The organism is Rhodoferax koreense (assembly GCF_001955695.1).
Taxonomy (GTDB): domain Bacteria; phylum Pseudomonadota; class Gammaproteobacteria; order Burkholderiales; family Burkholderiaceae_C; genus Rhodoferax_B; species Rhodoferax_B koreensis.
This window is the reverse complement of record NZ_CP019236.1, coordinates 2,877,393-2,933,407: the sequence shown is the minus strand read 5'-3', so window position 1 is coordinate 2,933,407 and position 56,015 is coordinate 2,877,393. Positions and strand designations below refer to the sequence as shown.

The following is a 56,015-nucleotide window of genomic DNA, read 5'->3' as shown; positions in this document are numbered from 1 at the left end:
CCGCTGCTCGCGCTCAACCACATCCCGGACGACCGCCGCATCCTGCCCGGCACGCGACTGCGCATTCCGCAGGCCTGGCTGAAGCTCGAGACGGCCCAGGTCCGGCTGCTGGCGGCATACGGTGCGACGAGCGTGCAATCCGGAGGCAATGCGGCCGAGCACCCCGCCGAGCCCGGTGCCATGCTGCGTGCGCCGGCCCGTCTTCGCACCGGCGCGGATGGCAGCGCGACGCTGCAGTTCGCCGACGGCTCCCGGGTGCTGATGCGCCGCGATTCGGAGCTGCTGCTGCGCCAGACCCAGGCCAGCGCGCTTGGCCAGACCAGCCTCATCTCGATCGAGCTGATGCGCGGCAGCCTGGAGAACCAGGTTACGCCGCTGGGCAATACCGGCGGGCGCTTCGAGATCCGCACACCCGCGGCCACGGCGGCGGTGCGCGGCACCGCCTTTCGGCTGTCCTTCGACAGCGCGGCCGGAGTGCTGCGCACGGAAGTACTCGAAGGTGCGGTCAACGTGGCCAATCGCACCGGCGAGGCCACTCCCCAGGCCTTGCAGGGCAATGTTTCCCGAACGGGTGCCGCGCCTGCGCCGCCGGTGGCGCTGCTGGCGGCGCCGAACCTGGACGGGCTGCCGGCGCGCATCGAACGCCTGCCGGTCGATCTGCCCGTGGCACCGCTGGCGGGCGCTGTCGCCTACCGTACGCAGGTCGCGCCCGACGCACGGTTCGAGGTGGTCACGTCCGACGAAACCACCCTGGCGGCACGGGTTCGCGCGCGCGAACTCGAAGACGGCAGCCACGTGCTGCGCGTGCGCGCCATCGACGCCCAGGGACTGGAGGGGCTGTCGGCCGAACGCGCGCTGCAGGTCCATGCCCGGCCAGCGCCCCCGCTGCTCATCGAGCCGGCACCCGACGCGGTCCTCACGACCGCACGGCCCAGGTTCCGCTGGACCGAAGGGGACCCGCGGCTGAGCTACCGGCTGCAACTGGCCGCCGGCGACGGGGCACCCGCTTTCGTTGAGCCGGTGGATGCGCAGGACGTGCCGCGGGGCACGGCGCAGGCGGGACTGGATCTGCCGGTCGGCGCCTACCGCTGGCGCGTGGCCGCCGTCGATCCGCAGAAGGGCCAGGGGCCGTGGGGCGACGCGCAGGCGTTTCGCCGCGTGCTGCCCGGGCCGGACGTGGCCATCGCGCCGGTGGAGGAAGGTCGTCTCATCTTGCGCTGGTCGGCCCAGCCGCAGGCGGCACGCTACCGGTTCCAGATTGCGCGCGAAGCGGCCTTCGGCGCACCGATCCTGGACGCGGAAACCGAGACGCCGCAATACGCCTTGCAGGACCTGGCCCCCGGCATCTACCAGGTGCGCGTGCAGGCCATCGGCGCCGATGGCTTCGCCGGACCGTGGGGCGCCCCCCAGACTTTCACCGTGCCCGAGGCGCCATCGCCGTACTGGAGGGCCCTGTGGCTGCTGATCCCCGCGCTGCTGATGTTCTGACGCCGGACGCGCCGTCCTGGCATCAGGCCACGCGCTGGCTGTTGCGACGCACGGCCTGGTGGCTGGCCGGGGCGGCCGCGGCTTGGCTGCTGACCTGGCTGCCGCCGGCCCTGGTACAGCGGCTCGACCTGCTGGCCTACGACCTGCTGCTGCCCGAGCGCGCGCCGTCGCCGACGGCGCCGCTGGTGCTGGCCATCGACGATGCGAGCCTGGCGGCGCTGGGTCGCTGGCCCTGGTCACGCTCGGTATTCGCGGCCATGATCGACCGCCTGCGCGAGGCCGGGGCGAGCGGGATCGCCGTCGCCGTGCTGTTTTCCGAACCCGACCGCGCCGACCCTGGCGGCGATGCCGCGCTGGCCGCGGCCATGGCCCGCTTTTCGGATCATGGCCGCGTGGTGCTGGCCGTCGCACCGGTGCGCGATGCCGAAGGCCGCATCCAGGCGGCAGCGCCTGAGCTGCCGCAGACCGGCGCCCGACTCGGGCATGTGGACGTGGAGATCGACCTGGACGGCCAGTCGCGCAGCTTCTACCGGCGTGCCGGCACGGGCCGAGCCGATCTGCCGGCGCTGGCCGCGGCGCTGCTGGAGGACGCCGCCGCTCCCCGTGCACCGCCCACGGCTGCGCCACTGGACCGCCTCTGGGTGCGCGACGAAGAGATCCTGCTGCCGCGAACGACTGGCGTGCCGATGCTGTCCTTTGCGCAGGCCCTGCAGTGGCCCGTTGCGACCTCGGCGCTGGATGGGGTGCGCGGGCGCGCGGTGTTCATCGGCGTCACCGCCAGCGGACTGGGCGGCGAACTCAACACGCCGCTGGCCGCGCGGCATGCGACGCTGCCGGCCGTCCTGTTTCACGCGCAGGCCTTCGATGCGCTGCAGAGCCGGGCCGTCATCCGGCGTGCGCCGTGGCCGCTGGTCTTCGCCCTGGGCCTGTTGTCGGTGAGCAGCCTGGCGCTGTGGCCGGCGCGGCTGGGTCGTCGCACGCTGCTGGCCGGGGTGCTGCTGCTGTTGCCGCTGGCGGTCAGTGCCCTGCTGATGGCCGGCAGCCTGCTCTGGCTGCCACCAGCCGGGCCGACGCTCGCATTGGCCGTGGCCCTGGCCTGCTGGCTGGCGCGCAAGCTGCGCCGGGCCAATCGCCAGTTGCTGCGCTCGCGCCAGCATGCGCAGGCCACGCTGCAGGCCATCGACGACGCGGTGATGACCGTCGACATGCGGCGCCAAACCGTGCGTTTCGCCAACCCCACCGCCTACCTGCAGGCGGGCGGGCGGCCCTTGCTGGGCTTGCCGCTGCCCGCGGCCTATCCGCTCACCGCGGAAAGCATGCAGCGGCTCGTGCAGGCCGTCGACGACTGCCTGGCGCAGCGACGGCGCGTGCACCTTCCCGAACTGCTGAACCTGCAGGCACCGGCCGGGCTGCGCGCGCTGCGGGCCACCGCCAGCCCGCTGCACGGTCCGGACGGCGGGCTCGATGGCGCCGTGCTGGTGTTCGCCGACGTGACCGATGCCATCGCCGCGGCGCGCGAGCTGGACCGCGCGGCCAGCCATGACGGCTTGACCGGCCTGCCCAACCGCGCGCTGCTGTACGAGCGGCTGGCGCTGACGCTTTCGCGCATCCAGCGCCGCGGCGGCGTGGCGGCCATCCTGTTCCTCGACCTGGACCGTTTCAAGCACATCAACGACAGCCTCGGCCACCGCATCGGCGACGAGGTGCTGAAGGTCCTGGCCCAGCGCCTGCGCGGCCTGTGCCGGGACACGGACACCGTGGCGCGCTGGGGTGGCGACGAATTCGTGCTGATCCTGGAGGACATCGGTGGCCACGAAGGCGCGGCCATCGCTGCGGCCAAGGTGGTGGACGCCCTGTCGCAGGACATCGAGCTCGACACCGGCTTCAGCCACGTGCGCCTGCCCAGCGCCGGCAGCGTGGGCGTGGTGCTGGCGCCGCAGGACGGCACCGACATGGAGGACCTGCTGTCCAAGGCCGACATGGCCATGTACCGCGCCAAGGCCCAGCCGCGCGCCAGTTTCCAGTTCTGGTCGAGCGCCATCAACACCCGCATGCACGACCGGCTGGCGCTGGAGATGGCGCTGCGCCAGGGCCTGCGCGAGGGGCAGTTCGTGCTGTACTACCAGCCGCAGTTCGACTTCCAGGACGGTCGCCTGGTCGGCATGGAGGCCCTGATGCGCTGGCAGCGCACGCCGGCGCAACTGGTGCAGCCCGGTGGCTTCATCGAGGTGGCGGAGGAGTCGGACCTGATCGTCGACCTCGGCGCCTGGGCCTTGCGCGAGGTGGCCCGCCAGCAGGCCGACTGGCTGCGCGCCGGCCATCGTGCGGTGCCCGTGGGGGTGAACGTCTCCGCCCGGCAGTGCCTGAACCGCGACCTGGTCCAGGTGCTGCGGCTGGCCCTGGGCGAAACCGGCATCCCGCCGGCGCTGCTGCGGCTGGAGATCACCGAGACCACCGCCATGACCGATGCCGACCAGGTGATCGGCCTGCTGTGCGAACTACGGGCCCTGGGCGTGGGCCTGTCGGTCGACGATTTCGGCACAGGTTATTCGTCGCTGGCCTACCTCAAGCGTTTTCCGCTGGACGAACTCAAGATCGACCGCGCCTTCGTGCAGGACCTCGCCACCGACAGCCACGACGCGGCCATCGTGCGCGCCACCATCGTGCTGGCCCACGGCCTGGGCCTGAAGGTCGTGGCCGAAGGCGTGGAGACCGAGGCGCAGAGCCGCTTCCTGGCCGAACATGGCTGCGATACCGCCCAGGGCTTCCTGTTCAGCCGACCGCTGCCGCTGGCCGCCGTGACGCGGTTGTTGCAGCGTGGCGAACTGGCACCGCCGCCGGCATCGCGCTAGCCGACCGGTTCTGCCCACGGTCACGCTCTTCAGATGATTTAGTTGTAAATACGGAAGAACTTAATCGTTCCGTGTTGAACCAGTCGTCCCTACATTCTCATCACACCAGGCCCTTCCGGCCTTCAGAACGTGAATGAAGCGACGACCATGACCGCAGTACTCTCAACCTCCCTCTTGCCCGACACCGGACGGCCCGCAGCCACAGCGCAGAACTTCGAGATCCGCCCCTTCGCGGCGCCGCTCGGCGCCGAGGTGATCGGACTGGATCTCTCCGTGCCGCTCGGGGACGACGACTTCGCCCGCATCCACCGCGCCCACCTCGATCACCACGTGCTGGTCTTCCGCGACCAACGCATCACGCCCGCTCAGCAGATCGCCTTCAGCCGGCGCTTCGGCCCCCTGCAGATCCACGTGCTGCGGCAATTCCAGCTGCCGGGCCACCCGGAAATCCTGCGCATCTCCAACATCCTCGAGGATGGCCAGCCGATCGGCCTCGGCGACGCCGGGCATTTCTGGCATTCCGACCTGTCCTACAAGGAAAAGCCAAGCCTGGGCTCGATGCTGCATGCGCAGGAGTTGCCAAGCGAAGGCGGCGACACCCTGTTCGCCAACATGCACACCGCCTGGGACACGCTGCCGCCCGCGCTGAAGGAGGAAGTGGCCGGCCTGCGCGCCGAACACACCTACCTCGCCAAATACGCCGAACTGCAGGCGCGCAGCCCCTGGCGCCCCAACCTGACGCCGGAACAGATCGCCGAAGTCAAACCGGTCGTGCATCCGGTCGTGCGCACCCATCCGGAAACCGGCCGCAAGGCGCTGTTCGTGAGCGAGCATTTCACGAGCCGCATCGTCGATGTGCCCGAAGAAAAAAGCCAGGCGCTGCTGGCGCAGCTTTTCGCCCACAGCGTGCAGCCAGAACACGTGTACCGCCACCAGTGGCAGCCGCACGACATGGTGTTCTGGGACAACCGTTCGCTGATGCACCTGGCCGCCGGCACGCCGGATCACCTGCGCCGCAAGCTGTACCGCACGACCATCGAAGGCGATGCGGTGTTCTGAGTCGGTTTTGAGCCAAATTGGCCTCCAGCACTTATTCCAACTGCGCTGGTAGCTCCTGAATCCATAGCAAACAGAGATTTCCATGAATTTTTTCTTCACGCCATCCAACCGTCGACGCTTCGGCGCCGTCGCCACCAGCCTGGCTTTGCTCGCCGGTGGCACGTTCTCCGCCACCGCCGCCCGTGCCGAAGGCCAGCTGCGCATCGCCGAGCAGTTCGGCATCGTCTACCTGCTGCTCAACGTGGCGCAGGAACAGAAACTCATCGAAAAACACGGCAAGGCCGCGGGCGTGGACGTGAAAGTCGAATGGCTCAAGCTCTCGGGCGGCTCGGCGGTGAACGACGCACTGCTCTCGGGCAACATCGACATCGCTGGCGCCGGCGTCGGCCCGCTGCTGACCATCTGGGACCGCACCCACGGCAAACAGAACGTGCGCGGCGTGGCCTCGCTCGGCAACTTCCCGTATTACCTGGTGAGCAACAACCCGGCGGTGAAGACGATCGCCGACTTCACCGACAAGGACCGCATCGCCGTGCCGGCCGTGGGCGTGTCGGTGCAGTCGCGCGTGCTGCAGCTGGCCACGGCCAAGCTTTGGGGAGACGCGCAATACAAGAAGCTCGATGCGGTGCAGGTGCCGTTGCCGCATCCGGACGCGGCGGCCGCCATCATCAGCGGCGGCACGGAGATCACGGCCCATTTCGGCAATCCGCCATTCCAGGACCAGGAACTGGCCGGCAACCCGAAGGCGCATATCGTGCTGAGCTCCTACGACGTGCTCGGCGGGCCGTCGTCGGCCACGGTGCTCTACGCCACCGAGAAATTCCGCAAGGACAACCCGAAGACCTACAAGGCCTTCGTCGGCGCGCTCGACGAGGCGGCGCAGTTCGTCACGGCGAATCCCGAAAAGGCCGCCGACATCTACCTCAAGGTCGGCCAGGCCAAGATCGACCGCGACCTGCTGGTCAAGATCATCAAGAACCCGGAAGTGCAGTTCAAGATCGCGCCGCAGAACACCTATCCGCTGGCCGAGTTCATGCACCGCGTCGGCGCCATCAAGAACAAGCCTGCATCGGCGCGCGACTACTTCTTCGACGACGCCCACGTCGCGGCAGGCAATTGATGGACACGACCACTTCCAACGTGTCGCCCCTGCTGCAGGTCGATGGCGTCAGCCTGGAGTACCGCACGCCCGAGCGCCTGGTGCGCGCCACGCACCGCGTGAGCTTCGATGTGTTCGCCGGCGACCGCTACGTCTTGCTCGGCGCCTCCGGCTGCGGCAAATCGAGCCTGCTCAAGGCGGTGGCCGGCTTCGTGCCGCCGCGCGAGGGCGAGATCCGTCTGAACGGCCGTGCCGTGCGCCAGCCCGGGCCCGACCGCATCGTGGTGTTCCAGGAGTTCGACCAGTTGCCGCCATGGAAGACGGTGCGCGAGAACGTGATGTTCCCGCTGCTGGCATCGAAGAAGCTGGGCCGCAAGGAGGCCGCCGAACGTGCCAGCCATTACCTCGCCAAGGTCGGGCTGGCCGACTTCGCCGACGCGCATCCGCACACCTTGTCGGGCGGCATGAAACAACGCGTGGCCATCGCCCGTGCCCTGGCCATGCAACCCCAGGTGCTGCTGATGGACGAGCCGTTCGCCGCGCTCGATGCGCTCACGCGCCGGCGCATGCAGGAAGAACTGCTGGCGCTGTGGGACGAGTTCCGCTTCACGCTGATCTTCGTCACGCATTCGATCGAGGAAGCGCTGGTGGTGGGCAACCGCATCGGCCTGCTGTCGCCGCACCCCGGTCGGCTGCGCGCCGAGATCAACAGCCACCAGTTCGACCTGCAGAGCCAGGGCGGCACCGAGTTCCAGGCCACGGCGCAGCGCATCCACCGGCTGCTGTTCGAGCACGAAGCCGCGAATGCGGACCAGCACAAGGAGGCCGCATGAACACCGCAGCCCTGAAACTGCCGCTGCGGGCGCAGACGGCCGAAACCATTTCGGTGTCAACGCCCACGCGCTTCGCGCACTTGCCACCCGTGCGCCCCGAAGCCGAATACACGCTGCCGCCGCTGGGCGACGTGGCGCCCGAACGCGCCCTGCCCTGGTCCACGCGCATCTGGCAACAGGGCGGCGTGCGCAAGGCGGTGATCCTGCTGGCACTGGCCGCGCTGTGGGAGATCGTCGCGCGCATCCAGAACAACGACCTGCTGCTGCCAAGTTTCCTGCAGACCGCCGCGGCCTTGGGCGACGGCCTGGCCAGTGGCGAACTCGTCGAGAAGACGCGGCTGTCGCTCGGCGTGTTGCTGCAGGGTTACGTGATCGGCATCGTGGCGGCCTTTGGGCTGACGACATTGGCCGTTTCGACGCAGTTCGGCCGCGACCTGCTGACCACGCTGACCTCGATGTTCAACCCGCTGCCGGCCATCGCGCTGCTGCCGCTGGCCCTGCTGTGGTTCGGCCTGGGCAACAACAGCCTGGTGTTCGTGCTGGTGCATTCGGTGCTCTGGCCGCTGGCGCTGAACATGTACGCCGGCTTCCAGGGCGTGCCCGAAACCCTGCGCATGGCCGGGCGCAACTACGGCCTGCGCGGCCTGCGCTACGTGCTGCAGATCCTGGTGCCCGCCGCCCTGCCCGCGATCCTGGCCGGCCTGAAGATCGGCTGGGCCTTCGCCTGGCGCACGTTGATCGCCGCCGAACTGGTGTTCGGCGCATCCTCGGGCAAGGGTGGCCTGGGCTGGTACATCTTCCAGAACCGCAACGAGCTCTACACCGACAAGGTCTTCGCCGGCCTGGCGCTGGTGATCATCATCGGCCTCTTGGTCGAGACGCTCGGCTTCCACACGCTGGAGCGGCTCACGATCCGCAAGTGGGGCGTGGGTCGCTGAACACCCCCAGGCTTGCCCACTTCGTGTGGCCTCCAACCCCCTTGCAGGGGGCAACACCAGTGGCCCGGCGAAGCCGGTTCCACGGTGTTCCTGGAATGGGTCACCTTCGCCATCGGAGAACTCGGCGAGTCATTTCCCGCGGCCTCTCACTAAGGTCAAACGTGCTTCTTGACCCAAGCCACGTACTGGTCCATCCAGCCCTGCAGAAACGCCTTGCTCGCGTCGCCGATGCTGCCGTCGGCGTTGAACAGGCCGTCCTTGGCCTGGATGAAGGCTTCGGGCTGGCCGAGCGTGGGAACGTTCAGGTAGGCGAGCACGTTGCGCAAATGCTGCTGCGCCATCGCCGTGCCGATGGCACCGACCGACACGCCGATCACGCCGGCGGGCTTGCCGCCCCACACGCTCTGGCCGTAGGGCCGCGAGGCGTGGTCCAGCGCGTTCTTCAACACGCCTGGCATGGAGCGGTTGTATTCCGGTGTGACGAACAGCAAGGCCTGCGACGCGGCGACCTGGGCCTTCAGGCGCTTCACCGCATCGGCCTGGTTGGCGTCGTCGTCCTGGTTGTACAGCGGCAGGTCGCCGATCTGCAGCACTTCCAGACTGAAATCGGCCGGCGCGAGCTTGGCCAGCGCGAGCGCCAGCTTGTGGTTGAAGGATTCCTTGCGCAGGCTGCCGACGACGACGGCGACTTTGGTTTGGCTCATGGGGTGGGTACTCCTGGAGAAACGGATGGGACGGATACACGCTGCGAACGCAGGCGCAGACACCATCATCGCCGTTTCCCACGACATCGTGTGCGTCTCGCCTCTTTTTCCCCAGACCGGCGCGGCCCGCCCGAGTCTGCGATCATCGCGGCATGAGCCCGACAATGCCCGTGAAACCCGACGTCCTCGTCGCCTGCCTGTGCGCCGACTGGTGCGGCGCCTGCCGCGAATACAAAAGCCGCTTCGAACAGGCACAGGCCGCGTTTTCGTCCGCGCGTTTCCTCTGGGTGGACATCGAGGACCAGGCCGACTGGGTCGACCCGATCGAGGTGGAGAATTTTCCGTCGATCCTGGTGACCGTGGACGGCGAGCCGCGCTTCTTCGGCACGGTCCTGCCGCACCTCGAAACCCTGGAGCGGCTGATCAAGGCGCAGATCGACGCGCCGACGGCACCCGCGCTGCGCGATCCGCAAGTCCGCGCGCTCGCACAGCGGCTGCTGGCCGCCGCCGAGGCCTGATCAGGGCTTGTCCGCCGGTGGCGGCGGGTCCAGGTCGGACTTGGCGTCGGGTTGGATGTCGGGCTTGATTTCCACCTTGAGGTCGGGCTGCGGTGCCGTCTTCACGGTCGGCTTGATCACAGCCGGCGGCGTGGCGGCCGCCTCCTCCGCCTCCTCGGTGCTGATCACCAGATAACGCTGCACCAGGGCGAAGAAGCGGTCGTAGAAAGCCTCGCTCGTGATGGTCTCGCTGCCGACCTTGATCATCGCGTCGCTGCTCGACGAAAACGGCAGCGACACCGAACCCAACGCCCCGACGCCCAGGCTGGCCGAGTTGTTGCTCTTCTTCAAGGCATAACGGTCCTGCAGCGCCGTGACGAAGCCCAGCGTGACCTTGCCGTCGCGCGTCTCGGCGGTGCAGACCACGCGGATCTCCATCTGCACATGGTTCTCGGTGTCGGGCTGGAAGCTCTTCGTGCCCTGCACCAGATCGGTGGTGCTGGTGGTGATGAGGTAGCCCTGGCTCAGCAGCGCACGCCGCGAGGCCTCGCAGGTCTGCACCGGCGAGGCGTCGAACATGCGCGAATAGGTGTCGGTGGAATTGAACTGTTCCTGCTGCGGCAGCGGCTTGGGCGGCACGATGTTGGTGCAGGCGCCCAGCAGGGCACACAGCGCGAGCAGCGCCAGTTGCGGGATGCGGCGGACGGGGGAAGGACGGGTCAGGATTTCAGGCACCATTTTCAGAAGACGTAGGTGGTCGGTTCGCCCGAGAGCACGGAGAGGTCCAGCGGCCGCACCGCGCCCATCCACATGGCGCGGTCGCGGTGGTCCACCAGGTCGTTGCCGGTCACCGGGTGGATGAACACCACCAGTGGACCACGGTGCATCGCGAGCCACGGCACCAGGGTGCCGAACACCGCGGGTGCGAACGCCAGCTGGCAGCTCCAGTCCGGATGCGGTCCGACCGGCCTCTCGTGCACGCGGCCCATCTTGGCATCGAACAGGGCGGCGGCGCGCTCGCACAGGGCGCGGGCCGCGGCAAGGCTGTGCGCATCGAAATACACGTGGGCATGGAAACCCAGAATGGGCGGGGCTTCGAAAGGGGTCTGGGTGTCTGGATGGCTGAGGGTCATGCGTGGAACTCCGGATGGCGCCGGCCTTCTGCTCGGCAACGGCGCACCATGTGCATTGTGCCGCCCACGACCACGGGGGCAAGGCCGGCGCCAATAACCCCGGGATCATCCGGGCGGAATGTGTCCGCGAGGTTTCAGCCCGGTAAGCGGTTGGCAATGAAAAAGGCCGCCGGCGCAACGCCGGCGGCCCTGGCGGACGGCCGTGCCGATCAGAAACCGGCGAGCACCGAGCCCTTGAACTCGGTTTCGATGTACTTGCGGACTTCGTCCGAATGGTAGGCCTTGACCAGCTTGGTCACCCATGGCTTGTCCTTGTCCTGCTCGCGCACCACCAGGATGTTCACGTAGGGCGACTTGGCGCTTTCCTTGGCGATCGCGTCCTTCTGCGGATTCAGGCCGGCGGACAAGGCGAAGTTGGTGTTGATGGCCGAGGCGTCCAGGTCATCCAGCGAACGCGGCAGTTGCGCGGCTTCGAGTTCGACGAACTTGATCTTCTTCGGGTTGTCCGTCACGTCCAGCGGCGTGGCCTTCAGGCCGGCTTCGGCCCTGAGCTTGATCAGGCCCAGGTCCTGCAGCACCAGCAGCACGCGGCCGCCGTTGGTCGGGTCGTTCGGAATGCCGAAGCGTGCGCCGTCCTTGAGTTCCTTCAGGTCCTTGACCTTCTTGGAGTAGATGCCGATCGGGTAGTTGACGGTGTAGGCCACCGAGACCAGCTTGTAACCGCGGTCCTTGACCTGCTGGTCGAGGAAAGGCTTGTGCTGGTAGCTGTTGGCGTCGAGGTCGCCAGCGGCGAGTGCGGCATTGGGCTGGATGTAGTCGCTGAATTCGACGATCTGGATCTTCAGGCCGTCCTTTTCGGCAACCTTCTTCACCTGCTCGAAGATGTGCGCGTGCGGGCCGGCGGTGACGCCGACCTTCAGCGGCTTGTCCTGCGCGAAGGCGGCGCCGGTGAAGGCCACGGCAGCGGCCAGGGCCAGGGCGGAATGGATGAGAGTGCGTTTATGCATGGGATTTGCTTTTTGGTTGGAATCGATTTTTTATTTATGGCTGAGTCGGCGCACCAGCCAGTCGCCGCCGCTTTGCACCAGCTGCACGAACAGGATCAGCACGACCACCACGGCCAGCATCACCTCCGGCAGGAAGCGCTGGTAGCCGTAGCGGATGCCGAGGTCGCCAAGTCCGCCGCCGCCGATGGCGCCGGCCATGGCCGAATAGCCCGTCAGGCTCACGAAGGTGATGGTCAGGCCGGCGACGATGCCGGGCAGCGCTTCGGGCAGCAGCACCTTCCAGACGATCTGGCCGGTGGTCGCACCCATGGCCTGCGCGGCCTCGATCAGGCCGTGGTCGACCTCGCGCAGCGCGGTTTCCACCAGGCGGGCCACGAAGGGCGCGGCGGCGATCGTGAGCGGCACCACCGCCGCGGCGGTGCCGATCGACGAACCGGTGACGAAACGCGTGAGCGGGATGATCGCCACCAACAGGATGATGAAGGGCGTGGAGCGCACGGCATTGACGATGCCGCCGACGATGCGGTTGGCCGCGCCGTTCTGCAGCACGCCGCCGGTATCGGTGAGGCGCAGGAACACGCCCAGCGGCACCCCGAGCAGCGCACCGACAATGCCCGAGATGCCGACCATGACGACGGTCTCCCACAGCGAGCTGACGAACAGCTCCAGCAGCGCCTGCGAAAAATTAGCGAACATCGGCGAGCTCCCTGTGGGCGGGCACGGCGCTCGCGGATTCCTGAATCACTTCCTGCACCGCGACGCCGGCCGCACGCAGATGCGCCACGGCCGCCTGCAAGGGCTCGCGCGCGCCGCGGGCGAACACCGCCAGCGTGCCGAAGGGCTGGCCCTGGATCTCGTCGATCTGGCCGTGCAGGATGCTGAGGTCGATGCCGAAGCGGCGGATCACGTCGGACAGCAGCGGCGCGTCCGAGCCGGCGCCCGCAAACGCCAGGCGCAGCAACTGGCTGCCGCCGACGGGGCCGGCCGACATCAGCGTGCGGATGCGCGCGAGCACGCTCTCGGGCAGCTCCTGCGGCACGATCTCGTCGATCAGGCTTTTCGTGGTGGCATGCTGCGGCCGCGTGAAGACCTCCATCACCGGGCCGCTCTCGACGATGCGGCCGGCATCGATCACCGCGACGCGGTCGGCCACCTGCTTGATGACCTGCATCTGGTGCGTGATCAGCACGATGGTCAGGCCGAATTCGCGGTTGATCTGCTTGAGCAGGCCCAGGATCGAGCGCGTGGTCTCCGGGTCGAGCGCCGATGTCGCTTCGTCCGACAGCAGCACCTTCGGCCGGTTGGCCAGTGCGCGGGCGATGCCCACGCGCTGCTTCTGCCCGCCGCTGATCTGCGCCGGGAAGCGGTCGCGCAGCGCGGAAAGGCCCACGAGTTCGAGCAAGGGCTCGACGCGGGCCTGGATCTCGGATTGGCCGAGACCGGCGATCTCGAGCGGCAGCGCCACGTTGTCGAACACCGTGCGCGAAGACAGCAGGTTGAAATGCTGGAAGACGATGCCGATGTCGCGCCGCGCCACCCGCAGCGCATCGCCGTCGAGCGTGGTCAGGTCGCGGCCGCCGACGAACACCTGGCCCGAGGTCGGGCGGTTCAGCAGGTTGATGACCCGCACCAGCGAGCTCTTGCCCGCGCCGCTGCGGCCGATGATGCCGTAGACCTCACCCTGCTTGACCTCGAGGTTGACGCCGCGCAGCGCCTCGACCGGGCCGGAGGAGCCCTTGTAGGTTTGAACAATATCCCGTAACTCGATCATGGAAAGCTGGCCGACCGGTGTGAGCGCGGCGAGGACGCATCCGGTACTTTTTGTGAAGAATAAGTTGATAATTTACAGGCAAATCGATGTATATCTAAATAATATTAAATTTGACCATTAGATGATTTCAGTCTTTAGAGGGCGATCCGTGGCCGGCGGTGTGCTGCTCCACATTGCCGGCCTGTGGCTGCTGTCCAGCCTGGACGCCACCGGCAAGTTGCTCGTGCTCGGCGGCGTGCCGGTACTGATGGTGTCCTGGTTTCGGTACACCGTGCATGTGGCGCTGATGACGGTGACGGTCGTGCCGCGCCGCGGCCGCGCCATCTGGCGAACGACCTCGCTGCGCGGCCAACTGCTGCGTGGCGCATTGATGATCGCCACGACGGTGCTGTTTTTCTCGGTGCTCGGCCGCTTGCCGCTGGCCGAGGGCACGGCGATGAATTTCATGGCACCGGTGTTCCTGATGGCGCTCGCGCCCTGGCTGCTCCACGAGCCCAGCCGGTTGCACCGCTGGCTGGGCGTGCTGGCCGGTTTCGTCGGCATGCTGATCGTGGTGCGGCCCGGCGCCCAGCTCGATCCCGTCGGCGTCGGGCTCGGCCTGCTCACCGCGCTGGCCTTTGCGTTCTTCCAGGTGGCGACGCGCCGGCTTGCTGCCGACGACCCGCTCACCACCAACTACTACGGCGGCGTGTTCGGTGCGGTGTCGCTGACGCTGGCCCTGCCCTGGTTCTGGCGCGACCTGCCGCTCACCGGCTGGCAATGGCTGCTGCTGGGCTCGACCGGGGTGACCGGCTTCCTCGGCCACTGGCTGCAGATCACCGCTTACAGCCGTGCGCCCGCCACCCTGCTCGCGCCTTTCAGCTACTTGCAGATCGTGGCCGCGACCACGCTCGGCTGGCTGTTGTTCGACCAGCTGCCGGGCCGCACGACGGCACTGGGCATCGGGCTGATCTGCCTGGCCGGCCTGGGGGTGGCGCTGACCGAAGGCCTGCGCGCGCGGCGCCTCGAGAACCTCTAGACCCACCAAAAACAAAGCGCCCGTGAAGGGCGCCTGCAAAACCGAGGGCGAGCGGATCGCCCGTTGGCATCAACCGCCCTTGTGAGGACGCTTGCCCGGGTTCTTCTTGCTGCGGGTGGCGACGCCGCGCTCGAGGCTGCGCTTCTGGCCGCGGCTCACGGGGTTGGTGTAGCCTGGCAGGGGCACTGGCTTGGGCGCGCAGCGGTCGCTTTCTGTTCTGATGACTTTGGCCATGGGAAAAAACTCCGGTAAATAAAAGGGAACCCGGTATTAGGCCACAGCCGCACACCACATTCCGGGATGTACAGCTTTGAGAGGCCGTTTCTTACCGGTCAGCGGGCTGCTTCGGCTTCGTCCATCGCCTTGCAGGAAGGCGAGCAGACCACCTGCGACTGGCCGAGCAGCTTGCGGGTGGTCATCAGCGAACGCGTGCGGTGCTTGCCGCACAGGAAGCACGACATGGTCGCGCCGCCGAACGAGGCTGCCACCGCGAACGGCGAGCCCGAAACTTTGGATTTGTAGCGCAGGCCATCGGCCAGCACCGCGGTTTTCCCATCAGCCTTGGCCATGGATCTTCCCTTTCTGTTCTCCGCGCATGGCGCGTTCAATTGCGTCGCGGGCAAGCCGCTCGGCTGTCGTGGCTGCATCGAGCGAGGACCGGCACAGGCCGGCCACGTCGTAGTGCATATTTTCGTATAACTCCGCCGCAGCGGGGTGGGCGTCGAGCAAAGCCCCGAGTTCGGCACCCGAGGGAATGACATGGAATTCATTCACCAGGTGTTCGACCACGGATCGGTATTGCTCGGCCCCCACGGGCGCCTCGCTGTGCTCCAGCCGCTCAAGCAGCTGGGCCAGCACGTGCGTGACGGTCAGGTTCGAGGAGGAAGACTGGGGTTTGGTAGCGTTCATGCATCGAATTTGGGGTGAAAGGACCGAAAAACAAGGCTTTGGCCACGCCAGGCGCAGCCAGCCGTCATCGGGGCGAAATGAAGAATGAGGAGAAGCGGCCCGCCAGCATCAGCACGGGATGCCGCACAGACGCAAGAGTTGCGCCGTCTCGAACATGGGCAGGCCCATGATGCCCGAATACGATCCGCCGATGTGGCTGATAAACGACGCCGCCCTGCCCTGCACCGCATAGGCACCGGCCTTGCCGAGCGGCTCGCCGGTGGCGACATACCGCTGCACCTGCGCGCGCGTGAGATCGGCAAACCGCACCCTGGAATCGCTGAGCGCCTCGAAGCGGCGGCGCCTGTGCTGCACGGCCACGGCGGTCAGCACGCGGTGCTCGGTGCCGGCAAGCGCCAGCAGCATGCGCTGCGCGTCTTTCGCGTCGGTGGGTTTGCCGTAGATGCTGCGGCCCCGCGCCACGGTGGTGTCGGCGCAGAGGATCGGCGCGGGCGGCAGGCCCAGGCGTTCGAGCCGGGCCACGGCCGCATCGAGTTTCAATGCCGTCACGCGCTTCACATAAGCGGCGGGTGCTTCGTTTTGAGAGCAACTTCGAGGCCTTCGGCGTCCTCGTCGGCTGCGGGCAGCAGGAGTTCATGGCGCACGCCGAGTTGCGTGAGCAACTGGCTGCGCCGCGGGCTCTGCGAGGCAAGGTAGACAAAATCAGTCATGGTCATTCAGCGCCGGGTCGCGCCGGGGTTCGACGGCCGGGGGGGCGATTTCGGTCGGTTGCGGGATTTCCGGTTCGGCTGCCTCGCCGAGGAAACCGCCGCTCTGGTGCGCCCACAGGCGGGCGTAGAGGCCGTCGCGCGCCAGCAGGCTCGCGTGGTCGCCGACCTCGACGATGCGGCCCTGGTCGAGCACCACCAGCCGGTCCATGGCGGCGATCGTCGACAGGCGGTGCGCGATGGCGATCACGGTCTTGCCCTCCATCAGCCGGTACAGGCTGGTCTGGATCGCGGCCTCGACTTCCGAGTCGAGCGCGCTCGTGGCCTCGTCGAGCAACAGTATGGGCGCGTCCTTCAGCATCACGCGCGCAATGGCGATGCGCTGGCGCTGGCCGCCGGAGAGCTTCACGCCGCGTTCGCCCACATGCGCGTCGTAGCCGTGGCGGCCCCTGGCGTCGCCCAGGTTCTGGATGAAATCGTGCGCCTCCGCGCGCCGCGCGGCGGATTCCATCTGCGCGTCGCCGGCATCGGGCCGGCCGTAGAGGATGTTGTCGCGCACCGAGCGGTGCAGCAGCGAGGTGTCCTGCGTGACCATGCCGATCTGCGCGCGCAGGCTTTCCTGGCGCACCCGGGCGATGTCCTGCCCATCGACGAGGATGCGGCCCCGCTCCACGTCGTAGAAGCGCAGCAGCAGGTTGACGATGGTGGACTTGCCCGCGCCGGAGCGGCCGACCAGGCCGATTTTTTCACCGGGCCGGATGTCGAGCGAGAAGTGGTCGAGCACCTGGCGCGCATCCGCGCCGCCGCCGTAGGCGAAGTTCACGTCCTCGAACCGCACCGCGCCGCGCGTGACCTTCAACGGCGCGGCGTCCGGCGCATCCTGCACGGCGTTCGGCTTGGACAGCGTCTGGATGCCGTCCTGCACCGTGCCGACGTGTTCGAACAGCGCGGCCATCTCCCACATGACCCAGTGCGAAATGCCGTTGAGCCGCAGCGCCATGGCGGTCGCCGCGGCCACCGCGCCCACGCCGACCTGGCCCTGGGTCCACAGCCACAGCGCCACGCCGGCCGTGGCCAGGGTCAGCAGCATGCTCAGGATCTGGTTGACCACTTCGAAGCCGCTCACCAGGCGCATCTGGCCATGCACGGTCTGCAGGAAATCCTGCATCGCCGAGCGCGCGAAGCCGGCCTCGCGGCCCGCATGCGAGAACAGCTTCACCGTGGCGATGTTGGTGTAGGCGTCGGTGATGCGGCCAGTCATGAGCGACCGCGCATCGGCCTGCGACTTGGCCACCTTGGACAGCCGCGGCACGAAATACCGCAGCGCAAAGCCGTAGAGCACGCCCCAGCCGATGAACGGCGCGAGCATCCAGGCGTCGAAGCCGCCGACCACGGCCACCATGGTCACGAAATAGATCACCACGAAGACCAGGATGTCGCCGACGATGAGGCACACGTCGCGCACCGCGAGCGCGGTCTGCATCACCTTGGTGGCGACCCGGCCCGAGAATTCGTCCTGGTAGAAGCTCATGCTCTGGCCGAGCATCAGCCGGTGGAACTTCCAGCGCAGCAACATCGGGAAGTTGCCGGCCAGCGTCTGGTGCTTGATCAGCGTCTGCAGCCAGATCAGCAGCGGGCTGGCGAGCAGGATGGCGGCCAGCAGCAGCAGACGGCCGCGCTCCTGCGTCCACAACTGGGCGGGCGCAACCTGGCCGAGCCAGTCGACGATGCGGCCCATCATCGCGAACAGCAGTGCCTCGAACGCGCCGACAACGGCGGTCAGCAGCGTGAGCGCCAGGATGTAGCGGCGCGCGCCGGCGGTGCACTTCCAGATGAAAGCGAAAAAACCGCGCGGCGGCGGTTTGGGTGCGTCCTCGCTGTACGGATGCAGCAGGCTTTCGAACCAACGGATCATGGGCTGCGGATGTCTCTTTATTCTCGGTGATAAGGATGGTTGGCATTGACCGACCAGGCCCGGTACAGCTGCTCGATCAGCAGCACACGCACCATGGCGTGCGGCAGCGTCAGGTCGGACAGGCGGATGCGTTCGTGCGCAGCCTGGCGGAATGCCGGCTCCAGGCCATCGGGCCCGCCGATGACCAGTGCCACGTCGTCGCTTTCCAATTGCCAGTGCTTGAGCTTACCTGCCAAGGCCACGGTGGTGAGGTTGGTCCCCCGTTCGTCCAGGGCCACGATACGGGCATTGCGACCCAGGCTTGACACGATGGCCGCTTCGATGCGCTCGCGCTCGGCGGCCAGCAGGTTCTCCAGCGTCTTCGAGCCGCGCGGCTCGGTCTTCACGGCCTTGAGCTCGACCTTGAGTTCGGGTGGAAACCGCTTGGCGTAGTCGTCGTAGGCGGTCTGCGCCCAGTCGGGCACGCGCTGGCCAACGGCGATGATGACCAGCTTCACCCGGCGGCCTCGGTCAGGCCTTGCGCGGCGCGGTCTTCTTCGGGGCCGTCTTCGGGGCCGTCTTGGCCGCCTTCTTGGCGGCGGCTTGCTGCTTCTGCACGGCGACCGGCGCCTTCACGACGATGGTCTTCAGCGCAACCTTCTTGGCTGGCGTCTTGGCCACGGTCTTCACTGCTGTTTTGGCAGCGGCCTTCTTGGCGGGCGCAGGTGCTGCAGCGGTCTTCTTCGCCGCGCGCTTCGGCGCTTCGATGACAGGACGTTCGGGCGCGAGCAGGCTCTCGGCCAAGGCCTTGGCCTTGGCCTTGGCGGCCTTCTTGGCGGCTTCGGGCGACAGCTTCTTGGCGCTGGCTTTCTTTGCCGGTGATTTGGCCGCGGGCTTGGGCGCCTCTTCCGCCTTGGGCAGCGGCTTGGCGGCGCCGAACTTCAGGCGCACCGGCTTTTCGCCCCACAATTCCTCGAGGTGGTAGTACTGGCGGATCGCCGGCTGCATGACGTGGACCACGGCCTGGCCGCAGTCGACGATGATCCATTCGCCGTTTTCCTCACCCTCGATGCGCGGCTTGGGGAAACCGGCTTCGCGCACGGCATCGCGCACGCTGGCGGCCAGCGCCTTGGTCTGCCGGTTGGAGGTGCCCGAGGCCACGATCACGCGTTCGAACAGGGCCGAGAGATGCTCGGTGTCGAACACGGCGATGTCCTGTGCTTTCACGTCTTCCAGACCGTCGACGATGGCCCGCTGAAGTTTCTGGGTGTCTTTTTTGGCGACGGTTTCCGTTTGCGGTGCAGTGGTCATCGAGCGGTTCGGTAGAGGTGATGTTGATCAATATAGCGCGCAACACCGTCGGGAACCAGATGGGCTATCCCTTGCGAGGAGGCAACGCGTTGGCGGATGTCGGTGGCGCTGACGGCCATGGGGGGGAGCTGCAGTATTTCAAAACGCCCCGCATTCCACGGTGGCGGCAGGTCTGAAAACTCGAATTTCGCTCGGGCGGCATCATCTTGATGACCGTCTGTGCCAATGGCGTTCGCGGAATCTGCGCGTGCAGCTACCGAAATTATAGCAGTTTGCAACAGGGCCTCGGACGCGTGCCACGTGGGCAGCGCGCGGGCCTGGTCCGCCCCCATCACCAGGAACAACTCGGCGCCCGGTTGTTCGGCCTGCAATTCGCGCAAGGTGTCGATGGTGTAGGTCGGCCCGGGGCGCTGGATCTCGCGCGCGTCGACCACCACCCCGGGCAGGCTGCCGAAGGCCAGTTGCGCCATCGCCAGCCGGTGTTCGGGCGGGCTCAGCGTGCGCGACTTGTGCCAGGCGTAGCCGGTGGGGAACACGCGCAACTCGTCGAGCCGCAGCTGCGCGAGCGCCGCCTCGACCAGTGCCACATGCATGTTGTGCGGCGGATCGAAGGCGCCGCCGAAGACGCCGATGCGCCGACTGGAACTCAAACCCAATCCCTCGGCACCAGGAACTTGCGTGTCAGGTCGTCCTCGGCCGAGCCTGGTTCCGGCTGCTGCTGATAGGCCCAGCTCGCCAGCGGCGGCATCGACAACAGGATCGACTCGGTGCGCCCGCCCGACTGCAGGCCAAAATGCGTGCCGCGGTCCCACACCAGGTTGAACTCGACGTAGCGCCCGCGCCGGTACAGCTGGAACGCGCGCTCGCGCTCCCCGTAGGCCATGTCCTGGCGCCGCGCGACGATGGGCAGATAGGCATCGAGAAACGCCGAGCCCACGGCCTGCGTCATGGCCATGCTGCGCGCCAGGCCCAACTCGGAAAAATCGTCGAAGAAGATGCCGCCGATGCCGCGCGCTTCCTGGCGATGTTTCAGATAGAAATATTCGTCGCACCAGGGCTTGAAGCGCGCGTACTTGTCGTCGCCGAACGGCGCGAGCGCATCGCGGCAGACCTGGTGGAAATGCCGCGCGTCCTCCTCGAAGCCGTAGTAGGGCGTGAGGTCCATGCCGCCGCCGAACCAGCACACCGGCGCCTGGCCTGGCGCGGTGGCCGCGATCATGCGCACGTTCATGTGCACCGTGGGCACGTAAGGATTGCGCGGATGGAACACCAGCGAGACGCCCATGGCCTCGAACGGCGCGCCCGCGAGTCCGGGCCGGTGCTGGGTTGCCGAGGGCGGCAGCTGCGGCCCGCGTACGTGCGAGAAGCCACAGCCCGCACGTTCGAACACCGCACCGTTTTCCAGGATCTGCGTGAGCCCGTTGCCCTGCAGCCTTTCGCCCGGCGGTTTTTCCCAGGCATCGACCAGGAAGGCCGAGCCGTCGATGGCCGCGACCTGGCTGCAAATGGACTGCTGCAAGCCCAGCAAATAAACGCGAAACGCCTCAACCATTCCCAAATCGTTATCCATATTCCTTCCAGAACGCCGCGGAACTGGCCCTTCGACAAGCTCAGGAGAGCCTTTGCCAGGCCGCCAGCGTTGCCCCCCTGCAAGGGGGTGGGCGGCTACACGAAGTGAGCCAACCTGGGGGTGAGCCTATTTGATGGCCTTATGGCCGATATCCTTGCGGTATTGCATGCCGTCGAAATGAATGCCGCGCGCCACTTCATAGGCCCGCTGCTGCGCCAGCTTCACGTTGTCGGCCAGTACCGTCACGCATAGCACCCGGCCGCCCGAAGTCAGCACGGCATCACCCTGCTTGACCGTACCCGCATGGAACACCATGGCATCGTCGGCCGCCTTGGGCAGACCGGTGATGGCGTCGCCCTTGCGCGGCGACATCGGGTAGCCGTGCGCGGCCAGCACCACGCCGAGCGCGATGCGGCGGTCCCATTCGAGGCTGACGGTGTCGAGCTTGCCATGCGTGCCGGGCTCGGTGGCGGCCCAGAACACCTCGAACAGGTCGGACTTCAGGCGCATCATCAGCGGCTGGGTTTCCGGGTCGCCGAGGCGGCAGTTGAATTCGAGCGTCTTGGGCTTGCCCTGCGCGTCGATCATCAGGCCGGCATAGAGGAAGCCGGTGAAGGCGATGCCGTCCTTTTCCATGCCCTTGATGGTGGGCAGGATGATCTCGCGCATGGCGCGGGCGTGCACGTCGGCCGTGACCACCGGCGCCGGCGAATAGGCGCCCATGCCGCCGGTGTTCGGGCCGGTGTCGCCATCGCACAGACGCTTGTGGTCCTGGCTGGTGGCCAGGGCGGTCACATTCTTGCCGTCGCACAGCACGATGAAGCTGGCTTCCTCGCCCTGCAGGAATTCCTCGATCACGACCCTCGCGCCGCCGTCGTTGTGCTGCACGCCGAGCGTGTTGTCGACCAGCATGAAGTCGATGGCTTCGTGCGCCTCGGCCAGCGTCATGGCCACGACCACGCCCTTGCCCGCGGCCAGGCCATCGGCCTTGACCACGATCGGCGCACCCTTCTTGTCCACGTAGGCATGGGCTGCCGCCGGGTCGGAAAAGGTTTCGAACTCGGCCGTGGGAATGTGGTGCCGCTGCATGAAGGCCTTGGAGAAGGCCTTGGAGCTCTCGAGCTGCGCCGCAGCCTTGGTCGGGCCGAAGATGCGCAGGCCGTGGGCCCGGAATTCATCCACCACGCCGGCCGCCAGCGGACCTTCGGGGCCGACCACGGTGAGTGCGATGTGTTCGGCCTGCGCCCATTTGCGCAGCTCGACCACGTCGGTGATCGGCACATCGACGAGCTGGTCGTCGAGCGCTGTGCCGCCGTTGCCCGGCGCCACATACACCTTGCTGACACGCGCCGAACGGTTGAGTTTCCACGCCAGAGCGTGTTCGCGGCCTCCGCCACCGATTACGAGGACTTTCATATTTCTTTTCACAGTGCGGCGTTGTGGAAGACCTCCTGGACGTCGTCCAGGTCTTCCAGGGCATCCAGCAGCTTCTGCATGCGGACGGCGTCGTCGCCGGCGATTTCAATGGTGTTTTCGGCCCGCATCGTGACCTCGGCGAGTTCCGGCTTCAGGCCGGCGGCCTCCAGCGCGTTCTTCACGGCTTCGAATTCGGTGGGCGCAGTCAGCACCTCGATGGCGCCGTCGTCGCCGGTGATCACGTCGTCGGCACCGGCTTCGAGCGCCACTCCCATGAGCTTGTCTTCGTCCGTGCCCGGCGCGAAGATCAGCTGGCCGCAATGCTTGAACTGGAAGGCGACCGAGCCCTCGGTGCCCATGTTGCCGCCGTATTTGCTGAAGGCATGCCGTACCTCGGCCACGGTGCGCACGCGGTTGTCGGTCATGGTGTCGACGATCACGGCCGCGCCGCCGATGCCGTAGCCCTCGTAGCGGATTTCCTCGTAGGTGACGCCCTCCAGCGCGCCGGTGGCCTTGTCGATGTTGCGCTTCACGGTGTCGGCGGGCATGTTGGCCGCCTTGGCCTTCTCCACCGCCAACCGCAGGCGGGGATTGATGCTCAGGTCGCCGCCGCCCAGGCGGGCCGCCACCATGATTTCACGGATGACGCGTGTCCAGACCTTGCCGCGTTTTTCGTCCTGGCGACCCTTGCGGTGCTGAATATTCGCCCATTTACTGTGACCGGCCACGTAAAGTCCTTATCGTTTGATTTAATCTACAGACGCGATTTTACTTTCCCGTTGCCTTCCCTTTTCCACTCTCCCTGTCCAGGACTTTTGCCATGGCCGACCCCATTCTGATCGCCAAGAACGCCGCCACCACCTGCGAGTTGCTGCCGGCGCTGGCCAACCGGCACGGCCTCATCACCGGCGCCACCGGCACGGGCAAGACCGTCACGCTGCAGACCCTGGCCGAAAGCTTCTCCCGCATCGGCGTGCCGGTGTTCCTGGCCGACGTCAAGGGGGATTTGAGCGGCATCAGCCAGGCCGGCAGGATCGGCGACAAGCTCGCCGCGACGCTGAAGGACCGCGGCATCGACCTGCCCGCCGCCCAGGCCTACCCGAGCACACTGTGGGACGTGTTCGGCGAACAGGGCCATCCGGTGCGCGCGACCATTTCCGACATGGGACCGCTGCTGCTGGGCCGCATGCTCAACCTCAATGAGACCCAGGGCGGCGTGCTGAACCTGGTGTTCAAGATCGCCGACGACAACGGCCTCTTGTTGCTCGACCTGAAGGATTTGCGCGCGATGCTGCAGCACGTGGGCGAGAACGCGAGCCAGTTCACCACGCAATACGGCAACGTCAGCGCGGCCAGCGTGGGCGCGATCCAGCGCGGCCTGATGCAGATCGAGACCCAGGGCGGCGACAAGTTCTTCGGCGAGCCGATGCTCAACATCAGCGACTTCATGCAGACGGATGAGAACGGCCACGGCATGGTCAACATCCTCGCGGCGGACAAGCTCATGAACTCGCCGCGCCTCTACGCGACCTTCCTGCTGTGGATGTTGTCGGAGCTGTTCGAACAGCTGCCCGAGATCGGCGACCCGGAAAAGCCGAAGCTGGTGTTCTTCTTCGACGAGGCCCACCTGCTGTTCAACGAGGCGCCGAAAGCGTTGATCGAACGCATCGAGCTCGTGGTGCGGCTGGTGCGCTCCAAAGGCGTGGGCGTGTATTTCGTGACGCAGAACCCGCTCGACATTCCCGATTCGGTGCTGGCCCAGCTCGGCAACCGCGTGCAGCATGCACTGCGCGCCTTCACGCCGCGCGACCAGAAGGCGGTGAAGGCGACCGCCCAGACCATGCGGCAGAAGCCCGGCCTGGACATCGAAGCCGCGATCACCGAACTCGCCGTGGGCGAGGCCCTGGTGAGCCTGCTCGACGAAAAGGGCCGGCCGAGTGTGACCGAACGCGTGTTCGTGCTGCCGCCTGGCAGCCAGCTCGGCCCGATCACGCCCGCCCAGCGCCAGGCCCTGATCGCCAATTCGCTGGTGGCCGGCGCCTACGAAAAGGAGGTGGACCGTGAATCCGCCTACGAAAAGCTCAAGGGCCGCGCGGCGTCGGCGCCGGACAGCGTGCCGAATGCAGGCACCACCATGCCCGGCCCGGCGGGCCAGACCGCTGGCGGCGGACTGCTCGGCGGGCTGAACGACATCCTGTTCGGCACCACCGGCCCGCGCGGTGGCAAACACGATGGCCTGGCGCAGACCATGGCGAAGTCGGCCGTGCGCACCATCGGCACCACGGTGGGCCGCGAGATCCTGCGCGGCGTGCTGGGCGGCATCTTCGGCGCCAAGAGCCGTTGAACTCTGTACTGGCCCCGAATCGCGGGATCTGTGCCTGTATTCCTTGCCCCGCAGCCTGCATCATTGATCCATGACCGAACACCAACTTCCCACCTACGACGACGTGGCGGCTGCGGCCGCGCGCATCCAGGGCCATGCCCACAACACGCCGGTGCTGACCTCGCGCACCATCGACGCCCAGCTCGGCGCCAAGCTGTTCTTCAAGGCCGAGAACTTCCAGCGCATGGGCGCCTTCAAGTTTCGCGGCGGCTTCAACGCCTTGTCGAAATTCACGCCGGAACAGAAGAAGCGTGGCGTGCTGGCGTTCTCGTCGGGCAACCATGCGCAGGCGATCGCGCTGTCCGCGCAAATCCTGGGCATGCCGGCCACCATCCTGATGCCACAGGATGCGCCAGCCGCCAAGCTCGCCGCCACGCGCGGCTACGGCGCTGAAGTCATCACCTTCGACCGCTTCACGCAGGACCGCGAGGCGCTGAGCCGCCAGCTCGCCGAGGAACGCGGTGCGACGCTGATCCCGCCGTACGACCACGCCGACGTGATCTCCGGCCAGGGCACGGCCGCCAAGGAACTGCTGGAGGAAACCGGTGAACTCGACTACCTGTTCGTCTGCCTCGGCGGCGGCGGCCTGCTCAGTGGCTCGGCGCTTGCGGCGCGGGCCCTGTCGCCGCAATGCAAGATCTACGGTGTCGAACCCGAGGCAGGCAACGACGGCCAGCAATCGCTGGCCGAGGGCCGCATCGTCCACATCGAGACCCCGCGCACCATCGCTGACGGCGCGCAGACCCAGCACCTGGGCCAGCTCACCTTCGGCATCATCCGCCGCGACGTGACGGGCATCGTCACCGCCAGCGACGCCCAATTGGTGCAGGCCATGCGCTTCTACGCCGAACGCATGAAGATGGTCGTCGAGCCCACCGGCTGCCTGAGCCTGGCGGGCGCGCAGCACGGCGGCCTGGACATCCGTGGCGCGCGCGTGGGCGTCATCGTCAGCGGCGGCAACGTGGACATGGCACGCTTCGCGCAGCTGCTCGGCGGCTGAACACGGTCCTCAGGCCCGTACCGTGGCGGCCGTGAGCCGCATCACGATGGGCCGCACGCAGATCACACAGACGAAGGCCACCGGCATGGCCAGTGCATAGGCCTCCAGCACACGCAGCAGGTAGGCGCCTTTGAGCCCGGTGCCCGTGGCCACGATGACCGCGCACATCAGGAAGGCCATGATGCCGGCCATGTAGAACGCGAACACGATCGGCGCGAAACGCTTGGGAATCTTCCAGGCTGGCTGGCTTCGGGCGTCGGCATTTTCGGTGGTGTTCATGGTGCTTGGGTTCAATGCTTGGGGAATCGGAATGGCTGAACTTTAAGTTTCGGCAGACCATCGCACCAGACCGGTGCCGGCTGTTTCACTGCTAAGCCAAGCTTACGAATCCTCTGCACCATTCCAAAGCTTCGGCTAAGCTTCACGTCATGGCCAATCTGCGCGGCATCGAAACCTTCGTCAAGACTGTGGAAGGCGGCAGCATTGCCGCGGCCGCCCGCCTGCTGGGTGTTTCGGCCGCAGCTGCCAGCCAGAACGTGGCCCGTTTGGAGAAGGAATTGGGCACCCGTCTGCTCACGCGCACCACACGCTCGCAGGCGCTGACACCGGCCGGCGAGGCTTATTTCGCGCGGGTCGGCCCGATCCTGGACGGCCTGGCCCAGGCGCGCGCCGAGTTGACGGCCTTGCACGATGCGGTGCAGGGCCGGCTCAAGATCGCGAGTTCGGTGGCCTTCGGCCGGCATGTGGTGGCGCCGCTGCTGCCGGTTTTCATGGCCCGCTACCCGCAGGTGCAGGTCGAGATGATGATGGCCGACCGCAACGTCGACCACCTGAAGGAAGACGTGGACATCGGCATCCGTTTTCGCCATGCGCTCGAGCCCGGCCTGGTGGCGCGCCGCATCGCCACGGCGCCGATGGTGTTCTGCGCCGCGCCCGCCTACCTGCGCCAGCACGGCCGGCCGAAGACGCCGGAAGACCTGTCCGAGCACCCCTGCCTCGCGTTTCGCATGCCGCTCGACGGCCGGCTGATGCAATGGCCTTTTCTGCGCGACGGTGCCAGCGTGTCGCCCAACCTCAAGGTGGCCGCCGTGTGCAACGACATCGACACGCTGGCCGCGCTGGCCATGGCAGGCGCCGGCATCACCCGGCTGGGCAGCTTCGTGGCCAATCCGCTGATCGCCGCGGGCCTGCTGGAGCCGCTTTTCCTGGCGACAGGCCGCAGCCGAAGCCGGGCGCAGGCCGATCCGGAGCCGCTGGAATTCTTCGCCTGCTACCGCGACCGACGCCACGTACCGGCGCCGGTGCGGGCCTTCCTCGACTTCATCGCACCGGCGGTGCACAACCATCCGTTGCTGCAGGCACCGGCCTGGCCCCCGAAACATTGAGCACCTGATCCAAACGGGCACGCCGCTTGCAATCCAGCTTCGTGGCCGCGAATCGGTCCCGACCCGCTTGTCAAGCAAATGCCGCATCGGTACATTGCATTTTTTGAGGATCATCCATGTCTCTCGATTCAGTCGCCAACGCTTCCCCGGTCTCTCCCGTCCCTTCATCCGCTCAGCCGACCGATACCGCACCGACCGTCACGGCGACCATTCCCACCGGCAAGGCCAACCCCAGTCACATCCGGCTGACGTCGCACGCGGGCGGCTTCGGCGCGCTGCCGATCAAATGGGGCGCGGCCACGGCCAGCGAGCGTGGCCCCATCGTCGGCACCACCACCAAGCGCGCGCACCGCAACGTCATCGGTACGCACAGCGGCTCCTACAGCATCTACCGCGCACTTGCCGTGGCGGCGGGCGCGCTGTCGCCGCAACACAAGGCCGACCTGACCAACACCGCGCCGACCGATGTGATCGGCCCCTATCCGCAGTGGAGCGAGCCGGGCAAGATCGTCTCGCTCGATCCCTGGGGCGGCCTGGTGGCCGACGTGTTCGCCACCGAACTCGCGGCCGGCTACGACATCCGCCCGACCATTGCCGTCACCAAGGCCCACGTGATCCTGCCCGAGGTGATCGAGGCGCTGCAGACCGGCCGCCTCAAGGCCGACGGCAAGTTCCTCACCGCCAACGGTGCGGCGCTCGTGACCAAGGCGGCCATCGAGCCGGTGTGGTACCTGCCCGAGGTGGCGCGACGCTTCAACTGCTCGGAAACCGACCTGCGCCGCGTGTTGTTCGAGGAGACCGGCGGCATGTACCCCGAGCTCGTGACACGTTCCGACCTCGAGGTGTTCCTGCCGCCCATCGGCGGGCAGACCATCTACATCTTCGGCAACCCGCGCGACCTGGCCAACACCGACGTGGAACTGACTGCGCGCATCCACGACGAATGCAATGGCTCCGACGTGTTCGGCTCCGACATCTGCACCTGCCGCCCCTACCTCACCCACGCCATCGAGGAATGCATCATGGGCGCCCAGCGCGGCGGCGTGGGCCTGGTGGCCTATTCGCGCAAGGAAGGCCGGGCGCTGGGCGAGGTGACGAAGTTCCTGGTCTACAACGCACGCAAGCGCCAGGTGGGCGGCGACACGGCCGACCAGTACTTCGCCCGCACCGAATGTGTGGCCGGCGTGCAGGACATGCGCTTCCAGGAACTCATGCCCGACGTGTTCCACTGGCTCGGCATCAAGAAGATCCACCGCCTGGTGTCGATGAGCAACATGAAATACGACGCCATCACCAACTCCGGCATCGAGGTTGGCGTGCGGGTGAACATCCCCGACGACCTGATCCCCGCCGACGCACGCGTCGAGATGGACGCGAAGATGGCCGCCGGCTACTTCACACCGGGCGTGGTGCCCGACGCCGAGGAACTCAAAAAGGCCAAGGGCCGCGGCCTGGACCTGTAAATTGAAGTTCGAATCGAAACCTTCAAGAACATGATCGACACCGACAACGAAACCCTGCATCCCGAAGGCGCTGCCGCCGTGCTGCGCACCACCCAGGCCGTGCGGGAGCGCGCCGCCGCCCTGCTCGCCCGCGCGCGTGCCGGCCAATCCAGCTGGTTCAGCGTGAACGACGCGGCACTCGCCAAGGCTGCCGTCGAGGTGGCCCAGGTCACACGCAGCAACTATCCGAAACTCGAGATCCCGTACCACAGCCGCTGGCGCCATTTCGAGGCCGGCGGCGTGGACCGCAAGGCGCAGCTCGACGCGTTTTTGAAGGACACGGCGGCCCGTGAACGCGCCCGCACCTGGATCGACCTGGCCGTGGTCAGCGTGTTGCTCGACGCCGGTGCCGGCGCCGACTGGAAATATGCAGAGTCGTGCAGCGGCCAAAGCTTCGGCCGCTCCGAAGGCCTGGGCGTGGCGAGTTTCCACGCCTTCATGGCCGGCCTGTTCTCCAGCGACAAGCGCCAGCCGCTGCGTGTCGACGCCAAGGGCCTGCGCGGCCTGGCACTCGATCAACTGGCCGCGGCGTTCCAGGCCGGGCCGGGCAATCCGCTGGTCGGCCTCGAAGGCCGCGTAGTGCTGTTGCGCCGGCTCGGCGAAACCATGGCGGCGCAGCCCGAAGTATTCGGCCCGGAAGGCCGGCCCGGTGGCCTGTTCGATGCACTGATCAGCCCGCAAGGCCCGGCCGTCGCGCCCACCGCCGAGATCCAGGCGCACGAAATCCTCACGCAACTGCTGGATTCGCTGTCCGGCATCTGGCCCGCGGCCAACACACTGGACACGGTGCCGCTGGGCGACTGCTGGCGCCATCCCGAGGTCCGCGGCCCGGGTCTGACGAACCGCTGGATGCCGTTCCACAAACTGTCGCAATGGCTCACCTATTCGCTGCTCGAACCGTTCGAATGGGCCGGCGTGAAAGTGCGCGGCCTCGATGCGTTGACCGGCCTGCCCGAATACCGCAACGGCGGGCTGTTCATCGATGCCGATGTGCTGCAATTCAAGGACCCGGCCGTGGCCAAGGCCCGGTGGACGGCCGGTGACGAGCTCATCGTCGAATGGCGCGCGCTGACGGTGGCCCTGCTCGACGAGCTCGCCCCGCTGGTCCGCGCCGAGCTCGGCCTCGACGCGGACCGCATGCCGCTGGCCTGTGTGCTCGAAGGCGGCACCTGGGCCACGGGCCGGGTGCTGGCACAGCGCTTGCGTGGCGGCACACCGCCTTTGAACATCGTCAGTGACGGCACCGTATTCTGAAAAATCCAACCGAGATAGAACAACAAATGACGAACAGCAACGTACACCTGATCGACCACCCGCTGGTCCAGCACAAGCTCACGCTGATGCGCCGCAAGGACGCGAGCACCAACACCTTCCGCCGACTGCTCAACGAACTGAGCTCGCTGATGGCCTATGAAGTCACGCGTGACATGGCGATGCAGGAGGTCGAAGTCGAGACCCCGCTGGAGACCATGAAGGCCAAGATCATCGACGGCAAGAAGCTGGTGTTCGTGTCGATCCTGCGCGCCGGCAACGGCATCCTCGAAGGCATGCTCAGCGTGGTGCCCGGCGCACGCGTGGGCCATGTCGGCCTGTACCGCGACCCGAAGACGCTGGTCGCGGTGGAGTACTACTTCAAGATGCCCAAGGACATGCATGAACGCGACGTGGTCATTGTCGACCCGATGCTGGCCACCGGCAACTCGGCGATTGCCGCCGTGGAGCGTCTCAAGGAGCTGAACCCGAAATCGATCAAGTTTGTCTGCCTGCTGACCTGCCCCGAAGGCATCGCCGCGCTGCACAAGGCCCATCCGGACGTGCCGATCTACACCGCGGCCATCGACCGGCAGCTCAACGACCACGGCTACATCCTGCCAGGTTTGGGAGACGCCGGCGACCGCATCTTCGGTACGCAATAAGCCATTCATCACTGGAGTTTTCATGCCCCCTATTTCCTCCGATCCCTCTCGCCGCCTGCTGCTCGGCGCGCTGAGCCTGACCAGCCTGGCCATCACGCTGTCCCTGCCGATGCAGGCACACGCCCAGGCCAAGACCAAGGTCGCGGCGATCTACACCGTGCCGTTCGAGCAGCAATGGGCCGGGCGCATCCACAAGGCGCTCAAGGCCGCCGAGGCGCGCGGCGAGATCGAATACAAGGCCAGCGAGAACGTGTCCAACGCCGACTACGAGCGCGTGATGCGCGAATACGCCACGGCGGGCAACCAGCTCATCGTCGGCGAAGCCTTCGGCGTGGAGACGGCGGCGCGCAAGGTGGCCAAGGACTTCCCCAAGGTCGGCTTCCTGATGGGCTCGTCGCTGAAACCCGTGGCGCCGAACTTTTCCACTTTCGACAACTTCATCCAGGAGCCGGCCTACCTCACCGGCATGATCGCCGGCGGCCTGACCAAGACCAACAAGATCGGCATGGTCGGCGGCAATCCGATTCCCGAAGTCAACCGGTTGATGAACGCCTTCATGGCCGGCGCCAAAGAAATCAACCCCAAGGTCGAGTTCAGCGTGACCTTCATCAACAGCTGGTTCGACCCGCCCAAGGCCAAGGAAGCCGCTTTCGCGATGATCGACAAGGGGGCCGACGTGCTGTACGCCGAGCGTTTCGGCGTCAGCGACGCGGCCAAGGAAAAAGGCAAGCTGTCGATCGGCAACGTGGCCAACACGCAGGCCCAGTACCCCGACACCGTGGTCGCCTCCGCGCTGTGGAACATGGAGCCGAGCATCGACCGCGCCATCAAGCTGGTCAAGGAAGGCGCGTTCAAGGGCGAGGACTACGGCATCTACTCGATGATGAAGTACAAGGGCTCGGAGCTCGCGCCGCTGGGCACGTTCGAGAAGAAGGTGCCGGCCGACCTGATCGCCAAGGTGCAGGCCAAGGAGAAGGCCATCGTCGCGGGCAGCTTCACCGTGAAGGTCGACGACAGCCAGCCGAAGTCCACGGCCAAGTGACTCAGGCCGCCGGTGGCGGCAGCGCCTGGCTGATGGCGCCACCGGGCAGCCAGTGCACGGTGTTGCGCCCGCCCCGCTTGGACTGGTAGAGCGCGCGATCGGCGGCGTCCAGCAGCTCACCGGGGCTGCAATGGGCGCCGGGCCCGCTGGTGGCCGCGCCCAGGCTCACGGTGACGTGCTCGGACGCCCCGGCGTGCAGGTGCGGGATGCGCAGCTCCGAGATCGCATGGCGAATCCGCTCCGCCACCAGCAGCGCGCCGGCCTTGTCGCAGGCCGTGAGGATCATGGCGAACTCCTCGCCGCCGTAGCGCGCCAGGATGTCGGAGGCGCGGTTCAGCTGCGAATGCGCCGCGGTGATGATGGCCACCAGCACGCGGTCGCCGGCCGGGTGGCCGTGGTTGTCGTTGTATTTCTTGAAGTCGTCCACGTCGAGCATCAACAGCGACATGGACTGCTGCTGCCGGGCGCAGCGCGCGAGTTCGGCTGGCAGTTTCTCGTTGAAATACTTGCGGTTGTAGACGCCGGTCAGGCCATCGATGACCGCTTCCTTGGACAGCCGGTCGGAATTCGACTGCAGCACCCGCTCGCGCTTCACGAACATGCTGGTATCGGTGATCTGGATCAGGCACAAAGGGCCCCCATCTTCGGCCTGGATCGGCATCAGCATGACCGACTGCGGCATGCGCAGCGTGTCCACGCCCGGGTTGCGATACAGCGGCAAAGGGTCGCGGTGCAGCACGTTGGACAACACCGCCGGCAGCTTGTGCCGGAGCACATTGGCCAGCGCGCGTTTGAACGGATTGGTCAGTGGCTCGCCGAATGCGGCTTCCAGTGTCAGGCCGAGCGCGGCCTCGGAAGCGATGCCGCTGTGTTTCGCCATCCACGCGTTCCAATGCACCACCAGGCCGGCCTGGTCGACCAGCAGCAGGCCGCAGCCGAGCGCGTCGGTGATGCGACGCCAGGGCAACGAAGAAGCGACTTCGGAACTGACGGTCATGGCCGTGGTCGCAAGAAGGTGGCGCGAATCGTCAGATGCGGCCCAGGAAACGGTCGAGCGCCACGACCAGTTCGGCCAGCGAGCCGGAACTCAGCAGGAACACCAGGTAGCCGTGCGTCTGCCGTTTTTCGATCGTGAGGTCGATGTGCAGCACCATGATCACCGGCTGCGTCATGTCGGACACGAGCCCGCCCACCACGACGTCGGAGGCGGCCACCGTGTATTCCGGCAGCGTGCTGGTGAGTTCGATCTGCAGCACATCGGCGATGGTCGACATGCAGCCGTTGAGGATGATGTTGCCAAGTTCGCACATGGCCTCCTGCTCGAAGTCGACCAGGTCTTCCACACGCACCTGCGAGCCGATCATCTCCTGCACGATCTCCAGCGCACGTTCTTCCTTGAACAGCAGCGAGGCATCGAGGTTGAAAGGTCCGCTGAAGAGCTGGCGCACCGAGCCGACCCGCTGGTCGGCCAGTGCCAGCGTACCGGGGTTGATTTCCGTGCGGTCGTAGAACTGGATGCGCGGCACCGACAGCCGTACCTCGTCGCCCACGATTTCGCTCAGGTTGGCTGCAGCCTGGCCCGCGCCGACGTTGAAGACCTCGGTCAACGCGTCGAGCTGCAGCTCGCTCAGGTTCATGACGCCGCACCTTCGAAGAAGTGCACGGCCTCGAGCACGCTCTTTTCGCTGACCGGCTTGGCGACGAATTTCACGCCGATCTGGCTCGCGCGGGCCTTCTGGCTTTCCTGGATGTTGGCCGAGAACAGCGCCAGGCGCACCGACGGATGCTCGCGCGCGATCTGCTCGGCCGCATCGGTGCCGAGCAGCCCGGGCATGTTGATGTCCATGGTGCAGAAGTCGGGTTGCTGCTGGCCCACGACTTGCAAGGCCTCCGCGCCGTTGGAAGCCTCGATGACCGTCCAATGAGGCCGCTTGGCCATCACCAGGCTGCGGATCATCATGCGGGAGACACGGCTGTCGTCGACAATCAGGAGAGTTTTGGGGTCCGTCATGGTAGTTGGAAATCAGCGCCGCACCGGCCGTCTTGACTTGTAAGTAGGGGTGTCACGAGCATCGGATTTTAAAAGATTGTGGGTGCCTGAGACCCAAATTGCGCGCCGTAAGATGCAAAGCGCGGTGCAAACTTCGCCGAAAGTTGCAATGGGCGTACCGGTGTTTGAAATATGCTCAACTTCAATGCAAATCAGATCAACCATTAGTCCAAATTAGGCGCATATCCGTGCAAACCACACAGTCCACGGATGCGCTGACCAACGCCGAGGTCGTCCTGCGCCTGAACGGCATCTCCAAGCGATTCGGTCCTCTCGTTGCCAACGACGCCGTTTCGCTGCAACTGCGCGCCGGCGAGGTGCTGGCACTGCTCGGTGAAAACGGCGCGGGCAAATCCACCCTGATGGCCATCCTGTTCGGTCACTATGTCGCCGATGCGGGCAGCATCGAGGTGTTCGGCCGGCCACTGCCCCCGGGGCAGCCCGCCGCGGCGCTGGCCGCGGGCATCGGCATGGTGCACCAGCACTTCGCGCTGGCCGACAACCTCAGCGTGCTCGACAACGTGATGCTCGGCACCGAGCCCTGGTGGCAGCCTGTGTCGCGCCGCGCCGCCGCGCGCCGCAAGTTGCTCGAAGTCGCACAGCGTTTCGGCCTGCCGGTGGCGCCCGAGGCATTGGTCGCAAGCCTGTCCGTCGGCGAACGCCAGCGTGTCGAAATTTTGAAGGCGCTGTACCGCGGCGCGCGCATCCTGATCCTGGACGAACCCACGGCCGTGCTCACACCGCAGGAAAGCGAGGCGCTGTTCGATACGCTGGCACAGATGGTGGCCCAGGGACTGTCCATCATCTTCATCAGCCACAAGCTCGGCGAGGTGCTGCGGGTGGCGCACCGCGTGGCGGTGCTGCGCCATGGCCGGCTGGTGGCCGAAGCCGCAAACGACGCCGCGGGCGCTTTGAGCCCGCCGCAACTGGCCCAATGGATGGTCGGCCATGCGATCGAGCCGGCGCAGCGCCGCCCCGCGCACTCCGTGGGCGCACCGGTGTGCGTGATCGAGCGGGCCAGCACCGCGGCCAGCCACCAGGACCGCCTCGATGGCGTGTCGCTGAGCCTGCATGCGGGTGAAATCGTCGCCATCGCCGGCGTTTCGGGCAATGGCCAGTTGGCCCTGGCCGAAGTGCTGTGCGGCACCCGCGGGCTCAGCCAGGGCAGCGTAAGTTTCCTCGACGCGCCGCTGCGGCAGCGGCCCGCCCTGCTCGTGCGCCAGGGCCTGGCCCGCATCCCGGAAGACCGGCACGGCGTGGGCGTGGTGGGCGATCTGCCGGTGTGGGAGAACGCCGTGGCCGAACGCCTGCGCGGGGCCGATTTCTCGCGCGCGGGCTTCATCCGACGTCGTGCGGCGCGCGCCCACGCGGCACGCATCGAAAAGGCATTCGACGTGCGCGGCGGCGGCCTGGCCTCTGCGGCGCGCGAACTCTCGGGCGGCAACATGCAGAAACTCATCCTCGGCCGCGCCCTGCTCGCGCCCGACGGCACCACGCCCCGGCTGATCGTGGCGCACCAGCCCACCTGGGGCCTGGACATCGGCGCCGTGGCCTATGTGCAGCAGCAACTCATCGCCGCACGCGACGCGGGTGCGGCCGTGCTGCTGATCTCGGACGACCTCGACGAAGTGCTGGCGCTCGGCGACCGCGTGGCGGTGATGCACGGCGGCCATCTCGGCGCGCCCAGGCCGGCGCTGGACTGGACGCGTGAGGCCATCGGGCTGGCCATGGCCGGCTCGGCAGCCATGGAGGCCCACGCATGAGGCTGGAAAAACGCAACCGATCCTCGGCCCTGGCGCTGCTGCTGGCGCCGGTCGGCGCCGCGGTCTTCACGCTGCTGGTCAGCGGCCTGCTGGTGCTGTGGGCCGGCGCGCCGGTGGCGCAGACCTATGGCCTGCTGTTCAAGGGCGGCTTCGGCTCGGTGTTCGCGCTGAGCGAAACACTGACGCGCGCCATTCCGCTGATCCTCACCGGCCTGGCCGCGACGGTGGCCTTCAAGGCGCGGCTGTTCAACATCGGTGCGGAGGGGCAACTCTACGCCGGCGCGCTGGCCGCCGTGGCCGTGGGCGGCATGCATGGCGCGGCCTCGGGTAGCGGACTGGCCTGGTCGCCCTGGCTGCTGTTTCCGCTGATGCTGGCGGCCGCAGCGCTGGCCGGTGCGGCGCTGCTGCTCGGCCCGGCGCTGATGAAGGCGCGGCTCGGCGTGGACGAGGTGGTGACCACGCTGCTCTTGAACTTCATCATGCTGCTGTTCGTGTCGATGATGCTCGACGGCCCGATGAAGGACCCGACCGCGATGGGCTGGCCGCAGAGCGTGGCGCTGCAGGGCGAGCTGGAACTCACCAAGCTCGTCGAACAGACGCGTGTGCACACCGGCCTGCTCATCGCCTCGGCGCTGGCCGTGCTGGTGTGGGCGCTGCTGAAGTTCACCGTGCTCGGCTTCGACATCCGCGCCGTCGGCGCCAATGCGCGTGCCGCGGCGTTCGCCGGCGTGCCCGTCACCCGCACCGTGGTGCTGGTGGCGTTGATCTCGGGTGCACTTGCCGGCCTGGCCGGCGCCATCGAGGTGGCCGGCCGCACGAGTTATGTCACGCTCGACATGTCGCCGGGCTACGGCTACACCGGCATCGTCATCGCCATGCTCGCCGGCCTGCACCCGATCGGCGTGCTGGCCGCCAGCGTGTTCGTCGCCGGCGTGCTGGTCGGCGCCGACAGCATGAGCCGCGCGATCAACGTGCCGACCTACATCGCCGACGTGATCGTGGCCGCATCGCTGCTGTCCGTGCTCGTGGCCACCATGCTCACGCAATACCGGCTGCGCTGGAAATGAGGCAAGATATCAAGCCAAATCGGCCTCTGGCGCAGTTATCACCTGCGCTGCCAGCTATTATTTCAATAGCGCACCATCTGAAGATGGCTGGCCCATGACCGAGCTCCTCGACATCCTGGCCAACCCGGCCTTCTGGATCGCCACCCTGCGCACGGGCACGCCGCTGATCCTCGGCACCCTCGGCGTGCTGATGTGCGAACGCGCGGGTGTGCTGAACCTCGGTATCGAAGGCATCATGGTCGCGGGCGCGTTCACCGGCTGGCTCGCGGTCTACCTCGGCCTGCCGCTGTGGGCCGGCGTGGGCGTGGCCGCGCTCACCGGCGCGGCGTTCGGCCTGCTGCATGCCTTGCTGACGGTCGGGCTGGCGCTGTCGCAACACGTGTCGGGCCTGGGCATCACCATGCTGGCGACGGCACTGAGCTACTTCGGCTACCGCGTGAGCTTTCCCAAGGTGAACACGCCGCCGACCATCACCCCTTTCGCGGAGATGGCCTGGCTGCCGGTGCCGATCCTGCAGAACCAGACGCCGCTGACGCTGCTGGCCCTGCTGCTGGTGCCCGCGATCGCCTACCTGCTGAACCGCACGCCGGCCGGCTTGTCGCTGCGCATGGTCGGCGAGAACCCGCGCGCGGCCGAGGGCCAGGGCGTGTCGGTGGCGGCTACGCGCACCGCAGCCATCGTCGCCGGCTCGGCGCTCATGGGAGTGGCCGGCGCGTTCCTCACGCTGTCGGCCTTCAACGCGTTCTTCTTCAACATGGTCAACGGCCGCGGCTGGATCTGCGTGGCGCTGGTGGTGTTCGCTTCCTGGCGGCCGGGCAAGGCGCTGCTGGGCGCGCTGCTGTTCGCGTTCTTCGACGCGCTGCAGCTGCGGCTGCAGCAGGCGACGGGCGAGGCCATCGTGCCGTACCAGCTCTACCTGATGCTGCCGTATGCGCTGTCGATCCTGGCACTGGTGCTGGTGGCGCGGCGCGCGGCGTATCCGCAAGCCTTGATGAAGCCTTATCGCAAGGGCGAGCGTTAGAGCGGACGGCCCGTCTGCGCACAGACTTCGAGAGCTTGGCCGTCGCGCCGAACCTGCTCGTCATCGAGCTGGACGGCTTCGACATCGAATTCGATCCCGAGCAAGCGCGCCAGAGCGGCGTCCTGGACCGGCAACTCCCAGGTCAGGAAGACCTGGCTGCAGTCGCGCCCGGGCCCGAAGGCAGCCGCATCGAAACGGTCGCTGCCGCGCTCGACGACCGCGTGCGGCTGGCAGGTATCGAAGACCAACACCGTGCCCTGCGCCAGCGGGATGCGCTGGCCAGCGAACGGAAACCACACGTCCAGGCCCTTGTCCTCGCTGAGGAAAAGATTGCAGAACGCCGCGCCGCCATATTGCGCGCCATCATGGTGAAAGCGCGCACCGCGGCAGGCCATGAGCGCGATGTCGCTGTCGGTGAGCAGGTCGCGCAGGCCGAACTGCTGCATCCAGTCCGCCGCCGCCGACACGCATGGCCGGAGGTCGGGCCATCGCCGCCGTGTGCGCGCGAGCGGCAGCGGCGCCACGTCGCCGGGCTCCAGACCCAACTGCCCGTGGATGTCGCGCTCCCAATCGGCCACCACACTCGCGGGCGGCCGCGGCACCTCGAGCCGCGCCGCCAGCACCAGCGGGCTGACGCTTCTGCTGCGCATGGCGTCTCCGCTGCGAAAGTAGGAAACCAGATGCATCGTGGCAGTGTAGTGATGCGGCCGCTGGTGGGATTCTTGCATCGCCCTACACTTGCCCAACGCCACCTTTGACCCACGACCATGCTCGACCTGCTGATCCACAACGCCACCCTGCCCGATGGGCGCCAGAACATGTCCGTCGCGGTACAGGACGGCCGCATTGCCGAGTTGAAAGAAGGCTGGCAGGCGCCGGCGCGCGACGTGGTCGATGCCGGCGGCCAATTGCTGAGCCCGCCTTTCGTCGATCCGCATTTCCACATGGACGCCACGCTGAGCTACGGGCTGCCGCGTGTAAACCAGAGCGGCACGCTGCTCGAAGGCATTGCGCTGTGGGGCGAACTCAAGCCGCTGCTGAAGGCCGAAGCCCTGATCGAACGCGCGCTCGCCTACTGCGACTGGGCCGTGGCCAAGGGCTTGCTGGCGATCCGCACCCATGTCGACACCAGCGATGCGAGCCTGCTGGCCGTGGACGCCCTGCTCGAGGTCAAGCGCCTGGTCGCGCCCTACATCGACCTGCAGCTCGTGGCCTTTCCGCAGGATGGCGTGCTGCGCTCGGCCGGCGGCGTGGAAAACCTCAAGCGTGCGCTCGACCGTGGCGTGGACGTGGTCGGCGGCATTCCGCATTTCGAGCGCACGATGGCCGATGGCGCCGCCAGCGTCAGGCTGCTGTGCGAGATCGCGGCCGAGCGCGGCCTGCTCACCGACATGCACTGCGACGAATCGGACGACCCGCTGTCGCGCCACATCGAAACCCTGACCTTCGAGGCGCAGCGGCTCGGCCTGCAGGGCCGGGTCAACGGCTCGCACTGCACCTCGATGCACAGCATGGACAACTACTACGTGAGCAAGCTGCTGCCGCTGATCGCGGAGAGCGGCGTGAGCGTGATCGCCAATCCGCTGATCAACATCACGCTGCAGGGCCGGCACGATACCTATCCCAAGCGCCGCGGCATGACACGTGTGCCCGAGCTCATGGCCGCCGGCGTGAATGTGGCCTTCGGCCACGACTGCGTGATGGACCCGTGGTACGGCATGGGCTCGGGCGACATGCTCGAAGTGGCCCACATGGGCCTGCACGTGGCGCAGATGACGAGCCAGGCCGGCATCCGCCAGTGTTTCGACGCGGTGACGGTGAATGCGGCCCAGGTCATGCACCTCGAAGGCTATGGCCTCACGCCCGGCTGCGACGCCAGCTTCGTGCTGCTGCAGGCGCGCGACACGGTGGAGGCCATCCGGCTGCGCGCGAACCGGCTCAAGGTCTGGAAGAAGGGCCGGCTGCTGGCCGAGACCGCGCCGGTGGCGCCCCGGCTGCACCTCGAAGGCCGGCCGGAGGCCACGCGCTTCTTCTCGAACGACGCGCCGCCGCACGCCAGGGGAACGGCATGACGAACTACTGGCTCATGAAGTCCGAACCGTCCGAAGTCTCGGTCGACGACGCTCTGGCCGCGCCCGGCGCCACCGTGGCCTGGACCGGCGTGCGCAACTACCAGGCGCGCAACTTCATGCGTGACGGCATGCGCATCGGTGATGGCGTGCTGTTCTACCACTCGAGTTGCGCCGAGCCCGGCATCGTCGGCATTGCGCGCGTGGCGTCCGCGGCCTATCCGGACCCGACGCAGTTCGACCCGCAATCGCCCTACTTCGATCCGAAGTCGCAACCCGAGGCGCCGCGCTGGCTGCTGGTGGACGTGCAGATGTTGCAGAAGACGCGCAACCTCACGCTGGCCGAACTGCGCGCGAGCGATGAACTGCGGGAGCTGATCGTGCTGCGCAGAGGCAGCCGGCTGTCGATCACGCCGGTCGAACCCGAGCACTGGCAACTGATCCTGAAAAAGCTGGGTGTGAACACGCCGATTTAGTGGATTTAGCGCCGCGACGTTAAAGTGCGCGCCATGGAACCCATCAACTTGCAGCGATTTGCCGTGCAGGCCATGCTTTCACGCGGCCTGCTGCCCGCGTTTTCTCCCGAGGCTTTGCAGGAGGCAGAAGCGGCGCGCCGGATCGGGCCAGAGCGCAGCGGCGATCTCCGCGACCTGCGCAGCCTGACCTGGTTTTCCATCGACAACGACGACACGCTGGACCTCGATCAACTCAGCGTGGCCGAGGCGCTGCCCAGCGGCAACACGCGACTGATGGTGGCGGTGGCCGATGTCGATGCGCTGGTCCGGCAAGGCGGCGCGGTCGATGCGCATGCCGCCGTCAACACCACTTCGGTCTATACCGCAGCCGGCGTGTTCGCGATGTTGGCCGAATGCCTGTCCACCGACGCCACATCGCTGCACCAGGGACAGGAACGGCTGACGCTGGTGGTCGACATGCAGGTGGATGCGAGCGGCACGGTGGCGAGTGCGGACGTCTATCGCGCCCTGGTGCTGAACCACGCCAAACTCACCTACGACGGCGTTTCGGCCTGGCTGAACGGCGATGCGCCAGCGCTGCCACAGTTCGAACGCGTGCCCGGCCTCGAGGCGCAGCTTCGACTGCACGACACGCTCGCCGGGCAGTTGCGGCAATGGCGTCAGCAACGCGGGGCGCTCAACATGAACACGGTGTCCGCGCGCCCGGTGTTCGTCGACGGTCAATTGACGGACCTGCAGCCCGACACCAAGAACCGCGCGAAGGACCTGATTGCCGACCTGATGATCGCCGCGAACGCGGCCACGGCAAGATTCCTGGCGGAGAAGAACTTTCCATCGCTGCGCCGCTTCCTGCAGGCGCCACGCCGCTGGGACCGTATCGAAGCGCTCGCCGCGGGGCACGGCGTCACGCTGCCCGCCGAGCCAGACGCCCTTGCGCTCGAGCATTTCCTGATGGCGCAACGCGCGGACAATCCGGCCGGCTTCGCCGACCTGTCGCTGGCGGTGGTGAAGATGCTCGGCTCGGGCGAGTACCTGGCGGCACCGGCAGGCACGGATGGTCAAGGCCACTTCGGCCTGGCGGTGAACGACTACGCACACTCCACAGCACCGAATCGCCGTTACCCCGACCTGGTGACGCAACGGCTGCTGAAAGCCGCCATCGCCGGCGCGCCGCCGCCCTATTCCCTCGACGAGTTGACCGTCATCGCGCGCCACTGCACGCTGCAGGAAGACAACGCCAGCAAGGTCGAACGCGAGGTCCTGAAGGCGGCAGGCGCTTGGCTGCTGCAGGGCCGCATCGGCGAGCTGTTCGACGCCATCGTCACCGGTGCTGCGCCGAAAGGCACCTATGTGCGCATCGCCCGCCCATTGCTCGAAGGCCGCGTGGTGCGCGGCTTTGAAGGCCTGGACGTGGGCGACAAGCTGCAGGTACGTCTGGTGGCGGTGGACGCCGACAAGAGCCACATCGACTTCGAATCCGCGTCATGACGCACTGACGATGGCACTGCGGCCGGTCATGTGTTTGCCCACGGCGCGGGTGCCGGCGCGGCTTAAGCAGGATCGGCGCGGCTCTCGATGAGTTTGACCAAGGTGTGCAGCGCGCGATTCACCGGCGTGGCGACGCCCAGCGCCTCGCCGCGGCGCATCACGTAGCCGTTGAGATGATCGATCTCGCTGCGTTTGCCGCGCGCCATGTCCTGCGCCGTGGAAGAGTATTGGTTCGGCATCGACAACACGAGCTGCTCCACGGCAACATGCGGGTCGCCCGGCAGGCGCACGCCGTTGGCCCGCGCCACGGCCACGCATTCGTCCACCACATCGCGCATCACCGCAGGCACGCCCTCGCCGGCCACGACCCGGCCATAAGGCAGTTGCGCGATCGCCGACAAGGCGTTGTAGGCGCAATTGAGGATCAACTTGGCCCATAACGCGCCGGCGACGTTGTCGGAGACCTCGGTCGGCACGCCGGCGTCGGTCAGCATGGCGGCGACCTGCGGCGTGGTTTTCGTCGCCGCCAGCACCAGTTCGCCGCGGCCGTGATGCCGGATGTGGCCCGGACCGGCCATCTCACTGGCCACGTACACGACCGAGGCGGCGACCTCCTGGTCGGGCAGCGCGGCCTGCAGCCTGTCGGCGTTGTCCACGCCGTTCTGCAGCGACAGCAGCAATGCGCCAGGCAGCAGATGCGGCCGCATCTCGGCAGCCGCGCTTTCTGTATCGGTGGATTTGACGCAGAACAACACCAGCGCCGCGCCTGCGACGGCGCTGGCGTCGGTGCTGGCGGCCATGGGCACATGGGCGGTGAAGGTTTGCGTATCCAGCAGCAGGCCGTCACGCAAGACGGCTTCCACGTGTTGCGGACGGCCGATCAGCACCACCTCGTGGCCCGCGCGGGCGAGCATGCCGCCGTAGTAACAACCGACCGCACCCGCACCCATCACGGCAATCTTCATCCTGACCTCCTGCAAAGCAGCTGCCGATGATAAGCAAGCCGGTTAAAACCGCGCAGCCAGCGCCGTCAATGTGTCGCCGACGGGCGCGGCCAGCTTGAGGGTGAACAGCTCGTCGGCGCGCGTGCGGCCCATGTTCACCGCGGCGATGGGCTTGCCCGCGGCGGCGGCGGCCTGCACGAAACGGAAACCCGAATAGACCATCAGCGACGAGCCCGCGACCAGCACGGCATCGGCCGCGTCCAGCGCCGCAAAGGCCGCATCCACGCGCTCGCGCGGCACGTTTTCGCCAAAGAACACCACGTCCGGCTTGAGCATGCCGCCGCAGGCTGGGCACGACGGAACGTCGAAGCCTGAAAAATCCATTCCGTCGAGGTCGGCATCGCCGTCCGGCGCGGGCTGGGCTTCGAGTGCGGCCCACTGGGGATTGCGGCGGCGCAGCTCGAGCTGCAGTTCGGCGCGCGGCGAACGGCGTTCGCAGCCGAGGCAGCGCACGGTATCGATGCGGCCGTGCAGGTCGATGCAGCGCCGGCTGCCGGCGCGGTCGTGCAGGCCATCGACGTTCTGCGTGAGCAACTGGGCCACCCGCCCCGCGGCCTCGAATTGAGCCAGCGCCCGGTGTGCGGCGCCGGGCCGCGCACCGCTCATCATCGGCCAGCCCAGCAGGCTGCGCGCCCAGTAGCGGCGGCGTGTGGCGTCGTCACCGGTGAAGGCCTGGTAGGTCACGGGCGGATTGCGTTTCCATTCCCCGTTGATGTCCCGGTAGTCGGGAATGCCGGAATCGGTGCTGCAACCGGCGCCGGTCAGCACGAACAGCCTGGCATGGCGCCGCACGAATTCGGCGAGCGCTTCGCTCGCCTCCGGATCGGATGCGGTGGGGACAAGCATGGTTTCCAACATAAATGCAGTCTGTTTTGGATTCTCAAAGAAAAAAGGCCGGCGTTGATGGCGCCGGCCCTTTTGCGTCACCCCAGCTGGATCAGCCGGCGGTCGCTTCTTCCGATTCAGGCTTGGCCTTGCCTTCCTTCTTCGGCAGCGGCTGGATGTCGAGCTCGACCTCGCCGGTTTCCACACCCTTTTCGTCGGTGGTGATCTTCATGTCCACCGTGAGGCGGCCACCGTCGATCAACCGGCCGAACAGCAGTTCGTCGGCCAAGGCACGACGGATCGTGTCCTGGATCAGGCGCTGCATCGGACGCGCACCCATCAGCGGATCGAAGCCCTTCTTGCCGAGGTACTTGCGCAACGCATCGGTGAAGGTGACATCGACCTTCTTCTCTGCCAATTGCGTTTCCAACTGCAGCAGGAACTTGTCGACCACGCGCAGGATGACGGTTTCGTCCAGCGCCTTGAAGCTCACGGTCGCGTCCAGGCGGTTGCGGAACTCGGGCGTGAACAGGCGCTTGATATCCGCCATCTCGTCGCCGGCTTCGCGCGGATTCGTGAACCCGATCGTCGCCTTGTTCATGGTCTCGGCACCCGCGTTCGTCGTCATGATGATGATGACGTTGCGGAAGTCGGCCTTGCGTCCGTTGTTGTCGGTCAGCGTGCCGTGGTCCATCACCTGCAGCAACACGTTGAAGATGTCCGGATGGGCCTTTTCGATCTCATCGAGCAGCAGCACGCAATGCGGCTTCTTGGTGACGGCCTCGGTCAACAGGCCGCCCTGGTCGAAGCCGACGTAGCCCGGAGGCGCGCCGATCAGGCGACTCACCGCGTGGCGCTCCATGTATTCCGACATGTCGAAGCGGATCAACTCGATGCCCATGATGTAGGCGAGCTGCTTCGCGGCTTCGGTCTTGCCGACGCCGGTGGGGCCGCTGAACAGGAACGAGCCGATCGGCTTGTCGCCCTTGCCCAGGCCCGAGCGCGCCATCTTCACGGCGGAGGCCAGCACATCCAGCGCCTTGTCCTGGCCGAACACCACGCTCTTCAAGTCGCGTTCCAGCGTCTTGAGCTTGCCGCGGTCGTCGTTGGACACGTTGGCGGGCGGAATGCGCGCGATCTTGGCGACGATCTCCTCGACCTCGGCCTTGGTGATGGTCTTCTTGCGCTTGCTCGGCGGCAGGATGCGCTGGGCCGCGCCGGCCTCGTCGATCACGTCGATGGCCTTGTCGGGCAGATGGCGGTCGTTGATGTACTTGGCGCTCAGCTCGGCGGCAGCTTGCAATGCGGCCACGGCGTACTTCACGCTGTGGTGTTCCTCGAAGCGCGATTTCAGGCCCTTCAGGATCTCCACCGTTTCCTGCACTGTCGGCTCGACCACGTCGACCTTCTGGAAACGCCGCGACAGCGCCGCGTCCTTCTCGAAGATGCCACGGTATTCGGTGAAGGTGGTCGCGCCAATGCACTTGAGCTGGCCGCTGGAGAGTGCCGGCTTGAGCAGGTTGGACGCATCCAGCGTCCCGCCCGAGGCCGCACCCGCGCCGATCAGCGTGTGGATCTCGTCGATGAACAGGATGGCATTGGGCTTGTCCTTCAGCGACTTGAGTACGCCCTTCAGGCGCTGCTCGAAATCGCCGCGGTACTTGGTGCCGGCGAGCAAGGCGCCCATGTCGAGCGAATACACCTGGGCTTCGGCCAGGATCTCGGGCACGTCCTTCTGCGTGATGCGCCAGGCCAGGCCCTCGGCGATGGCCGTTTTGCCCACGCCGGCTTCGCCCACCAGCAGCGGGTTGTTCTTGCGCCGGCGGCACAGGATCTGGATGGTGCGCTCGACCTCGTATTCGCGGCCGATCAGCGGGTCGATCTTGCCGTCCTTGGCCATCTGGTTCAGGTTCTGGGTGAACTGCTCCAGTGGCGAAGCCTTCTCGTTCTTTTCGCCGCCGCCCTCTTCACCTTCGGCCTGGTTTTCGGACGACTTGACAGGCTCTGGCGGGTCGCTTTTCTTGATGCCGTGGGCGATGAAGTTGACCACGTCCAGGCGCGTGACACCCTGCTGGTGCAGGTAATACACGGCGTGGGAATCCTTTTCGCCGAAGATGGCCACCAGCACGTTGGCGCCGGTGACTTCCTTCTTGCCGCTGCCCGTGGACTGCACGTGCATGATGGCACGCTGGATCACGCGCTGGAACCCGAGCGTGGGCTGTGTATCGACGTCGTCGGTGCCGGCGACCTGTGGCGTGTTGTCCTTGATGAAATTGCTCAAGGACTTGCGCAGGTCGTCGATGTTGGCCGAGCAGGCGCGCAGCACCTCAGCGGCGCTGGGGTTGTCGAGCAAGGCCAGAAGCAAGTGCTCGACGGTGATGAACTCGTGGCGTTGCTGACGCGCTTCCACGAAGGCCATGTGCAAACTGACTTCCAATTCCTGGGCAATCATGTGATTTCCTTTTTCGCCATGCTGTTACTACACACTCTACATGGGTTCGACCCCAAAGTTTTCAATTGCTCACTCAACAGGCTCACTAATGCACTGTAAAGGGTGTCCTGATTGCTTCGCGGCTTCGAGCACCTGGTCGACCTTGGTGGCGGCGACGTCCTTGCTGTACACACCGCAGACCGCTTTGCCGTCCAGATGGATCTTGAGCATGATCTGCGTCGCGGTCTCGCGGTCCTTGCTGAAGAACTCCTGGATGACTACGACCACGAATTCCATCGGCGTGTAATCATCATTGAGCATCAATACCTGATGCATCTGCGGGGGCTTGACTTTCTGGGTCCGGCGTTCGAGGACGACCGAACCTCCATCATCAGGCGTCGACGGCTTGGTCGTCGGCTGAACGGTCTTGGGGGGAATTTTGGTGGCCATGCGTCATTTTATAGAGCACCGGGAATCAATGCATCTGCGCCGCAGGTGGCAGCGATACCGGCAATTTCAAGCCCTGCGCACAGCGTGTCTAACGCCGCTTCGACCTGCGATTTTGCAGACTGAAACCGTATAAACTATATAAACCGTTTAACTTCAGAGACATCCTTTGACCACTGCAAGCACCACCCCCACCCTCGCGCTCGAAGGCTCCGCCGCACCCTCGGCAGCCACCCCTGCGGTGACCCGGGCCTCGACGCCGAAGAAGAACAAGGCCGCGGCCGCACCCGCGAAGAAGACCGTCGTCAAGGCCAAGCCGGTCAAGAAGACACCGGCAAAACCCCTCAAAGCCGCCAAGCCCGTCAAGGCCGCCGCAAAACCCAAGCCCGCCGAGAAATCCGCGAAGCCCGCGCCGCTCAAGAAGCCGGCAGCGGCCAAGGCCGAGAAGCATGACAAGCAGGACAAGCCCAGGAAACCGAAGCTGGTGCGCGACAGCTTCACCATCCCGAAGGCCGAATACCTGGTGCTCGAGGCCCTGAAGCAGCGCGCCATGCAGTTGGCCCACCCGGCCAAGAAAAGCGAACTGCTGCGCGCCGGCATCAAGGCACTCGCGGCCATGGCCGATGCCGATTTGCGCAATGCGCTGCAGGCCGTGCCTGCCATCAAGACCGGCCGACCGGCGGCCGAAAAAGCGGACTGACCGGGCCTCGGGCGTCCGTTCAGGCATGGTTTGTCAAGCGAGCCGCCATTTCACCGCTTCGTCGCGCGGGGGAGGGTCGGTGCCGGCTGCCGAGGCTTGCATCGCAGCGCGCAAGGACTAGACTGTGCGAACCTCACCCACCCAGCCGGCAGTCGACCGAGGCGCGGTGCCCACACCATGCCCAATCGTCCGAATACCGCCTCCACGAGGTACGAACTGCTGGCCCGTGAACTCGAGCAGCAGATCACGGCAGGCGTGCTTCGTCCGGGCGACCGCCTGCCGTCCGTTCGCCAGGCCTGCACCAGCCGGGGCCTGAGCCCGAGTACCGTCTTCCAGGCCTACTACCTGCTCGAATCGCGCGGCATGGTTCGGGCGGTTCCACGGTCGGGCTACTTTGTCGCCGCTCGCACCGGCGGCGCGTTGCTGCCGGAGCCGCAGACGTCGCAGCCGCAGTCCGCATCGCAGCCTGTCGAGCTCAACGACCTGATCTACGCGTGCCTCGGCACCACGCGTTCGCGCAACATCGTGCCTTTGGGTTCTGCGTTTCCGAGCCCGACCCTGTTTCCGCTGGATCGACTACGCCGCGCGCTGATCTCCAGCATGCGGCGGCTCGACCCCTGGCGCATGGCCGGGGACCTGCCTCCGGGCAACCTGCAGCTCAAGCGGGAGATTGCCAAGCGCTATCTGCGCCAGGGCTTTGCCGTGGCCACGGACGAGATCGTGCTCACCCACGGCGCGATGGAGGCATTGAACCTGTGTCTGAACGCGGTGGCGCGGCCAGGCGACGCGGTGGTGGTCGAGTCCCCTACCTTCTACGTCGCACTGCAGGCGCTGCAACGGCTGGGCCTGCGCGCCATCGAAGTGCCGACCCACGTGCGCGAAGGCATCGATCTCGGCCGCCTGGCGCAGGTGATCGAGCTCTACCGCCCGAAGGCGTGCTGGCTGATGACGACCTTCCAGAACCCGCTCGGCAGCCTGATGCCCGAGGCGAAGAAACGCGATCTCGTCGACCTGCTCGCCCGCCACGACCTGCCGCTGATCGAAGACGACGTCTATGCGGAACTCTACGAAGGCAACACGGCGCCGCTGCCGGCCAAGGCCTACGACCGCCGCGGTCTGGTGCTGCACTGCTCGTCTTTCTCGAAGTGCCTGGCTCCCGGTTACCGCATTGGCTGGGCCGCGCCCGGTCGGTGGGCGCTCGAGGTCCAAAGGCTGAAGCTGATGACAAGCCTGTCGGGATCGATCCCGGTGCAGGCGGCACTGGCCGAGTACCTGCAGGAAGGCGGCTACGACCGCCACCTGCGTGGCCTGCGCCAGTCGCTGCAGGCGCAGCGCGACAGCCTGTTCGATGCCGTGACCCGGCTCTTCCCGGACGGGACGCGCATGGTGCGTCCGGCCGGCGGCTATTTCGTGTGGGTCGAGTTGCCCGGCGGGGTCGACGCGATGGTGCTGCACCGTGCCGCGTTGGCGCAACGCATCAGCCTGGCGCCCGGGCCGATGTTTTCTGCGCGTGCAGAGTTCCAGCATCACATCCGGCTGACCTGTGGCCAGCCCTGGGATGCAACACTGGAACGAGCCACGCGCACGCTGGCGCAGCTGGTCGATGACGCGCCCCGCACAGCCGCTCTTGTGCAGCCGTTGATCTGATCCGGTCGCCCAGGCGCGCAACTGCACACGCCGCCGGCGCAGGCCGCCGGACACACTGGCGGCATGCAAAACCAACAAGCCCTCCCGGATATGCCGCACCGCGATGCCGAACTGGCGCTCGTGGCCACCCATCCCACGCCATCGGGCCCGGAGATGACCATGCATGAGGTGCTGGACCGGCTGGGACCGTCCATCTTCGCCGGCCTGCTCGACACCGACGGCGTGCTGCGCTATGCCAACCAGGCGGCATTGCAGGCCATCGGCAGCAAGCCGGAGCAGGTGCTCGGCCAGCGGTTCGATGCCACCCCCTGGTGGCAAGCCTGCGAGCCCTCGCGGCAGCGGCTGCAGCATGCGCTGGCCATTGCCTTGCGCGGCGAGGCCTCGCGCTTCGACGTGCGTGTGGCCACCAGCAGCGGCGCCATCTTGTCGATGGACTTCTCGCTGTTGCCTCTCTACGACCCGGAAGGTCGGGTGATCTGGCTGATCCCGTCCGCGCGCGATGTGAGCGAACGCGAGCAGGCGCAGCACCAGTTGCAACTCACGCGACATGCCGTCGAACAGGCCAACGACGCGCTATTGCAGGTGGGGCCCGACGGGGCCTTTCGCGACGCCAATGCGGCGGCGTGCCGCCTGCTGGGTCTGGAGCACGCGCAATTGCTACGGCTGCGCGTGCCCGACATTGACACGCAGGTCGACACGATGCAGTGGCCGCTACGCTGGCGCGAACTGTGCGAACGGGGTTCGCTGCGTTTCGAGACCAGCGTTCGCCACCAGAAAGGACATGAGATTCCGGTCGATGTCTCCGTCAGCCTGGTGAACAGCGACGAAGCGTCCTTCGCCCATGTCTGCATCGACGACCTGCGCGAGCGCCGCGCCGCCGAACGCCGCATCCGGCAATTGCTGCAGTTCGACGAACTGACCGGGCTGCCGAACCGCCAGCTGCTCTACGAGCGTCTGGGCGCGACCTTGGAGACCAGCGCGGAGAGTGCGGTACTGTTGCTGGAGCTCGATCGTTTCAAGCGCATCAATGACGGCCTCGGCCCGCAAGTCGGCGACGCGGTGCTCCGCGAAGCGGCACAGCGGATCGCAGCCACCGTGCGCAGCATCGACCTGGTCGCGCGGCGCGGCGGCGACGAATTCGTGATCGTGATGCCAAGCCCTTCGGCGCCGTTGCAGCACATGGCACAGGCGCTGCTCGATGGTATCGCCCGGCCGATGTCGATCGACGGACACGAGATCTACGTCACCTGCAGCATCGGCATCGCCATGGCCCCAGGCGACGGCGATCTCCCGGACACGCTGGTGCGTCGCGCCAACGCGGCATTGCACCAGGCCAAGCGGCTGGGTCGCAATCAGGCCTGCATCTATGCGGGAGCGCCGCACGATGACGACCCTGAACGGCTGGCCCTGGAGACCGCGCTGCGCCATGCGTTGCGCGACGAGCAACTCGACCTGCACTACCAGCCGCAGCTCGACCTGAGGCATGGCCGCATCGTCGGCGTCGAGGCCTTGCTGCGCTGGCAGCACCCCAAGCTGGGCCGCATCGCGCCGGATCGCTTCATCCCGATCGCCGAAGAGACCGGCATGATCGTCGCCATCGGCGACTGGGTGTTGTGCCGCGCCATCGAGCAGGCCGCGGCCTGGCAGCGCGCCGGGCTGCCACCGCTGCGCATGGCGGTCAACCTCTCGGCGCGCCAGTTGCTGCAGCCGGAGCTGGCGCGTCGCATCGAAGGCCTGCTCGACACGGCCGGCCTCGACCCACGGCTGTTCGGCGTCGAGGTCACCGAGAGCATGCTGATCGGCAATTTCGACCAGGCGGTGCAGCACCTGCAAGCACTGCGTACGCTGGGCGTCGAGGTGTCGCTCGACGACTTCGGCACCGGCTACTCGAGCCTGAGCTACCTGCGCCGGTTGCCGGTGGACGTGGTCAAGATCGACCGCTCGCTGGTGCCCGACGTCACCGCGCTGGCGGAGGACGTGTCGATCACGCGCGCCATCATCACGATGGCGCACCAGTTGCAGATGAAGGTGCTCGCCGAAGGCGTCGAAAGCGAAGGCCAGGCGGTCCTCCTGGCGGCCAACCAGTGCGACCAGATGCAGGGCTACTGGTTCAGCGCCGCCCTGCCGGCCGCAGCGGTCGAAACGATGCTGCGCGACGGCCGGCAGATCGATCCCGCCCTGCTCAACCGGCGTTCGCGGCAGCGCACCTTGTTGGTGGTCGACGACGAGGAGAACATCGTCGCCGCGCTGCGCCGGCTGCTGCGCGCCGAAGGCTGGCTCGTGCTCAGCGCATCCAGTGCCGAACAAGCGCTGCAGCTGTTGGCACGGCACGAGGTCGACGTGATCCTGTCCGACCAGCGCATGCCGGGCATGACCGGCGTCGAACTGCTGCGGCGGGCCAGGCAGTTGTACCCGGACACGATCCGGCTAGTGCTGTCGGGCTACACCGAGTTGCAGTCGATCACCGACGCGATCAACGAGGGGGCGATCTACAAGTTTCTCGCCAAGCCCTGGGACGACGAGCAGTTGAGAGCCCATCTGCGCGAGGCCTTTGCGTTGAAGGAGATGACCGATCAGAACCATCACCTCAAGCAGGAATTGCAGGCTGCGAACAGGGACCTGGCAGAACTGAACGGTCAACTGCAGACGCGGCTCGCCGCGCTGCTTGACTGAGCCGATGCCCATGTCCGAATCCGAACTCATCTCGCTGCAGCGCGCAAACAAGGCCTTGCACGCGCTGAACGAAAGCCTGCGCAGCGCGCAGAACCAGTTGCTGCAGTCCGAACGGCTGGCGTCGATCGGGCAGCTCGCCGCCGGCGTAGCGCACGAGATCAACAACCCGATCGGCTACGTGTTCTCGAACTTCGGCACGCTGGAAACCTATCTCGAGCGCCTGTTCGAGATGCTCGAAGCCTACGAGCAGGCCGAAGCGGCGCTGGCCGGCAGCGCCGTCGCAACGCGCCTGGCGGCATTGCGCACGCGCGTCGAGCTCGACTACCTGAAACAGGACATTCCGATGCTGATGGGCGAGTCGAAGGAAGGGCTGTCGCGCGTGCGCAAGATCGTCCAGGATCTCAAGGACTTCTCGCGTGCCGACACCCGTCAGGAGTGGGTGTGGGCCGCGCTGCACCAGGGCATCGACTCGACGCTGAACATCGTCGCCAACGAGATCAAGTACCGGGCCGACGTTCGCCGCGAATACGGCGCCTTGCCCGATATCGAATGCCTGCCATCGGAGCTCAACCAGGTGTTCCTCAACCTGCTGGTGAACGCGGCCCATGCGGTCGGCCCGGAGCGCGGCCTGATCGTCGTGCGCAGCGGCACCGCCGGGAACGAGGTCTGGATCGAGGTGGAGGACGACGGTTGCGGCATCGCGCCCGAACACCTGCCGCGTGTCTTCGACCCCTTCTTCACCACGAAGCCGGTGGGCCGCGGCACCGGCCTGGGCCTGTCGCTGGCCTATGGCATCGTGCAGAAGCACCAGGGCCGCATCGACGTGCGCAGCGAACCGGGCCGCGGCGCGTGCTTTCGCGTCACGCTTCCGGTGCGGCGCCCGCTCGCCGAAGGTGTCGCGGCATGACGGCCGCCAACCCGCCCTGGACGCTGCTCGCCGTCGACGACGAGCCGAACATCCTGGCCGCACTGCGGCGGGTGTTCCGCGCCACGGGCTGGCGCATCCTGACGGCTGGACATGCGCAAGCGGCGCTGGCGCTGCTCGCCACCGAACCCGTCAACGCCGTGCTGTCTGACATGCGCATGCCGGACATGAATGGTGTGTAGCTGCTCGAACGGGTCAGCCAGAACTGGCCGCGAACCGCGCGGCTGCTGCTGACGGGCCAGGCCGATCTGGACTCGACGATCGCCGCGATCAATCGCGGCCAGCTGCACCGCTACATCGCCAAACCCTGGAACGACGAAGAACTGGTGCTCACCCTGCGCCAAGTCGCCGAACGGCAGCAACTCGAAGCCGACAAAGACGCCCTCGAGCGGCTTACCCAACGGCAGAACGACGAACTGAAGGCGATGAACGCGGGACTGGAAACCCGCGTCGCCCTGCGCACCGAGGAACTGGCCACCGCCAACGGGCGGCTCAAGCGCAACTACCTGACCTCGATCAAAGCCTTCACTGCGTTGATCGAGTTGCGCGATAGCGCCCAGGTCGGGCACGCGCGCCAGGTCGCCGATCTGGCGCGCCGCATTGCGCAAGTCATGGCGCTCGATGCCGAAGCCGCGCGCGATCTGCCGATTGCCGCGCTGCTGCACGACATCGGCCACATCGGCCTCAGCGACGCGGTGCTGACGCGGCCACTGCACCGGCTCGGCGGCGACGAACTGCGCCGTTACCGGCTGCACCCGGTGCTCGGCGAGCAGGCCCTGCTGGCCAGCGACGACATGCAGGGTGTCGCACCGCTGATCCGCTCCCATCACGAGCGTTGGGACGGACGAGGTTTCCCGGACGGACTGTGTGGCGCGGCGATCCCGCTCGGCGCCCGCATCCTGGCGGTGGCGGATACCTACGAGGACTTGCGCAGCGGCCGCATCGATGGCCAGGCGCAGAGCCCGCTCGATGCCCGCCGCGCCGTGATCGCCGGGCGCGGAAGCCGGTTCGACCCGAACGTCATCGATGCCTTCGCAGGCCTGTTTTCGGCCGCGCCACCCAGCCCGAGCGCGCCGTCGCTGCGCCTGCGCACCGCGGAACTGCGCGCTGGCCAGACGTTGACAGAGGATTTCATGTCACCCGAGGGCGTACTGCTGTTGTCGGCCGGCCAACGGCTGAACGAAGACCTGATTGACCGCATTCGAGCCTTCGAACGCAGAAATGGCCTGACGCTGACACTGGCCGTACAGTGACGAAATCAACGGCAAGCAGCTCGCGCATCATCGACTTGCCTCGCAAGCCGATGATTTGAAGAAGGGCTTTACCCCTACTCCCACTCGATGGTGGCAGGTGGCTTGCTGCTCACGTCGTAAGTGACCCGGTTGATGCCTCGAACTTCGTTGATGATGCGGCCGGACACCTTCTTCAGCAGTGCGTAGGGCAGCTCGGCCCAGTCGGCCGTCATGAAGTCGCTGGTCTGCACGGCGCGCAGTGCAACCACGTAGTCATAAGTACGGCCGTCGCCCATCACGCCCACGCTCTTCACGGGCAGGAACACCGTGAAAGCCTGGCTCGTGAGCTCATACCAGCTCTTGCCCGTGGCCTCGTCGCGGAAGTTGCGCAGCTCTTCGATGAAGATGGCATCGGCGCGGCGCAGCAGGTCCGCGTATTCCTTCTTCACCTCGCCCAGGATGCGCACGCCCAGGCCAGGGCCGGGGAACGGGTGGCGGTAGACCATCTCCGGCGGCAGGCCGAGCGCCACGCCGAGTTCGCGCACTTCGTCCTTGAACAGTTCACGCAACGGCTCGAGCAGCTTCAGGCCGAGTTGCTCGGGCAGGCCGCCGACGTTGTGGTGGCTCTTGATGGTGACGGCCTTCTTGCTCTTGCCGCCACCGGATTCGATCACGTCCGGGTAGATCGTGCCCTGGGCCAGGAAGGTCGCGCCCTTGTGGCCGCCGGTGCCGGCCTTCAGCTTGGCGGCTTCTTCCTTGAACACGGTCACGAACTCGCCGCCGATGATCTTGCGCTTGGCTTCCGGATCGCTCACGCCGGCCAGCTTGCCGAGGAACAACTCGCTTGCATCGGCGCGGATGACCTTCGCATGCAGCTTGCCGACGAACATCTCCATCACCATGTCGCCCTCGTTCAGCCGCAGCAGGCCGTGGTCGACGAAGACGCAGGTGAGCTGGTCGCCGATCGCGCGGTGGATCAGCGCGGCCGCCACGCTGGAATCGACGCCACCGGACAGGCCGAGGATGACTTCCTCGTCGCCCACCTGTTCGCGAATCCTGGCGACAGCCTCCTCGATGTAGTCGCCCATGATCCAGTCCGCACGCGTGCCGCAGATGCGCAGCACGAAACGCTCCAGCAAGGCCTTGCCCTGCGCCGTGTGGGTGACTTCGGGATGGAACTGCACGGCGTAGAAGCCGCGGGCCTCGTCTGCCATGCCGGCGATCGGGCAGCTCGGCGTGCTGGCCATGAGCTTGAAGCCGGGCGGCAACTCGACCACCTTGTCGCCATGGCTCATCCAGACGTTGAGCATGCCATGGCCGTCGCCGGTGGCGAAATCCTGGATGCCTTCAAGCAGCTTGGTGTGACCATGCGCACGCACTTCGGCGAAACCGAATTCGCGCTTGTGTCCGCCCTCGACCTTGCCGCCGAGCTGGTAGGCCATGGTCTGCATGCCGTAGCAGATGCCGAGCACCGGCACGCCCAGATCGAAGATCAGTTGCGGCGCCTTGTCTGTCGTGTCTTCGTACACGCTCGCGTGGCTGCCCGACAGGATCACGCCCTTGAGCTGGCCATCCTTGGCGTACTCACGAATCCATTCCTCGCTGACGTCGCAGGGATGGACCTCGCAAAACACTTGGGCTTCGCGCACGCGCCGCGCGATCAGCTGTGTGACCTGGGAGCCGAAGTCGAGGATGAGGATTTTTTGATGTTGCATGGTCAAAAATGAAAAACGGGCAGCAGGGCTGCCCGGGACGGAACTGGAACCTGGTTTCAGGCCTGCGGCGGAATCCGCAGCAATTGCCCTGGGTAGATCTTGTCGGGGTCGCTCAGCATCGGCTTGTTGGCTTCGAAGATCGTCGGATAGGCGTTCGCGTTGCCGTAGAACTTCTTGGCAATGGCGCTCAGCGTGTCGCCGCGTTCGACCAAGTGGTATTGCGAGGCGTCAGCGGGTTGGCTGGTCTCGATCTGGTCATTCACCCCGGCCACGTTCTGCACGTTGCCGCAGCACAGCACGATCTTTTCCTTCGTCGCCTGGTCGGCCACCGTGCCCGCGACGGTGACGAACTGGGTCGCGCCGTCGAAGGTGATGGTCAGCTGGTCCGCAGGCAGATTCTGGGCACGGATGTAGCTGCCGATGGCGTTGGCCGCCGCAGCGTTGGCGGCTGCGACCTTCTCGGCATTGCTCGGCTCCGCCACCACGGCGGCAATCTCCGGGGACTTGCCGAACAGTTTTTCGCCGGCTTCCTTCAAAAACGAGATCATTCCCATCAAATACTCCTTCTGGTTAACGAGAAAACGGTATACACCGCAAACTCATTCTGCCCGATAGTTGGGAGCTTCCTTGGTGATCTGCACGTCATGCACGTGGCTTTCGCGAATTCCTGCCGAGGTGATCTCGACGAATTCCGCTTTCTCCTTCATTTCGTCAATGGTGGCGCAACCGCAGTAACCCATGCTCGCGCGCACGCCGCCGGCCATCTGGTAGATGATAGACACGAGCGAGCCCTTGTAGGGCACGCGGCCTTCGATGCCTTCTGGCACGAGCTTGTCCGTGTTGGGGTTGCCCGTCGTCGACTCCTGGAAGTAGCGGTCGGCACTGCCCTGCTGCATGGCGCCGATGCTGCCCATGCCGCGGTAGCTCTTGTAGCTGCGGCCCTGGAACAGGATCACTTCACCGGGCGCTTCCTCGGTGCCGGCGAACATGCCGCCCATCATCACGGTGCTGGCGCCCGCGGCGATGGCCTTGGCGATGTCGCCGCTGT

55 protein-coding genes and 1 pseudogene (2 of these 56 cut by a window edge) are annotated in these 56,015 nt (G+C 66.7%); 27 read left to right on the top strand and 29 right to left on the bottom strand.

Annotated features, from left to right (window positions below; genetic code table 11):
- The 6 genes from RD110_RS13670 to RD110_RS13645 form a co-directional block, all read left to right on the top strand.
- On the top strand, positions 1–1,488 hold the 3' portion of the coding sequence (locus RD110_RS13670) for a FecR domain-containing protein (RefSeq protein WP_076199994.1). It extends 180 nt beyond the left edge of the window; 1,488 of the gene's 1,668 nt are visible here — the last part of the coding sequence; the start codon falls outside the window, past its left edge; it ends in the stop codon at positions 1,486–1,488.
- Entirely contained in the window at positions 1,455–4,340 is a 2,886-nt protein-coding gene (locus RD110_RS13665; protein ID WP_157900182.1) for an EAL domain-containing protein, read from the top strand. The genes RD110_RS13670 and RD110_RS13665 overlap by 34 nt, the downstream gene beginning before the upstream one ends.
- 147 nt (positions 4,341–4,487) lie before the next feature.
- A complete protein-coding gene (locus RD110_RS13660; protein WP_076199992.1) occupies positions 4,488–5,399 on the top strand; it encodes a TauD/TfdA dioxygenase family protein in 912 nt (303 codons plus the stop codon).
- A gap of 82 nt (positions 5,400–5,481) precedes the next feature.
- Positions 5,482–6,519 carry an ABC transporter substrate-binding protein gene (locus RD110_RS13655; RefSeq protein ID WP_076199991.1) on the top strand — a complete coding sequence of 346 codons (1,038 nt, stop codon included), beginning with the start codon at positions 5,482–5,484 and terminating at the stop codon, positions 6,517–6,519.
- Positions 6,519–7,331 carry an ABC transporter ATP-binding protein gene (locus RD110_RS13650; RefSeq protein WP_076199990.1) on the top strand — a complete coding sequence of 271 codons (813 nt, stop codon included), beginning with the start codon at positions 6,519–6,521 and terminating at the stop codon, positions 7,329–7,331. The genes RD110_RS13655 and RD110_RS13650 overlap by 1 nt, the downstream gene beginning before the upstream one ends.
- Entirely contained in the window at positions 7,328–8,269 is a 942-nt protein-coding gene (locus RD110_RS13645) for an ABC transporter permease (protein WP_083686260.1), read from the top strand. The genes RD110_RS13650 and RD110_RS13645 overlap by 4 nt, the downstream gene beginning before the upstream one ends.
- A gap of 155 nt (positions 8,270–8,424) precedes the next feature.
- Here RD110_RS13645 and RD110_RS13640 read toward each other — a convergent pair whose 3' ends face one another.
- A complete protein-coding gene (locus RD110_RS13640) occupies positions 8,425–8,973 on the bottom strand; it encodes an NADPH-dependent FMN reductase (RefSeq protein WP_076199989.1) in 549 nt (182 codons plus the stop codon).
- A 164-nt stretch (positions 8,974–9,137) separates the two neighbouring features.
- Here RD110_RS13640 and RD110_RS13635 point away from each other — a divergent pair, with 164 nt between their 5' ends.
- On the top strand, positions 9,138–9,491 hold the full coding sequence (locus tag RD110_RS13635) for a thioredoxin family protein (RefSeq protein WP_239467034.1): 354 nt from the start codon (positions 9,138–9,140) through the stop codon (positions 9,489–9,491).
- On the opposite strand, the gene RD110_RS13630 is transcribed toward RD110_RS13635, so the two are convergent.
- The 5 genes from RD110_RS13630 to RD110_RS13610 all read right to left on the bottom strand — a co-directional run bounded on the left by RD110_RS13630 (position 9,492) and on the right by RD110_RS13610 (position 13,381).
- Positions 9,492–10,208, bottom strand: coding sequence for a DUF2242 domain-containing protein (locus RD110_RS13630; RefSeq protein WP_083686259.1), 717 nt, complete (start codon positions 10,206–10,208; stop codon positions 9,492–9,494).
- A 2-nt stretch (positions 10,209–10,210) separates the two neighbouring features.
- Positions 10,211–10,603, bottom strand: a complete 393-nt coding sequence (locus tag RD110_RS13625; protein WP_076199987.1) for a DOPA 4,5-dioxygenase family protein — start codon at positions 10,601–10,603, stop codon at positions 10,211–10,213.
- A gap of 209 nt (positions 10,604–10,812) precedes the next feature.
- On the bottom strand, positions 10,813–11,610 hold the full coding sequence (locus RD110_RS13620) for a MetQ/NlpA family ABC transporter substrate-binding protein (protein WP_076199986.1): 798 nt from the start codon (positions 11,608–11,610) through the stop codon (positions 10,813–10,815).
- A gap of 30 nt (positions 11,611–11,640) precedes the next feature.
- On the bottom strand, positions 11,641–12,306 hold the full coding sequence (locus tag RD110_RS13615) for a methionine ABC transporter permease (protein ID WP_076199985.1): 666 nt from the start codon (positions 12,304–12,306) through the stop codon (positions 11,641–11,643).
- Positions 12,296–13,381 (bottom strand): methionine ABC transporter ATP-binding protein, encoded by a 1,086-nt coding sequence (locus tag RD110_RS13610; protein WP_076199984.1) that lies wholly within the window; start codon positions 13,379–13,381, stop codon positions 12,296–12,298. The genes RD110_RS13615 and RD110_RS13610 overlap by 11 nt, the downstream gene beginning before the upstream one ends.
- Positions 13,382–13,541: 160 nt before the next feature.
- Between RD110_RS13610 and RD110_RS13605 the strand changes: the two genes are divergently transcribed.
- Positions 13,542–14,399, top strand: a complete 858-nt coding sequence (locus tag RD110_RS13605; RefSeq protein WP_239467033.1) for a DMT family transporter — start codon at positions 13,542–13,544, stop codon at positions 14,397–14,399.
- Positions 14,400–14,468: 69 nt separating this feature from the next.
- Here the strand turns inward: RD110_RS13605 and RD110_RS28350 are convergent, their stop codons facing one another.
- The 11 genes and pseudogenes from RD110_RS28350 to RD110_RS13555 form a co-directional block, all read right to left on the bottom strand.
- A complete protein-coding gene (locus tag RD110_RS28350; RefSeq protein ID WP_204249969.1) occupies positions 14,469–14,633 on the bottom strand; it encodes a hypothetical protein in 165 nt (54 codons plus the stop codon).
- Between the two features lie 98 nt (positions 14,634–14,731).
- Entirely contained in the window at positions 14,732–14,968 is a 237-nt protein-coding gene (locus tag RD110_RS13600) for a hypothetical protein (protein ID WP_076199982.1), read from the bottom strand.
- On the bottom strand, positions 14,955–15,308 hold the full coding sequence (locus RD110_RS13595; protein WP_204249968.1) for a hypothetical protein: 354 nt from the start codon (positions 15,306–15,308) through the stop codon (positions 14,955–14,957). The genes RD110_RS13600 and RD110_RS13595 overlap by 14 nt, the downstream gene beginning before the upstream one ends.
- A gap of 108 nt (positions 15,309–15,416) precedes the next feature.
- Positions 15,417–16,018: pseudogene (locus RD110_RS13590) on the bottom strand (Maf family protein).
- Entirely contained in the window at positions 16,011–17,930 is a 1,920-nt protein-coding gene (locus RD110_RS13585) for an ABC transporter ATP-binding protein (RefSeq protein ID WP_076199980.1), read from the bottom strand. Before RD110_RS13585 ends, RD110_RS13590 begins: the two are co-directional and overlap by 8 nt.
- 17 nt (positions 17,931–17,947) lie before the next feature.
- Positions 17,948–18,427 carry a 23S rRNA (pseudouridine(1915)-N(3))-methyltransferase RlmH gene (rlmH, locus tag RD110_RS13580; RefSeq protein ID WP_076199979.1) on the bottom strand — a complete coding sequence of 160 codons (480 nt, stop codon included), beginning with the start codon at positions 18,425–18,427 and terminating at the stop codon, positions 17,948–17,950.
- A gap of 13 nt (positions 18,428–18,440) precedes the next feature.
- Positions 18,441–19,220, bottom strand: coding sequence for a ribosome silencing factor (gene rsfS / locus RD110_RS13575; RefSeq protein ID WP_076199978.1), 780 nt, complete (start codon positions 19,218–19,220; stop codon positions 18,441–18,443).
- Complete coding sequence (nadD, locus tag RD110_RS13570; protein WP_394329457.1) at positions 19,217–19,813, bottom strand: nicotinate (nicotinamide) nucleotide adenylyltransferase; 597 nt, start codon at positions 19,811–19,813, stop codon at positions 19,217–19,219. The genes rsfS and nadD overlap by 4 nt, the downstream gene beginning before the upstream one ends.
- A gap of 53 nt (positions 19,814–19,866) precedes the next feature.
- A complete protein-coding gene (gene hemF, locus RD110_RS13565; RefSeq protein WP_394329413.1) occupies positions 19,867–20,772 on the bottom strand; it encodes an oxygen-dependent coproporphyrinogen oxidase in 906 nt (301 codons plus the stop codon).
- Between the two features lie 144 nt (positions 20,773–20,916).
- Positions 20,917–22,206 carry a phosphoribosylamine--glycine ligase gene (gene purD / locus RD110_RS13560; protein WP_076199975.1) on the bottom strand — a complete coding sequence of 430 codons (1,290 nt, stop codon included), beginning with the start codon at positions 22,204–22,206 and terminating at the stop codon, positions 20,917–20,919.
- Positions 22,207–22,214: 8 nt separating this feature from the next.
- The gene (locus RD110_RS13555; RefSeq protein ID WP_076199974.1) at positions 22,215–22,934 is read right to left on the bottom strand and encodes a YebC/PmpR family DNA-binding transcriptional regulator; all 720 of its coding nucleotides are present in this window, start codon (positions 22,932–22,934) and stop codon (positions 22,215–22,217) included.
- A 92-nt stretch (positions 22,935–23,026) separates the two neighbouring features.
- On the opposite strand from RD110_RS13555, the gene RD110_RS13550 reads away from it, so the two are divergent.
- Positions 23,027–24,550, top strand: coding sequence for a helicase HerA-like domain-containing protein (locus tag RD110_RS13550; protein WP_076199973.1), 1,524 nt, complete (start codon positions 23,027–23,029; stop codon positions 24,548–24,550).
- A gap of 70 nt (positions 24,551–24,620) precedes the next feature.
- Positions 24,621–25,589 carry a threo-3-hydroxy-L-aspartate ammonia-lyase gene (locus tag RD110_RS13545; RefSeq protein ID WP_076199972.1) on the top strand — a complete coding sequence of 323 codons (969 nt, stop codon included), beginning with the start codon at positions 24,621–24,623 and terminating at the stop codon, positions 25,587–25,589.
- Positions 25,590–25,598: 9 nt separating this feature from the next.
- Here RD110_RS13545 and RD110_RS13540 read toward each other — a convergent pair whose 3' ends face one another.
- Positions 25,599–25,868 carry a DUF2798 domain-containing protein gene (locus RD110_RS13540; RefSeq protein ID WP_076199971.1) on the bottom strand — a complete coding sequence of 90 codons (270 nt, stop codon included), beginning with the start codon at positions 25,866–25,868 and terminating at the stop codon, positions 25,599–25,601.
- A gap of 149 nt (positions 25,869–26,017) precedes the next feature.
- Between RD110_RS13540 and RD110_RS13535 the strand changes: the two genes are divergently transcribed.
- From RD110_RS13535 to RD110_RS13515, 5 genes are all read left to right on the top strand, one after another.
- On the top strand, positions 26,018–26,974 hold the full coding sequence (locus RD110_RS13535) for a LysR family transcriptional regulator (RefSeq protein ID WP_076199970.1): 957 nt from the start codon (positions 26,018–26,020) through the stop codon (positions 26,972–26,974).
- Between the two features lie 116 nt (positions 26,975–27,090).
- The gene (locus tag RD110_RS13530) at positions 27,091–28,437 is read left to right on the top strand and encodes a GTP cyclohydrolase II (protein ID WP_076199969.1); all 1,347 of its coding nucleotides are present in this window, start codon (positions 27,091–27,093) and stop codon (positions 28,435–28,437) included.
- Between the two features lie 30 nt (positions 28,438–28,467).
- Positions 28,468–29,730, top strand: a complete 1,263-nt coding sequence (locus RD110_RS13525; RefSeq protein WP_076199968.1) for a URC4/urg3 family protein — start codon at positions 28,468–28,470, stop codon at positions 29,728–29,730.
- Between the two features lie 26 nt (positions 29,731–29,756).
- Positions 29,757–30,392: a uracil phosphoribosyltransferase gene (gene upp / locus RD110_RS13520; RefSeq protein ID WP_076199967.1), complete on the top strand. Its 636-nt coding sequence runs from the start codon at positions 29,757–29,759 to the stop codon at positions 30,390–30,392.
- A 109-nt stretch (positions 30,393–30,501) separates the two neighbouring features.
- On the top strand, positions 30,502–31,434 hold the full coding sequence (locus tag RD110_RS13515) for a BMP family protein (RefSeq protein ID WP_394329456.1): 933 nt from the start codon (positions 30,502–30,504) through the stop codon (positions 31,432–31,434).
- Position 31,435: 1 nt separating this feature from the next.
- Here the strand turns inward: RD110_RS13515 and RD110_RS13510 are convergent, their stop codons facing one another.
- The 3 genes from RD110_RS13510 to RD110_RS13500 are packed head-to-tail and all read right to left on the bottom strand — an operon-like array spanning position 31,436 to position 33,445.
- Complete coding sequence (locus RD110_RS13510; RefSeq protein WP_076199965.1) at positions 31,436–32,431, bottom strand: sensor domain-containing diguanylate cyclase; 996 nt, start codon at positions 32,429–32,431, stop codon at positions 31,436–31,438.
- A 31-nt stretch (positions 32,432–32,462) separates the two neighbouring features.
- Entirely contained in the window at positions 32,463–33,071 is a 609-nt protein-coding gene (locus tag RD110_RS13505) for a chemotaxis protein CheC (RefSeq protein ID WP_076199964.1), read from the bottom strand.
- The gene (locus RD110_RS13500) at positions 33,068–33,445 is read right to left on the bottom strand and encodes a response regulator transcription factor (protein WP_076199963.1); all 378 of its coding nucleotides are present in this window, start codon (positions 33,443–33,445) and stop codon (positions 33,068–33,070) included. The genes RD110_RS13505 and RD110_RS13500 overlap by 4 nt, the downstream gene beginning before the upstream one ends.
- Positions 33,446–33,672: 227 nt before the next feature.
- Between RD110_RS13500 and RD110_RS13495 the strand changes: the two genes are divergently transcribed.
- From RD110_RS13495 to RD110_RS13485, 3 genes are all read left to right on the top strand, one after another.
- Positions 33,673–35,247, top strand: coding sequence for an ABC transporter ATP-binding protein (locus tag RD110_RS13495; RefSeq protein ID WP_239467236.1), 1,575 nt, complete (start codon positions 33,673–33,675; stop codon positions 35,245–35,247).
- Positions 35,244–36,314 (top strand): ABC transporter permease, encoded by a 1,071-nt coding sequence (locus RD110_RS13490; RefSeq protein ID WP_076199962.1) that lies wholly within the window; start codon positions 35,244–35,246, stop codon positions 36,312–36,314. The genes RD110_RS13495 and RD110_RS13490 overlap by 4 nt, the downstream gene beginning before the upstream one ends.
- A 94-nt stretch (positions 36,315–36,408) precedes the next feature.
- The gene (locus RD110_RS13485) at positions 36,409–37,335 is read left to right on the top strand and encodes an ABC transporter permease (protein ID WP_076199961.1); all 927 of its coding nucleotides are present in this window, start codon (positions 36,409–36,411) and stop codon (positions 37,333–37,335) included.
- On the opposite strand, the gene RD110_RS13480 is transcribed toward RD110_RS13485, so the two are convergent.
- Complete coding sequence (locus tag RD110_RS13480) at positions 37,332–37,985, bottom strand: hypothetical protein (protein WP_239467235.1); 654 nt, start codon at positions 37,983–37,985, stop codon at positions 37,332–37,334. The genes RD110_RS13485 and RD110_RS13480 overlap by 4 nt on opposite strands.
- Positions 37,986–38,102: 117 nt before the next feature.
- Here RD110_RS13480 and RD110_RS13475 point away from each other — a divergent pair, with 117 nt between their 5' ends.
- Genes RD110_RS13475 through RD110_RS13465 form a run of 3 tightly spaced genes read left to right on the top strand, consistent with a single transcriptional unit; the run spans position 38,103 to position 41,368 of the window.
- Positions 38,103–39,407, top strand: a complete 1,305-nt coding sequence (locus RD110_RS13475; protein ID WP_076199959.1) for an amidohydrolase family protein — start codon at positions 38,103–38,105, stop codon at positions 39,405–39,407.
- Positions 39,404–39,880 carry an EVE domain-containing protein gene (locus RD110_RS13470; protein ID WP_076199958.1) on the top strand — a complete coding sequence of 159 codons (477 nt, stop codon included), beginning with the start codon at positions 39,404–39,406 and terminating at the stop codon, positions 39,878–39,880. Before RD110_RS13475 ends, RD110_RS13470 begins: the two co-directional genes overlap by 4 nt.
- Before the next feature lie 33 nt (positions 39,881–39,913).
- Positions 39,914–41,368, top strand: coding sequence for an RNB domain-containing ribonuclease (locus RD110_RS13465; protein ID WP_076199957.1), 1,455 nt, complete (start codon positions 39,914–39,916; stop codon positions 41,366–41,368).
- Between the two features lie 62 nt (positions 41,369–41,430).
- On the opposite strand, the gene RD110_RS13460 is transcribed toward RD110_RS13465, so the two are convergent.
- The 4 genes from RD110_RS13460 to clpS form a co-directional block, all read right to left on the bottom strand.
- Entirely contained in the window at positions 41,431–42,333 is a 903-nt protein-coding gene (locus tag RD110_RS13460) for a ketopantoate reductase family protein (protein WP_076199956.1), read from the bottom strand.
- 42 nt (positions 42,334–42,375) lie between these two features.
- The gene (locus RD110_RS13455; RefSeq protein ID WP_157900179.1) at positions 42,376–43,218 is read right to left on the bottom strand and encodes an NAD-dependent protein deacetylase; all 843 of its coding nucleotides are present in this window, start codon (positions 43,216–43,218) and stop codon (positions 42,376–42,378) included.
- Between the two features lie 91 nt (positions 43,219–43,309).
- Entirely contained in the window at positions 43,310–45,649 is a 2,340-nt protein-coding gene (gene clpA, locus RD110_RS13450; protein ID WP_076199954.1) for an ATP-dependent Clp protease ATP-binding subunit ClpA, read from the bottom strand.
- Positions 45,650–45,718: 69 nt separating this feature from the next.
- Positions 45,719–46,078: an ATP-dependent Clp protease adapter ClpS gene (gene clpS, locus RD110_RS13445; protein ID WP_076199953.1), complete on the bottom strand. Its 360-nt coding sequence runs from the start codon at positions 46,076–46,078 to the stop codon at positions 45,719–45,721.
- A 166-nt stretch (positions 46,079–46,244) separates the two neighbouring features.
- Between clpS and RD110_RS13440 the strand changes: the two genes are divergently transcribed.
- The 6 genes from RD110_RS13440 (at position 46,245) to nosR (ending at position 53,273) form a co-directional block, all read left to right on the top strand.
- Positions 46,245–46,775, top strand: a complete 531-nt coding sequence (locus RD110_RS13440) for a hypothetical protein (RefSeq protein ID WP_076199952.1) — start codon at positions 46,245–46,247, stop codon at positions 46,773–46,775.
- A gap of 177 nt (positions 46,776–46,952) precedes the next feature.
- On the top strand, positions 46,953–48,422 hold the full coding sequence (locus RD110_RS13435) for an aminotransferase-like domain-containing protein (RefSeq protein WP_076199951.1): 1,470 nt from the start codon (positions 46,953–46,955) through the stop codon (positions 48,420–48,422).
- A gap of 63 nt (positions 48,423–48,485) precedes the next feature.
- Entirely contained in the window at positions 48,486–51,095 is a 2,610-nt protein-coding gene (locus RD110_RS13430) for an EAL domain-containing protein (protein ID WP_083686258.1), read from the top strand.
- A gap of 10 nt (positions 51,096–51,105) precedes the next feature.
- Complete coding sequence (locus RD110_RS13425) at positions 51,106–52,002, top strand: ATP-binding protein (protein WP_275425872.1); 897 nt, start codon at positions 51,106–51,108, stop codon at positions 52,000–52,002.
- A complete protein-coding gene (locus RD110_RS28595) occupies positions 51,999–52,202 on the top strand; it encodes a response regulator (RefSeq protein WP_239467234.1) in 204 nt (67 codons plus the stop codon). Before RD110_RS13425 ends, RD110_RS28595 begins: the two co-directional genes overlap by 4 nt.
- On the top strand, positions 52,203–53,273 hold the full coding sequence (nosR, locus tag RD110_RS13420) for a response regulator c-di-GMP phosphodiesterase, NosR family (protein WP_479725208.1): 1,071 nt from the start codon (positions 52,203–52,205) through the stop codon (positions 53,271–53,273).
- A 74-nt stretch (positions 53,274–53,347) separates the two neighbouring features.
- Here nosR and guaA read toward each other — a convergent pair whose 3' ends face one another.
- The 3 genes in view from guaA to guaB are tightly spaced (at most 56 nt apart) and all read right to left on the bottom strand, a layout consistent with a single transcriptional unit that may run on beyond the window.
- On the bottom strand, positions 53,348–54,967 hold the full coding sequence (gene guaA, locus RD110_RS13415) for a glutamine-hydrolyzing GMP synthase (protein ID WP_076199948.1): 1,620 nt from the start codon (positions 54,965–54,967) through the stop codon (positions 53,348–53,350).
- 56 nt (positions 54,968–55,023) lie between these two features.
- Positions 55,024–55,521, bottom strand: coding sequence for a peptidoglycan-binding protein LysM (gene lysM / locus RD110_RS13410; protein ID WP_076199947.1), 498 nt, complete (start codon positions 55,519–55,521; stop codon positions 55,024–55,026).
- 45 nt (positions 55,522–55,566) lie between these two features.
- Positions 55,567–56,015, bottom strand: the end of a protein-coding gene (gene guaB, locus RD110_RS13405) for an IMP dehydrogenase (protein ID WP_076199946.1). The gene runs 1,021 nt beyond the window's last position; 449 of the gene's 1,470 nt are visible here — the last part of the coding sequence; its start codon lies off the right edge, out of view; the stop codon is at positions 55,567–55,569.

Bases quoted from the DNA above. Each gene is read 5' to 3' on its own strand.
- upp (WP_076199967.1), top strand. From the start codon at position 29,757: ATGACGAACAGCAACGTACACCTGATCGACCACCCGCTGGTCCAGCAC.
- RD110_RS13505 (WP_076199964.1), bottom strand. From the start codon at position 33,071: ATGAACCTGAGCGAGCTGCAGCTCGACGCGTTGACCGAGGTCTTCAAC.
- clpA (WP_076199954.1), bottom strand. From the start codon at position 45,649: ATGATTGCCCAGGAATTGGAAGTCAGTTTGCACATGGCCTTCGTGGAA.
- RD110_RS13655 (WP_076199991.1), top strand. From the start codon at position 5,482: ATGAATTTTTTCTTCACGCCATCCAACCGTCGACGCTTCGGCGCCGTC.
- RD110_RS13640 (WP_076199989.1), bottom strand. From the start codon at position 8,973: ATGAGCCAAACCAAAGTCGCCGTCGTCGTCGGCAGCCTGCGCAAGGAA.
- RD110_RS13660 (WP_076199992.1), top strand. From the start codon at position 4,488: ATGACCGCAGTACTCTCAACCTCCCTCTTGCCCGACACCGGACGGCCC.
- RD110_RS13465 (WP_076199957.1), top strand. From the start codon at position 39,914: ATGGAACCCATCAACTTGCAGCGATTTGCCGTGCAGGCCATGCTTTCA.
- RD110_RS13550 (WP_076199973.1), top strand. From the start codon at position 23,027: ATGGCCGACCCCATTCTGATCGCCAAGAACGCCGCCACCACCTGCGAG.
- nadD (WP_394329457.1), bottom strand. From the start codon at position 19,813: ATGCATGTGGCACTGGTCGAGGCGGCGCTCGCGCAGCTGCGGCTCGAC.
- RD110_RS13435 (WP_076199951.1), top strand. From the start codon at position 46,953: ATGCCCAATCGTCCGAATACCGCCTCCACGAGGTACGAACTGCTGGCC.
- RD110_RS13510 (WP_076199965.1), bottom strand. From the start codon at position 32,431: ATGACCGTCAGTTCCGAAGTCGCTTCTTCGTTGCCCTGGCGTCGCATC.
- RD110_RS13425 (WP_275425872.1), top strand. From the start codon at position 51,106: ATGTCCGAATCCGAACTCATCTCGCTGCAGCGCGCAAACAAGGCCTTG.
- RD110_RS13490 (WP_076199962.1), top strand. From the start codon at position 35,244: ATGAGGCTGGAAAAACGCAACCGATCCTCGGCCCTGGCGCTGCTGCTG.
- RD110_RS13460 (WP_076199956.1), bottom strand. From the start codon at position 42,333: ATGAAGATTGCCGTGATGGGTGCGGGTGCGGTCGGTTGTTACTACGGC.
- RD110_RS13625 (WP_076199987.1), bottom strand. From the start codon at position 10,603: ATGACCCTCAGCCATCCAGACACCCAGACCCCTTTCGAAGCCCCGCCC.
- RD110_RS13540 (WP_076199971.1), bottom strand. From the start codon at position 25,868: ATGAACACCACCGAAAATGCCGACGCCCGAAGCCAGCCAGCCTGGAAG.
- RD110_RS13500 (WP_076199963.1), bottom strand. From the start codon at position 33,445: ATGACGGACCCCAAAACTCTCCTGATTGTCGACGACAGCCGTGTCTCC.
- RD110_RS13535 (WP_076199970.1), top strand. From the start codon at position 26,018: ATGGCCAATCTGCGCGGCATCGAAACCTTCGTCAAGACTGTGGAAGGC.
- RD110_RS13525 (WP_076199968.1), top strand. From the start codon at position 28,468: ATGATCGACACCGACAACGAAACCCTGCATCCCGAAGGCGCTGCCGCC.
- RD110_RS13620 (WP_076199986.1), bottom strand. From the start codon at position 11,610: ATGCATAAACGCACTCTCATCCATTCCGCCCTGGCCCTGGCCGCTGCC.
- guaA (WP_076199948.1), bottom strand. From the start codon at position 54,967: ATGCAACATCAAAAAATCCTCATCCTCGACTTCGGCTCCCAGGTCACA.
- RD110_RS13430 (WP_083686258.1), top strand. From the start codon at position 48,486: ATGCAAAACCAACAAGCCCTCCCGGATATGCCGCACCGCGATGCCGAA.
- rsfS (WP_076199978.1), bottom strand. From the start codon at position 19,220: ATGACCACTGCACCGCAAACGGAAACCGTCGCCAAAAAAGACACCCAG.
- RD110_RS13530 (WP_076199969.1), top strand. From the start codon at position 27,091: ATGTCTCTCGATTCAGTCGCCAACGCTTCCCCGGTCTCTCCCGTCCCT.
- clpS (WP_076199953.1), bottom strand. From the start codon at position 46,078: ATGGCCACCAAAATTCCCCCCAAGACCGTTCAGCCGACGACCAAGCCG.
- hemF (WP_394329413.1), bottom strand. From the start codon at position 20,772: ATGGTTGAGGCGTTTCGCGTTTATTTGCTGGGCTTGCAGCAGTCCATT.
- RD110_RS13600 (WP_076199982.1), bottom strand. From the start codon at position 14,968: ATGGCCAAGGCTGATGGGAAAACCGCGGTGCTGGCCGATGGCCTGCGC.
- RD110_RS13610 (WP_076199984.1), bottom strand. From the start codon at position 13,381: ATGATCGAGTTACGGGATATTGTTCAAACCTACAAGGGCTCCTCCGGC.
- RD110_RS13645 (WP_083686260.1), top strand. From the start codon at position 7,328: ATGAACACCGCAGCCCTGAAACTGCCGCTGCGGGCGCAGACGGCCGAA.
- RD110_RS13455 (WP_157900179.1), bottom strand. From the start codon at position 43,218: ATGCTTGTCCCCACCGCATCCGATCCGGAGGCGAGCGAAGCGCTCGCC.
- RD110_RS13595 (WP_204249968.1), bottom strand. From the start codon at position 15,308: ATGAACGCTACCAAACCCCAGTCTTCCTCCTCGAACCTGACCGTCACG.
- RD110_RS13485 (WP_076199961.1), top strand. From the start codon at position 36,409: ATGACCGAGCTCCTCGACATCCTGGCCAACCCGGCCTTCTGGATCGCC.
- RD110_RS13515 (WP_394329456.1), top strand. From the start codon at position 30,502: ATGCAGGCACACGCCCAGGCCAAGACCAAGGTCGCGGCGATCTACACC.
- RD110_RS13650 (WP_076199990.1), top strand. From the start codon at position 6,519: ATGGACACGACCACTTCCAACGTGTCGCCCCTGCTGCAGGTCGATGGC.
- RD110_RS13480 (WP_239467235.1), bottom strand. From the start codon at position 37,985: ATGCGCAGCAGAAGCGTCAGCCCGCTGGTGCTGGCGGCGCGGCTCGAG.
- RD110_RS13635 (WP_239467034.1), top strand. From the start codon at position 9,138: ATGCCCGTGAAACCCGACGTCCTCGTCGCCTGCCTGTGCGCCGACTGG.
- RD110_RS13475 (WP_076199959.1), top strand. From the start codon at position 38,103: ATGCTCGACCTGCTGATCCACAACGCCACCCTGCCCGATGGGCGCCAG.
- RD110_RS13470 (WP_076199958.1), top strand. From the start codon at position 39,404: ATGACGAACTACTGGCTCATGAAGTCCGAACCGTCCGAAGTCTCGGTC.
- RD110_RS13615 (WP_076199985.1), bottom strand. From the start codon at position 12,306: ATGTTCGCTAATTTTTCGCAGGCGCTGCTGGAGCTGTTCGTCAGCTCG.
- RD110_RS13630 (WP_083686259.1), bottom strand. From the start codon at position 10,208: ATGGTGCCTGAAATCCTGACCCGTCCTTCCCCCGTCCGCCGCATCCCG.
- RD110_RS13585 (WP_076199980.1), bottom strand. From the start codon at position 17,930: ATGATCCGTTGGTTCGAAAGCCTGCTGCATCCGTACAGCGAGGACGCA.
- RD110_RS28350 (WP_204249969.1), bottom strand. From the start codon at position 14,633: ATGGCCAAAGTCATCAGAACAGAAAGCGACCGCTGCGCGCCCAAGCCA.
- RD110_RS28595 (WP_239467234.1), top strand. From the start codon at position 51,999: ATGACGGCCGCCAACCCGCCCTGGACGCTGCTCGCCGTCGACGACGAG.
- lysM (WP_076199947.1), bottom strand. From the start codon at position 55,521: ATGGGAATGATCTCGTTTTTGAAGGAAGCCGGCGAAAAACTGTTCGGC.
- RD110_RS13545 (WP_076199972.1), top strand. From the start codon at position 24,621: ATGACCGAACACCAACTTCCCACCTACGACGACGTGGCGGCTGCGGCC.
- purD (WP_076199975.1), bottom strand. From the start codon at position 22,206: ATGAAAGTCCTCGTAATCGGTGGCGGAGGCCGCGAACACGCTCTGGCG.